Origin of the sequence: Thermogemmatispora sp., assembly GCF_042408735.1 — a bacterium.
In the GTDB taxonomy this organism is placed as follows: domain Bacteria; phylum Chloroflexota; class Ktedonobacteria; order Ktedonobacterales; family Ktedonobacteraceae; genus Thermogemmatispora.
This window is the reverse complement of record NZ_JBHOQV010000156.1, coordinates 115343-173013: the sequence shown is the minus strand read 5'-3', so window position 1 is coordinate 173013 and position 57671 is coordinate 115343. Positions and strand designations below refer to the sequence as shown.

Below are 57671 nucleotides of genomic sequence, written 5' to 3'. Positions count from 1 at the left end.
ATCTGGCGGCGATTTATCCCCATGTCTATTTCGATCTGTCATATTGTATTCCCTTTGTCGATCGGCTGGAAATGCTGGCCTTCACGCGCCAGGCCCTGGGTGTAGCTCCCGCCAGCAAACTTGTCTATAGCTCCGATGGCATTCATCTACCAGAAATGCACTGGGCGGCAGCTCTACGTGGACGGACGATTCTCGCGCAGGTGCTGCAAGAGATGATCGATGCCGGGGAGTTAGATTATGAGCAGGCTCGTCATATAGCTCGGCTCATCCTTCATGATAACGCCTGGCAGCTCTACCGTCTCAGTGACTAGCCGGGCCAGCAGTGGGCGTCAGGCGGTCAGCCGTTCCGGCCTGGCTCGCATGCGGCCCAAGAAAGGAGAAAATCCAATGGGAGCCGAGCGTAAGGAGGAAGCGTCGGCGGAGAGCCTGGCCCGCTTTCGGGTCGCGGTCTTTGCCCTGATCTTCGACGACGAGGGGCGCATTCTGCTCGTGCATCGCAACGACATCGACTGGTGGAACCTGCCTGGGGGAGGAATGGAGCTGGGCGAGACGGTCGATGAGGCCGTCAGGCGTGAGGTGCGTGAAGAGACCGGCCTTGAGGTGGTTGTTGAGCGGCTCGTGGGCGTCTACTCCAAGCCTCAGAAAGAGGAGGTGGTCCTGACCTTTCGTTGCCGCGTTGTCGGGGGAAGGCTCACCACAACGCAGGAGGCGCGCGACTGTCGCTACTTCCCGCCCCAGGCCCTGCCGGCCAATACGCTGCCCAAGCACCGGCAGCGTATTGAGGACGCCCTGCTCAATCGCGCGGAGGCCGTCCTGCGGGCCCAGCGCAGCAGTACGGCGGAGGATCAAGGGCTGGCAAGCGCGCCCTAAGAGGGCCGGGCCGTGGAGGCCCTGTCTGTCTGGCCACCGCTGTTGCTGCAAGCCCGGCCTCGGCCAGAAGCGTGCTCAGCGCTTAGTTTCGCTCCTGAAGCACCAGGACGCTGAGCGGTGCCAGACGCTGCTGCCCGCTGGCTATCTCGCCCTCGGGCAGGCGCCGAAAGTGGCCGGCGGGTAGACTAAGTGTGACCTCCTGCCTGGTATGGTTCAAGAGAAAGTAGAAGCTGCGACCGTCGGCGGCGACGCGCCGTGAGATCTCGACGCCGGCGGGTGCCTCCAGCACTGGGGCCAGGCCGGCTTCCTGGCAGAGCTGTTGCAGCAGGCGTCGGAGGAAAGGAGCTTCTGGCTGCGTCGCCAGATAGTAGGCGCGGCCCTGGCCGAAGTGGTGTACCGTCAGAGCCGGGCTGCCGGCATAGTAATCGCTGGCGAAGCGACCAAGGGCCTGAGCCCCTTCCAGCTCCAGCACCTCTCCCCACAGGCTGCAGGCATAACGCCCCTGCAGCGCTCCCTCCTCAATCACCAACGTATTACTCATCTCCTCGCTCCACGGATCGAACTCGCTCACGCGCAGACCAAGCAGGCGACGCAGCTCAGCCGGATAGCCACCAGTCACCACACGATCGTAGGCGTCGACAATACCGCTGAAGAAGGTGATCAGCAGGGTGCCACCTGCCGCCACGAAGTGCTCCAGCTTTTGGGCCAGCCCAGGGCGCAGCAGGTACAGCAGGGGGGCGACCAGCAGGCGGTAGCCCTGCCAGTTGCTGTCAGGCGAAACCACGGCCACAGGCACGTTGAGGGAGTAGAGAGGCTGGTAGTAGGCGTGCAGGAGATCCCAGTAGTGCAGACGATCGCTGGGGCCTGGCTGATACTCGACAGCCCACCAGTTTTCCCAGTCCATCAGCAGCGCAGCCTGGGCCGGCACGCGACTGCCGGCGATCAGAGGAGCGAGCTGCTTGAGTTCGGCGCCAATCTCCTCGACCTCGCGGAAGACACGGGCCTGCTCGCTCCCATCGTGGGAGACAACGGCGCTGTGGAACTTCTCAGCTCCCGCTCGCGACTGGCGCCACTGGAAGTACATCACGCCGTCCGCCCCACGGGCCAGCGCCTGCAAGCTCTGCAGGCGCAGCTCACCGGGCCGCCGTTGAGGATTCTGGGGGCGCCAGTTGACCGGGCCGGGTGCCTGCTCCATGACCAGGTGAGGCTGGCCATTGCGCAGCGAGCGCATCAAGTCGTGAACGAAGGCGATCTCACTGGGAGGCGTGCTACGGGCTGGATAGTTGTCGAAGGCGATCACGTCCAGATGGGGGGCCCAGGCGAAATAGTCCAGCGGCTTAAAAGCGGCCATAAAATTCGTGGTGACTGGCACATGGGGGGTGATCTCGCGCAGGATGCGGGCCTCGTTCAGGAAGCACTCCAGCAGCGAGGAGGACATGAAGCGCTGGTAATCAAGGCAGAGACCCGGCGAAGGCTGAGCCGGGGTCAGGCGTGGCGGGATGATCTCCTCCCAGTGGCCATAGCGCTGACCCCAGAAGGCCGTACCCCAGACTTCATTGAGGGTCTCAAGCGAGCCGTAGCGCTGCTGGAGCCAGGAGCGGAAGGCTACCGCGCAATTATCGCAGTAGCAGGCTGGCACATGGCAGCCATATTCGTTGTTGACATGCCACAGACGCAGGGCCGGGTGTCGGCGGTAGCGCAGGGCGAGCTGGCGCACCAGCTCGGCGGCCTCACGGCGATAGTTCTTGCTATTGGGACAGAAATGCTGGCGCGAGCCGTAGGAGAGGCGCAGGCCCTCGCGCGTGACTGGCAGGATATCAGGATACTCGCGGCACATCCAGGGCGGAGGAGCGGCGGTAGCGGTCCCCAAGTCGGCAGCGATCCCATGCTCGGCCAGCAGGTCCATCAGGCGATCGAGCTGCGAGAAATCGTAGTGGTCAAGGGCTGGTTCAAGCAGCGCCCACGAGAAAATATTGATGGAGACCATATTAAGGCCGGCCAGTTTCATGAGACGCATGTCCTCCTGCCAGAGGGATTCGGGCCACTGCTCGGGATTGTAGTCGGCCCCGTAGAGCAGGGTGCCGAAGAGCGCTGTTGGTCGCTCAGGCTGCTGAGAGGTGGCGGAAGGCATAGGGGACGACATAACCTATCACACTCCTTTGTGGTGCCGGGACTCAGGGTCAGGCTCGCCCTGCCGGCTGTCGCGCAGCGCATCCTCCAGGGCCTGCTCAACCTCGGCGCGCAGACGCTCCTGAAGCTGGCGATGCCAGGACTCCGTCCAGGAGCCGCTTTGCTCCAACAGGCGACGGCAGTGGGAGAGGGGGTCGCACTCGGCCTCGGCCTGCCATGGGGAGCCGCGGGTGACCAGCATCTCCAGTAAGATCGGTCCCTGGCCGGCACGCGCCAGTTCCAGGGCCTCGCTTGTAAAGGCGTAGACCTCGCGGATATCGCTGCCGTCGACGCAGCGGTAGGTCAGGCCGGGGGGAAGGCTGGCGGGGGTCAGACGGAAGACCTGAGCCTCAAGCGAGCAGTCCTGCTCACAGATGAAGAGCACGGGCAGGCGTTGTTGGGCGGCGAAGGTTAGCCCTTCCAGGAAGTCCGGTTCAGCGGTGGCGCCATCGCCGCAGTAAGCGATAGCAACGGCGGAGCTTTTGCGCAGCTTGCAGGCGAAAGCGATCCCGGCGGCATGCAGGATCTGAGTGGCTACAGGGACCGGACCACTGATCATATTGTGCTTGTGATAACCCCAGTGCTGGATGGGACGCGAGGGATGCGCTTCTGCCAGGCGGCTGGGCCAGCCTTGCAGGTAGGTGCGAAAGACCTCGTAAGGCGTCATGCCAAGCGTCAGTACGACGCCCAGATCGCGGTAGTAGGGCAGAGTGAAATCAATGCTGGGGCGGATGCAGGCGGCGCTGCCAACCTGAGCAGCTTCGTGACCACGACAACTGGCCACAAAGCCGATGCGCCCACTCTGATGGAGTCGCCAACAGTAGTCGTCGACCAGGCGTGTGAGTAACATGCGCTGATAGAGGTCGCGTAGCTGCGTCGTGGATAGTAAAGGCTGAGTTATCGCTAGCTCCACGTCGACACCACCGAGTGCGTTTTCATACGATTCACGCCTTGATCCTGTCTTGCACGGTCTTAGAAGGAAGCCGGTGCATCGCCAGATGCACTGCTCATTATACGCCCTCTGGCCGAGGGCTAGCAATAGCACGGAAGAGGGGGGAGGAGAGGGAGGGGGGCTGGCGTGGAGTGAGTGGGACCGAGCCGGGCGGAGCCGAGGCTGGAGGCTCTCCGGGGCAGGGCGACCTGGGGGCAGCCGGACAGCCAGGGGCTTGAATTGGTGCCGGTAGGACCTTCTGTGCCCGAGTTTCTGGTCAGGCTGCTGGCTCCAGTGGTTGCTTTTCACAGGAGGCGATTCTATAATGCCAGTGAAAAAAACCCTGGACAATGGTGCCGGGTCGAGATGTCAGCGTAGACGATTGGAGGCAGTAGCAATGACTCTGGAAGTGCAGGCAGCGGAATCCAGAACGGGTGCGCGGCCTGAAGATCCCGTCGCCCTTTATCGCACCATGCTGATGGCGCGCAGCATCAACGAGCTGCTCAAGATTCGCAAGACGCAGGGTAAATTTCCGTTCTACATTGGGTGCGGCGGGCACGAGAGTATGGCCGCAGTCGTAGCTGCCGTTGATCCGCAAGACTGGCTCTCCCTCTACTATCGTGACCTGGCGGCCTGGCTGCAGCGGACGGGCGACATTTATGGTCCGTTGCGGGAAGCCTACTCGCGCACGACAGGGCCGATGTGTGCCGGTCGCAATATGCCCTCGCACTACAGCAGCCGGCGCTATCGCATTCTGCCGACCTTCAGCGAGGTGGCGGCCCTGGCGCCCTTTGCGGGTGGAGTGGCCTTCTCGCTCAAGCGGCGCGGGAGCAAGGAGATTGTGGTCTTTTCGACCGGCGATGGCGGCGTGGCTACCAACGATTTCAATGTCCTCTTCCGCCAGGCTTCGGTGCATCGCTTGCCGGTCCTGATGATTGTCGAAGATAACGGGTGGGCGATCACAACCGAGTCTTCGGTCCAATGGGCCGGCTCCCTGGTCGAGTGGGCGCGGGCCGCCGGGATCTTTGCCGAAGAGGTGGACGGCACTCACGCGATTCCTGTCTTTGAAGCTACCGCCCGCCTGGCTGAGTACGTGCGCTCGGGCCAGGGCCCTGCCTTGATGCATCTAAAGCTCGGCCTGCTCGATCCCCATTCCAGCAGTACAGACATTTACTCCTATCGCAAGAAAGAGGAGATCGAGCTTACCCGAGCGACTAAAGATCCGGTGACTAACTACGGTCGCTGGCTGGTGGAGCACGGCTATCTCCAGGAGCCTGACCTCGAGCGCCTGCGTCGCGAGGTGCGGGCCGAGCTGGAGGAGGCCGAGGCCCGCGTGTTGCAGGAGCCGGAACCGACGCCCGAGCGAGTCCTGCAACATGTGATCTATGTTCCCCAATGGCAGGAAAATACGCCGCGCGGAGCCAGGCGCCCGACAACGATGTTGGGAGCCATTAATGAGGCTCTGGCGGAGCTAGCGCAGCGCGATCCCGATTTCTTTGTCTATGGTCAGGATGTGGGAAGCCCGAAGGGGGGCGTCTTTGGCGCCACTGCCTCGCTCGTTACACATTTTCCTGGGAGAGCTATCAGTAGTCCCCTGAATGAGCAACTGATTGTCGGGATTGCCGCCGGTGCCGCTATGATCGATGGGCGGGCGCGTTGTGCCGAGATTCAGTTTGTCGACTATCATCAGTCGGCAACACAGACCATTCGGCTGGCGGCGCGCATTTCATATCAGAACTTCGGCGACTGGCGAGTCCCCCTGCTCATCCGTACAAAGTCCGGAAGCGGAGGTGGCGGTCCCATCTCCAACAGTGCTGCTGGCGGCGGTGCCTTTGGCCATTCGAATGCAGGTGAGCAGTGGTTTACGAACGTACCTGGGATGATTACGCTCTGTCCGGCGACGCCGTTCGATGCCAAAGGCTTGCTGCTTGAGGCGGCTCGTTCCCAGTCGCCGGTGGTCTTTTTGGAGCGCGGGCGTCTCTATCGCTCGGAGCCACCCAGGGATAGTCGCGGGCGTCCTATCGAGGTCATTGCCCAGTACTGGCAGGTGCCCGAGGGCTACTATACGCTGCCGATCGGCCAGGCGCGCCGCATGCGTATCGGTCAGGGGGGGCCGCGGGTGGCTATTGTGAGCTGGGGAACGATGGTCCTGGAAGCCTGCATCGCTGCGGCCAATGTGGTCGAGCGCTACGGTGGAGCGATCGAGATTGTCGACCTGCGAACGCTGATGCCCTTTGACGAGGAGGCGCTGCGGGCGGCAGTGCGCGAGGCTAATCGCGTGGTGGTAGTCACCGAGGAGCCTGACCTGACCAGCTTTGCACGCCATGTGCATTCATGGATTGTAGAACATTGCTTCTATGATCTGGATGCCACCCCGCGTCTGATTTCGGCTCTGCCGGCGCCGGCGGCGCCCTACAATGAGCCGGAGGAGACGGCCTATTATCCATCGGCTCGCACGATTGAGCGCTGCCTGGAGGAGCTGCTGGCCGAGTAGGGCATGACCGCTGGCGAGCACAGTTGCCAGCCGGCTACCAGCCTCATGCTGCACTCAACCACCCCCGGCTTTAGCTGGGGCTGGCGCTGAGCCAGCCGCGGGTTGATCAGCCTCAGCCCGCGCTGTTGGGACTCTCGGACTCCGTTCTCCCGGTCACGACACCCCGGGGTGCGCGCCAGCCCCAGTCCCTGTCGTCCGGCAGGAAGCGGCGGTGAACAGGAGGTAAACCGCACCCGTTGAGCACTGAACCATCAGCTTCGCCGGTCGAACCTGGGACCGGGGGCCGGACCCAATACAATCCCAGGCAGCTGGGGGATCCCAAAGCCCACTCGCTCGACGCTGCCTGCGCCGGCGCCTCTGGCCGACTATCCGGCTCTACCCTCGTTGACCATCAGACAGACAGCCGGACACGGGCAACGGCAGCGGGGCGGGACGGACCGGTACGGGTTGCTCGTTTGTCCTGCGGCCCGCGCCAGATGGTTCTGGGGTCGGGACCGGAGACCTGGTGCAGGCCCAGGTCCCTGGCGATAAAGCTCGGGGAGCGGAAGCTGAGCCACGTCACGGTCCAGCACTGGCCCAGCGTCTGCTTGGGCGGGGTCGATATCCATCCCCGGTATCTGTGCTGGCTCCAACACAACAGGCCGACGGCTACCTCGAGGCGGCGATTCCTCCCCAGGGCCGCCGCAATGTTCTGATGATCTCTTATCGGGAGCGATGCGGGACGCGACCTTCTCTCCAAAGGAGGTGGTCGCCCTGGGTCGCTCCTTCTTGCCAGGTGGTGTAAGTGGACAGGTGCAGGCAGGCTCAGGGCATGCTCTCACCGTGCCACCGATTCCGCGGTGCGTGTGCTGTGAAGGTAGCGGATAAGCTGTAAGCTGGACCGCTGCTTCCTGGGGAACCATTCTCGTTCAGGAGATGCGGCTGGCCAGGCGAGCGAGGCCAGCTGGAGCGCCGACGCTGGGAGAGGCTCTGGCGGAAGAGAGCTAAGAAGGCATTCCAAAACGGGGCTACAGCAGGCAGAGAAGAACGTCCTTCTCTATGAGCGGCGGAGTATGAGCAGCGGAGCCAGAGCCAGGTCATCTCCGGGCCTCCTATGCCTGCGCAGAAAGAGGCGCGTTTCCGACGCTTCTCGATGGACAACAGACTATCAGTGTATCCAGGGTGTATGAGCTATCGAGGGGCGGCAGTGGCAGAAGTGCAGAGAGAACACAGTGAGGCCTCCACAGTGCACCGGAAAGAGAGAGAAGAGTGGGTCTATGCTCCCCCGCGTCTAAGGAGGCCGCCTGAGAGGAGCGCCATCCACTCCTCTGGCCGAACCCGCTCTAAGGGGCGTCGGCGCCCAACTCCTCAAAGAGATCCTCGCGTCTCTGCTCACGAGCGAAGGCTATTAACTCCTGCCAACTCGGCGGAGCCAGAGCCAGGCGTCGGCTGACATGTTCCATGACCTGCAGAATGCTGGCACGGAAGAGGGGCTGTTTCTTACGCTGCTCGCGCTCCATAAAGAGCAGTGTCTGCTCCAGGACGCTGCGACATCGCAGCATCTTATCCTCGCACCAGAGCTGAAAAAAATACCCATCCTCCTGGCGCACGTTGCCCAGATCGCTCAAACGTAGCGCCAGGCCCGGGCCGGCCTCTGCCTTCTGAAAGAGCCGTGGCGAGAGCACAAGCTGCCAGAGGCCAGAGGGACTGCGAGCGATTCGCCCCTCGCCCGGGAGCTGGACTCCCAGTCGCGAGGCATGCCGTTCGATTGCTGCAGGAATCTCCCTTTCATCCAGCGTCGGAAATGAGTAGGCGATTGCCGGCTTGTTCTGAATCAGGCGTTCGAAGAAGAGATCGCGATGGCCGGCGATGGGTGAAAGCGCCAGATAGTGTGGCCTTGATCCCTGCCGGTCGCCGTTATCGTAGGCATGGGCCTCGATCACCGTTAGAGGAAAATAGGCTCGGGTCACCTTTCTGATGGCATCAGGCCCCAGCTCCAGTTCAGAAGGCAGATTATATTGCTCACGGTCGGGCCGCTCAGCCAGTTGTCGCAGCCGGAGAGGATCGAAGTACGACTCTAGTTGGCCGCTGTAGAGGCGCGTGATAGTGCGGTCGCTCAGGAGGGCAGCTTCTGCCTCTGAGAGAATAAGCGATTCATACTCATAATAGCTTCTAGGAAGGGGCTGCGAGTCAAAAGCCTCAAAATAGAGCAGGCGCTGGCTTTCCAAGGGACGCAGAAACAGCCCGCTCTGGAGTGAGGCCTGCCCAAGATCGGTCAGGCGCAGATGCTCGTCGTCGCCGCTCACGTGGCCCACTGTTCGCAGAAAGTCCAGTGTTTTAGTGACCGCCGGCTGCGGCAATCCGAAAAAGCGTGCCAGCTCTCCCGCTGTCTGTAGCTCGGCCTCACCGATGGCACGCTCCAAAAAACGCTCCAGCAGCTCATAGGGGCGCTTCTCGTACTGGCGACCCTGGATGCTGATGCACCATAGAGGAAACAACAGGCGAAACTGACGCAGCGGTACCAACCCTGTCACGGCCTGCACCGTCGCGAGAACACGATTCGAAGAAACAAAGAGCTTCTTGAGACGCTCGCTTTTCGTTTCCATAACGACCTGCCGCCGGGGCCCCCTGGCTTCATCCGGGGGAGGAAGGCGGCTCCCTCCTGGCGCTCTGTATGGGATTGACACGGCCGTCTCTGGTGAGATCCTGGTCCTCGTGAGGCCAACAGCACTGGCCAGTGGTCAGCCACAGCTTCGCCTCACCTCGCGAGGGGGGAAGCAGGTCACCCCAGCCCAAGCGCTGGCTGTACCCTCCCAGGGGGCAGTAGGCTGCCGTCAACCAGCCTCGAAGCCCGTGCTGACGAGGCTGCGGGCAAGCCCCTGGCTCAAGCCAGGGGTTGTTGACCAGTTGACCCCTCTTCTGGCTCTCCCGGATCTGCTCCAGCGCGCCGTTTGCTCAGCATCAGCCCAGTCACCATCGGTCTAGGCGCGCGCTCAGACGTGCGCGACAGGCGCGGAAGCTCAAATATTCTCCCCGGCTACGAGCGTGGTCCAGGAGAGCCTGCATCAAACGGCGAAAATCCTCAGCCGGTTGGCCAGCACTGACCGCATTGAGCAAGGTACTGCTATCCCCAACGAGGATCAACTGCTCACGTGCGCGCGTCAGAGCCACATTCAAACGTCGCTGCTCTTGCAGAAAGCCAACAGCGTGGCGGGGATTGCTGCGCGTAAAACTGTAAAGTACCAGATCGCTTTCCCCACCCTGGAACGAATCAACCGTTGCAATCAGCGACTGCAGATCCAGACCATATTCTATCGCTGTTTGCTCCAACAGGCGTCGGAGGCAGACGGCCTGGTCCTGATAGGGCACAATGATACGCCAGTCTCGCCCCTGCCGCTGGGCTCGCATCGTCAGCTCAGCGATAATGCGGGCCTCGGCCTCGTTGTAGTAGTGGCCACGCTCTATGCGGTGGGAACTCTCCATCTCTGCTGTATCGATAAAGGTCAAAGGGGCCGGAAAGAGCGGATCGCTCTCGCAGCGAGAGCGCTGCAGGCGAGGAAGGCTGGCGGTCTGTAGCCTCCCGCCATAGAACTGCGCTGAGACGAGACTGGCGATCCGCTCAGGCATACGATACTGCTCGGTGAGCATGACAAAATGCTGCTCATCAACGCCCTCGGCCAGGATCTCAAACATGCTTTTGGTGAGCATCATTTTTAGATTGGCCGCATCTTCCTCCTCGACATCTTCTTCTTTGCTTGCTTCTGTCTGTTGGTCCAGGATGGCCAGGCGCTGAAGCACCGCCTGGTCGACAAGCGGCGGCAACTGCTGATGATCTCCGACCAGCACGGCGCGCTTGCCACGCACCAGCGGAACCAGCAGGTCAGCAAGACCGATCTGACCGGCCTCGTCAACAAGGACCAGATCGAAGGTCACATCGGAAAGAATGCGCGCGGTCGCTGAGCCAATGCAGGTAGTGCCGATCACGTTGGCCATGCGCAGCAACAACGGATAGAGATCCTGGTGCCGGACCTCAAGCGTACGGTGCCAATCCTGCAACAACTGCAGGCGGTGACCAAGGAGAGGGCGCCAGCGAGCGGGCCAGCGTCGCGCAAACTCCTCTAGCGACGGCAGTAATGAAGCAGCGTTGTCTACTGGCCTGGGCAGGTCCTGGGCTGGAAGGACTGCTCGTAGCTCCATCAGAAAGCGCTTGAGCTGGTGAGAGGAGGCCTCTTGTGCATGCTGAAGAGAGATGACTGTCTGCTCATAGTGGCGTCGCAAGGAGGCAAGCGGCTCCTCTTGCTCCAGTTGAGCAAAGCGCTGCTCCAGGGAAGCAAGGCCAAGGGAAACCTGCTGCAACTGCGCAGCGGCTGCCTGAAAAGCCTGTTGCAGCTCTGTGAGGCCCTGCTGCAAGCGCGGCAAGCGCCAGCGCCAGAAACCGCCCAGCAACGGCCAATCCTGGCGACTGCGAGCGCTGGCAAGGCGGCGGGTCAGGCGCTCGGCCCTCCGACGGACCTGCTCCAGTTGCTGCTGGCCCGTGAAGTAACGCTGCTGCAAGGTCTCGCGCTTCTGGTTGAGCGCCGTCTGCAGACGCAGGCGCTCTTGTTGATAGCGCCCCCAGGCTGCGCTACAGGCGGCCTGCAGCTCTGTCAATCGTTGCCGGATCTCAGGGAACTGGGCCACAAAACGATCGATCTCCTCCTGATGCGCGGCCAGCCTTTCCAAAGCCCGGCGTACTTCTGCCGTGGCCTTAAGAAGACTCGTCTGCAGCGAGCGAGCTTGCTCATCGATCAGGAGTCCTCTCATCTCTGGCGAGACCAGTAGCTCCTGACCGACGCGCAGGATATTCAGCTCGCTCGGGAGGCTCTGAAGCACGTTATCAACAGCCTTATGTGTACGGGCCGTCACCAGCACGCGCTCACCGCGGCGGGCGCACTCGCGCACAATCTCGCTGATCGTGTGCGTTTTCCCTGTTCCTGGTGGCCCTTGAATCAGCAAGACATCCTTCACCGCGAAGGCCCGCTGGAAGGCTCTGGCCTGGGCCGCGTTGAGGCGGGGATGAGACCGGAGAGCAGGTTCTCGATAGGGCTGGTAGCGGCCTTCCGCCAGCACCGCCAGCAGCGACGGATTCTCTGTCGCGCCGTTGCGCAACTTCTCAACAGCCTCTAGCTGCACGCGGAAGGCGGCCTCAGTGCCAAGCGGCAGGAAGGCTTGCGGCGGCCGCAAGTCGTCGAGATCAACGGCGCGTTCGAACTGAACGATGAAGCGGTCTTCCTGGATATCGAGCACATAGCCGCGTAGCTCTCTATGCTCTTCCAGTGTCAGAAAGAGGCCACGCTCCAGCTGAGCCGCCTGGGTTGGATCCACCAGATGGAAGATATAAATATCCCGCCCACTGTAACGGGCCTGACCGGCAGGCTCAACTGTGCCATAGAAGATCGGCTGTTGCCTCTGCTCGCTGGCCCTCTCGACCTCGCGGGTCAGCCGAAGCATGCGCTCCAGGGTTGCCAGGAGCGCTTCCTGTGCCGGGCTGATCATGGCTTTTTCGCCTTGTTGGGCGCCCAGGGCCATCAGGGCAGCCTGCTGCTCTCGTAGGCTCTGTTGGTAGCGCCAGCTGGCGACGATCTGCTCATAGCCATTGCGCAGCCAAGGCTGCCACTCGCGAGGGATCTCCGAAAAGTCGTTAACAAGATGCCAGCGTTCCACCTGCAGCGGCAGCGCCTCACCGCGAGCCAGAGCGTCATGTTCCCGGTGGCCGAGCGGCTGCATGCCCAGGGCGACATAGGCGTCGCCTTTGGAAGAAGGAGCCACCTTTAGGGCATAGGTGCTGGTACAGAGCAGGAGAGACAGCTGCCTTCTAGCGGGGTCGCCGCGTACCAGAACAGGGATGGTACGGTAGGAATCTTGCAGCTCTTGCTGGAGGCGCCCCAGATTGGCGGGCCAGGCAGGATAGCGCCGTCGCTGCTCGGGCAAAGTCAGAGCGAGCCTGCCAACAACCAGAACCATCATACGCAGTGTCAGGCTGCTGAGAGGCATTGTCTTCTGTCCCTCCTCGCTAGTGGCGCCAGTCTTGCAAGGTGCTGGCGAGCGCGTTGGCAAAAGTGACCAGATCGGGCCAGCGCCGCGCTGGCTCCCGCTCAAGTGCACGCATAAGAACCGGGTCGAGCGCTGGAGGCAGCGTTGGCTCAAGGCAAGAGGGAGAAGGTGGCTCATACAGGAAGGCGTTGGCCTTCTTGCCGGTCAGTAGGTGGTAGAGCAAGGCCCCAAGCTGATAAATATCGGTGCCGGGTATGTGGTACCTGGCATAGAGCTGCTCCGGAGCAGCGTAGCCTGGCGGTCCCTCACCCACCCGTGCGGGACGAGTGGCCAGCCCTAGATCACGCAGGCGCAGCACGGGGGGTCCCTGCCTTGCCTGCTCTAGCAGCAAGCTCTGGGCGCAAAGCAAGCGATGGGCATAGCCCAGCCGATGCAGAGCAGCCAGATTACGACAAAAGGTGGGAAGGCTGCGCAGCAACTGTCGTGCCCTGAAAGGGTCTGCCGGCTTCTCCTGTTCGAGAAAACAGAGGCTCAAAGGCTTCCCCGTTGGATAGCGTTGAACGAGCGTGAAACTCTGTCTACCGGCCTCTACGGCTAAACGGGAGGGGAAAATCGAGTGAGAAGGTAGCCTTTGCAGTAAATTGCTCTCTTCCTCTAATTGTTTTATTACTGACCTTTCTTGGAATATTGGTTTGAGGATCAAGAGCTGCTTGAGCAGAACGTGCTCAATTCCTCCTGGGAGAGATCGTTGCCCCCGAGGGAAAGGGCGGGCCAGATACCAGCGCTCTAACGTGGGAGGGTCGGCGAGCTGCTCTTCGTAGAGAGACTCCTTCAGCAGATACTGCTGGCCGGCAATCTCGACAAGCTGCCCAGCCCGCCATTGCTGCTCGATAGCGGGGTCGGCAGGGATCGCTGGAGTGCCTCCGGAGTTCGGCGTAGGCCGAACAAGGCAGCCAGCGAGCTGTGGCCAGCTCTGGCGCACGAGCTGGAGCGGCAGCATGAGAGGGCGGCTTGCCGGGATCTTGCTCCAGAAGATCACGCTGCTGACCATTCCGACGACGGCCCTCAGTTGCTTATCCCAGACGGGAGCGCCGCTAAATCCTTCCTGGATGATATTCTGCGAGCCAGGATCGCTGGCCATTTGGATCATGCCATCTTGATCGGCTCCCTGGAACCGACCCGATGCCCAAACTCCTTTTCCCTCCCGGTCGCTGAAGCCCAATACGCAGTATGGGTGGTCCCAGAAATCATTGCTGCCGGGTGCTGTAAGAGGCGCCGGGCGAGCCTGCGCCGGTGGGGCTTCCGTCAGCTCCAGGATGGCCAGGTCATACTTTTCAGAGGGATCCAGATAGATCACTTGCGCATATCGCTGAGGGGAACCGGGCAGACGCGGAAAATCGACTATAACCCGGCCTCTCTCTGGTTCTCCCAGTTCTGTGCAGTTCAGCGCCTCGCTGATCACATGTGCGCAGGTCAGCAAACGTCGGCGAGTGATCAGAAAGCCTGCGCCATAGATGTGTGAGGGTGGAGAGAGGATGCGGGCGATAGCTCTGTGGATGGCAGATTCAAACTCTGGCATCGTTGCGGCTCGGTTACCCCCAGTGAATGGCTATCATTGCTCGCTGTGTCATTCAAGTATATAACTCAATTCTATATTTGTCAATTACTGGACCGCAGGAGAAGCGAGGCTCCTCCTACGGTCCTCGAAACAGTGCTAATTGTCTGGACGGTTCTGACTGTACCAGTGGAGCGTGATGTCGAAATTAGCCTCAGCTCCGGCGGCGGCAATCACTGCACCCATAGAAGTGCTAAGCTTGATTCCAAAGTTGATTTCAACCTCATCGGGCTTGAGGTCCAGGCCCTGAAGTTTCCCTGTCACCGCTTTGATAGCAGGAAAGACCTTTTCAAGGGCCTCCTCCAGGGTCCCCATGGCTTGTTCTGGCTCAAGGCGGAAGCGGGCCACGGGCACGCGCTCCCCACTCTCCTGCGGCTCCTCTTCGACCTCGACGACTACCTGACCACCGCTCTCAAGGGGAAACCTGATCAGCTTCTTCATCTCTTCTCCTACTATTCTTCTACTATTCTTCTTCTTCTGTCGTTGTGCAACGTCGATCGAACCCAGAGAGGTAGATGCTGGCCTACGAAGACAGAGAGCCTTGCGCAGATGGGTTGCTCTGTGCTTCTATAAAGAAAAGACGAGTGACCGGACCAGAAATTGAGGAGAAGAGTGGAAAGCGGCCATCATGCAGACCTTACAGCGGTTAGAGTTAGCTATTAGCGGTATGGACTGCCCCGAGTGCTGTAGCCATGTACGTGAAGCTCTGGAAGCAGTCCCGGGCGTACTGCAAGTCACGGTGCTTCTGGGGAGCGAGAAGGCCGTCCTGACCGTTGATCCGGAGCGGACGGATACGCTGACCCTCTGTCGGGCAGTGGCTCAAGCTGGCTATCAGGCCAGTCCGCTGGCCCAGCGGCCAAGGGAAGAAGCGGCCTGGACTCCCCGTCGTTTGGCGCGCATCCTTCTGGTGCTCTATGCCCTGCTCTTTGGAGCTATTCTCTTGCTGGATCTGGCAGGCGAGTGGCTTGGTCTGAGCGAGCGACTCAGTGGGTTGGTTCCCTGGCCTTTCGGAGTTGGCCTGACCCTGCTGGCGGCTGCTCCCATCTTCTGGAACGTTCTGCGGGCGGCCCGCCGCGGGCGCGTTATCTCCCACACCCTGATGTCCCTGGGAGTGCTAGCCGCCCTTCTGGTTGGTCAGTGGCCGACGGCAGCCGTAGTAGTCTTCTTCATGCATGTCGGTAGCTATAGCGAGCGCCTGACCAGCGAGCGCTCGCGCCAGGCTCTCAAAGGGCTGGCTGCCCTAATCCCAAAGAAGGCGCGCCTCCTGCGGGCAGGAGCGGAGGAGATGGTTCCCGTCGAAGAGGTAGTGCCGGATGAAATTGTAATCGTCCGACCGGGGGAGGCTATTCCCGTTGATGGCGAAGTTGTAGCGGGCCGCGCTACTGTCAACCAGGCGGCCATCACCGGTGAGGCTTTGCCGCTGGAGGCTGGTCCGGGCAGCCGGGTCTTTGCTGCAACCCTCGTCCAGGGCGGCAGCCTGCGCATCCGCGCGCTGCGGACCGGCAGCGATACCACCTTTGCGCGCATTGTAACGCTGGTCGAGGAAGCCGAAGCCCAGCGTGCTCCCATCCAGCGTCTGGCCGATCGCTTCTCGGCCTGGTTTTTGCCGGTCGTCTTGGCCGTGGTTCTCCTGACCCTACTATTGCGGCGCGACCCTCTGGCCGCTGCAGCAGTGCTCGTCGTGGCCTGTTCCTGTTCGCTTGCCCTGGCGACGCCCATCGCCATGTTAGCCTCGATCACCGCCGCCGCGCGACACGGCCTGCTTATCAAAGGGGGCGCCTATCTAGAGCTGCTGGCACGGGCCGATGTGCTGCTTATCGACAAGACCGGAACCGTGACAACTGGCCTGCCTGTCGTCAGTGAGGTGATCCCTTTAGCGGGGATGACGCGCTATGAGCTGCTGCGTCTAGCCGCCAGCGCTGAGCGCTACTCGGAGCATCCACTAGCTGAGGCTGTGCGCCAGGCGGCTCACAGCGAGGGGGTGGCTGTGAGTGATCCCGAAACCTTCGAGGTTCTGCCAGGACTGGGCTTGCGGGCCACGGTCGAGGGTTGCAAGGTGACCGTGGGCAATGCTTCCCTGTTGCCGGAGGGCCAGCGCCTGGCTGAAGCCCAGCGGCTGGCCGCCGAGGGCAAATCCCTGCTCTTCGTGGCTTGCCAGGGGCGGCTTGTTGGCGTCCTGGCCGCCAGTGATAGGCCGCGTCCCGGGGTGGAGGAAGCTCTGACCCAGCTACGGACCCTCGGCTTCCGTCACATCGAGCTGCTGACCGGCGATCATGAGGAAGCCGCTGCCAGCCTGGCGGAGCCGCTCGGGATCAGCTATCGTGCTCGCCTGCTCCCCGAAGACAAAATTGCCATTGTCAAAGCCCACCAGGCTCAGGGGCACACCGTCGTTATGGTAGGCGATGGCCTCAATGATGCTCCGGCCCTGGCCCAGGCCGACATCGGTGTTGCCTTGGGCGCTGTGGGCACTGCTGTCGCTCTGGAGGCAGCCCATGTGGTCCTGCTGCGCGAAGACTGGCGCTTGCTACCGGCGCTCGTGAGAATTGCGCGGCGCACCAGGCGTGTTGTGCTCCTGAACCTTACCTTCACCCTGCTCTACAATGTCGTAGGGCTGAGCCTGGCCGCCTGGGGACTGCTGTCGCCCGTTGTGGCCGCAGCGGCGCAGTCGCTGCCCGACCTGGGCATCGTGGCCAACTCAACGCGCCTCCTGCGGCAGAGAATCGTGGCCCGGGCCGACCGGTGAAGCGCTCCAGACGGCGCATCCGCGCTTGATCACCTAGAGGCGGGGCGGCAGGTCCGAGAGAGCATCTTCAGGCTGTTGACTGTCCAGAATCAGCAGATCGGTGGGCTGTCCCACCCCCAAACCGGCGCGCCGGCCCGGAGCCAGGGCCGCGCTCGTGGTAATGCTTGCAGGCAGCCAACGTCGTTTCTCGGAGCTTCCCTTCTGAGCTGCACAGCCGAGCAATTGGGCCATCTGGAGCAGATCGGAGCTGCCGAAGGGACTGAACATATCCCTGGTCTTATCCGAGTCGCAGAAGACCGTAATGCCCGCTGCCAGCAGCTCTTTAACGCGCGGGATCCCGCGGCGGCCCTGCAGCAAGTAAAGATTCGTTGCAGACAGGGTTGCCACTGCGATGCGGGCCAGGGCCACCAGCTTGATTGTCCGCGCAGCCATTGCCTCATCGGCAGGAGCCAGCGAACAAACAGTGTCCGGCAGACTACCCGTCCCTCAAAACCTTCCTCCTGGAGGGGGCGTTCTGCCAGATAAGGCAGGACGAAATCGGCTGGCGACTCCGACCGGCGACTCCGACTCATCGATATGCAGATCGAGCAGGTGCCCATAGCGCAGCGCCAGACGAATGACCTCATCGATCAAGGCGCGCTGATCCTCCTCAGCCAGAGGAGTCCCGCCGATAGCATCGGCTCCCTCTTCCAGAGCAGCCGCCAGCAGCTTGCGCCCGCGCCGTCCCTGAACGCTCCCCAGGCGGTTCGGAAAGGCGACATTCTCGATATCCAGCAGAGGGCGCAGCTGCTCGCGCACTTGCAAGAGAAGAGAGCGTGCAGTCCGCGCAGCTGGATCTGAAAGTCAACGTTGACCGCTATCACAGTTCGGACAGCGGCCTGAGGGACATTCCAGGCTGGCATGTGTCAAGCCCGAGAGCATCCCGTCGTCCTTCCGCGACGCCGATGAAGCCCTGGTCGCTCTCGAAGCCTGCGTCAAGCGCCGGAACCACTACGCCAATGGACGCACCCGCTGCCGGGTCAACATCGGAGGCAAAGAGCCGTGTAGTCCCGAACTCCACCGCAGTGCGCGCGAGCTAGCCGGGCGTCTCGGCGTCGGCACCACCTATCATATTGCCTCCTCCATTGAGGAAGCGCGGCTCAGCCAGCAAAAATATAGCCTCTGGCCCGTAGAGCGTCTGGAACACATAGAGGGTCTTGGGGCCGAACCTGGTGCTGGCTCACGCCGCAGCCATCAAAGAGCGCGAAATTACCCTCCTGGGGCAGCGTGCAACCAAAGTGGCCTTCTGTCCAGGCACCTTCTCAAGATCGCCAGAGGGGCCACGCGCATCCGCCAATATCCCGAAGTGCTGGCGGCAGCCATCACAGTTGCCCTGGGCTGCGACGGCGTCTCCGTCTCTGGGACCCTGGATATGACGCGCCAGCTCTACCTGGCGGCGGGCCTCTTTGAAGAGGCCCGCCTGGACCCCTCCCTGGTGCCGGCACAGCAGGCCATTCGTCTGGCCACCATCGAAGGTGCGCGGGCCTTGCTCTGGGACGACGAGATTGGATGGATCCTCTACAACGACCCCATCCAGACCCTGGTCTATGCTGTCAAAGGCAGCAGCGTCAAGCGCAGCATCATCAACGGAGCCCTGGTCATGGAGAAGCGCCGCGTCCTCACCCTTCACGAGGAAGAAGACAAAGAACAAGCGCGACGACTCACAGAACGAGTCGTCGCGCGCACTGGCCTCAAGCGTGGCCAGATCCCAATCACCAGCAGCCTCTACGATTGAAGGCTGACGTCCTCGGAAGGTCCAGCGAGCTGAGAGGAGTTAGAGCCAGCAGCCGGGCCGGGCCTGGGGCTGGCCCCGTCAGCACTGCTGGCGGCCTTAAGCGGCCTGCTGGTCACCGGCTCCCCATCGCCATCGCCGTAGAGGAAGCAATGGGCCCAATGTCCGTTGCCCAGCTGAGTGCGGCGCGGGAAGCGCTGGCGGCAGATTTCCATCGCATGAGGGCAGCGCGGATGGAAACGGCAGCCGCTAGGGGGATTAATCAGGCTGGGGATCTCGCCGCGGGCCGGCAACTGCACCGTCTGGCCGCTCATCATGCGGTCGGGGTCGGGAGCTGCCGACAGCAGCAACTGAGTATAGGGATGCTTCGGACGCTGCGTCACCTCCTCGCTGGGGCCGCCTTCCACCATCTGCCCCGCATACATCACCAGCGTCTCCTCAGCGAAGTAACGCGCGCTGGCAATATCGTGCGTGATATAAAGCAGCGCGAGCTGCTCTTCATCCTTCAAGCGCAGCAACAGGTTCAGAATATCGAGGCGGATCGAGACGTCCAGCATCGAGACCGGCTCATCGGCCAGCAAGACCTCCGGGCGCACGGCCAGGGCACGGGCGATAGCAATACGCTGGCGCTGGCCACCGCTGAGCTGGTAGGGATACTTCTCAATGAACTGCTCAGCGGGCGTCAAACTCACGCGGCGTAGCAGCGCCAGAATCTGCTCCGTTTCCTCGCGACGGTTATGGACATGTCCATGTACACGCAAGGGGCGGCTGAGGTGATAGCGCACACTATGGATCGGATTCAAAGAAGCGAAGGGATCCTGGAAAATCAACTGCACATGGCGCCGATAAGCGCGCAGGGCCTGACCGCGAGCCTTCAGATCGATGGGCTGGCCGTGGAAGCGGATCACCCCTGAAGTGGGATCGTAGAGGCGGGCCAACATGCGGGCCACAGTCGTCTTTCCGCTGCCGCTCTCGCCAACCACCGCCGTAGCGCGCCCGGGGTAGAGGGCCAGCGAAGCATCCTCCACCGCGTGGACAGCGCGCGGGGGACCGAAGAGGCGGATAGAACGCAGCGGGAAATCCTTGCGCAGGTGCTCTGCCTCCAGCACCGGCTGCAGAACCTTCTCAGGAGTCTGTTGCACAGTCAACTGCTCAGAAACGCTCATGCGATTGCACTCCCTTCAGCCAGAGCCTCGTAACGTGCCGCGAACTCGGAGCTGCTCGGCGGACCTTCTGGACGTTGATGGGCATCGTAGAGATGGCAAGCCACCAGCTGGTGCGGCGTCTCTGCCGTCGAGGGCTGCAACTGGGGCTCGAGCTGCTGGCAGGGCTGCCAGGCAAAGGGACAGCGGGGATGAAAAGCACAACCCGCGGGAACGGCGCGCAGATCGGGAGGAGAGCCGGGAATGCCGGCCATGCGGCGAATGGGGCCATGCAGCTTGGGGAAGGAATTCAGCAGGCCGTAGCTGTAGGGATGACGGGGGTGAGCGTAGAACTCCTTGCTGCTCGCCTTCTCCACCATCTTGCCGGCGTACATCACTGCGATCGTATCGGCCAGTTCCAGCAGCAGCGACAGATCGTGTGTAATAAAGATCAGAGCCGTTGAGAACTCTCGGCAGAGCGAACTGATCAGATCGAGGATCTCGCGCTGGACCACCACATCGAGAGCCGTCGTTGGCTCATCCATAATGATCAGCTCTGGCGTCAGGGCCAGAGCGATGGCGATCACCGCGCGCTGGCGCATACCGCCGCTCAGCTCGTGAGGGTAGCTGCGGAGGCGATCGGGAGCAATACCGACCATCTTCAGAAGCTCGGCAGCGCGCTCCTTGCGCTGCGCGGCGCTCATCTCGGGGCAATGCGTCTTCAGCACATCCATGATCTGAGTGCCGATGGTCATCACCGGATTGAGGGCATTCATCGCGCTCTGAAAGACGATAGCCATCTCATTCCAGCGAAAGGCCCGCAACTGAGCTGGAGAGAGCCGCAGCACATCGATCGTCTCCGGAGACGGGGCAGGCGAAGCAGCGGTCGCCCCAGCGCGAGCCGCCTCGGACTGAGGGCGGCCCAGATCGCTGATCGCCACAATTTGCGAGGCTTTTTCGAGCTTCTCATGCTTGCGAGGATGATAGAGCACCTGGCCGCCGGTGATATAGGCTGGCGGGCGCAAGAGACGCGAGATAGCGTAAGCCAGGGTTGACTTACCGCAACCGCTCTCGCCTGCCAATCCCAGGATCTCGCCCCGTCGCAGCTCGAAGCTCACCTCCTTGACCGCGTGCACAATGCCGTTGACCGCATAGTAGTCAACGCTCAGATTGCGGACCTCCAGAAGGACCCCATTGCCATTGCCGGAGGGGGTGGGGGTATGCTTGTTGGTCTGATTGTCCGTCATAGGCATTACGTTACCGCCTTCTCTTTGAGTTCCTTCGGCACATGCTCGCTGATCTCGCTGCGCAGACGCGGATCGGCGATCTCATCGATGCCGAAGTTAATCAGTGCCAGGGCGGCACCAAGCAAGGCGATGCAGCAACCTGGGGGAGCGAACCACCACCACAGGCCGGAGAAGATCGAATCGGACTGCTGCGCCCAATAGAGCATACTTCCCCAGCTCACGGTATTGATGTCGCCCAGACCCAGGAACTCCAGTGCCGTCCAGGCCAATAGCACGAAGATCACAGTGCTCACAAAAGCCGCCGCCACAATGCCGATCTCGTTGGGGAAAATCTCGAAGAAAATGATGCGCCAGACGCTTTCTCCGCTGGCACGGGCCGCGGTCACAAACTCCCGGCTGCGCATCGAGAGCGTCTGTGCTCGCAGCAGGCGGGCGTTGAAGGACCAGTTGGTCAGGATGATCACCAGGGCGATCGTCAGAGGCCCCTTGGGGAAGTAGCCGACCGCCACGATCGCCAGCGGGAGCGCAGGGATCACCAGGAAGACGTTGGTCACCAGCGAGAGAATCTCATCGATGATCCCGCCGAAGTAGCCGCTCACCAGGCCGACCACGACCGAGACCAGGGTCACCAGGAGACCCGTCAGGAAGCCCCAGAACACGCTGCTGCGCGTGCCATAGAGCAACTGCGAGAAGATATCCTGACCCGTGGCCGTCGTGCCCAGCCAATGGGCGGCCGAGGGCGGCGTTTCCGAGAGCTTGGAGGTCGCGGTGGGATCATAAGGGGCCAACAGCGGCCCAAAGATGGCCACCAACAAGAAGAAGGCGACAATGCTGCTGCCAATCGCCACCTTGCGATTGCTCGTCAAGGTCCGCCAGACGAGCCGGAGGCTCTCGCCCAGGCGGACAAGCCGCGAATCCCTGCGTGGAAACTTTTTTGGAAACGTTGACGGGATCGTTTCCGGCTCTAGAGTAGCTACGTGCTTGAGATCCTTGCCCAGGCTCATAGGTGTCAGGCGCTCCTTTCGAGGCGGACGCGGGGATCGAGGAAGGCGTAGCTCAACTCGGCGAGGAAATTGGCGCCGAGCACGCCGAGGGCGACGACCAGGAAGATGCCCTGCATCAGGGAATAGTCCTGATTTTGGACGGCCTGTAGCAGGGAGTAGCCGATGCCGGGATAGGAGAAGACCATCTCCGTCAGCAACTGGCCGCCGACAATGAAGCCCAGAGAGATAGCGAAGCCGGCCACGTTAGGCAGAATCGCATTGCGGGCCGCGTAAGCGAACATAATGCGACTGGTACGCAAGCCTTTGGCCTTCGCCATCAGCACGTAGTCCTCTGAGAGCGTCGTAATCATCGAGTTGCGCATGGTGAGCATCCAGCCGGCGACGGAAGCGATAACGATCGTCAAGGCTGGCAAGATCCCATGATATATCACGCTTGCGATGAAATCAAGCGTCCATCCTGGATCAACGTTCAGCTCATCGTAGCCGCCGGTCAAAGGGAACCAGCGCAGCTCGAAGCCGAAGATGTAGAGGATCAAGAGGGCCATCCAGAAGTAGGGAATGGCCGACAGGAAATTCAGCAGCGGCGACAGAAGGCTGTCGAGCAGCGAGCCGCGTTTCCAGGCCATCACGATGCCCAGGAGGCAGCCAAGGGCGAAGCTCAGGATCACCGAGACCAGGCCCAGGCCCAGCGACCAGAAGATATCGCGCCCGATGACGTTGGTCACCGGTTCGAAGGAGGAGGTCACGGCCACACCAAGGTTGCCGTGCAGCAGGCTATTCAGGTAGTCAAGGTACTGGATGGGGAGAGGGTCGCCGGTGTTGTAGCCCAGCTCGGCCTGGATGGCCTTCAGGTAGGCGGCCCCCACATGGATACCGCGGCTCTGCAGGTTTCCCAGCAGCACCGCTGCCGGGTCGCCCGGAGCCAGGCGCGGAATCACAAAGTTTAGGGTAATTGCCGCCCAGGCAGCAAAGAGATAGAACAGAATGCGACGAAGCAAGTGGCGCATTCAGGGACTCCTTCGTACCTTCCACCAGCCACGCTGCACTGCACGGCGCCCGCATCGGCCCGCCCGTGCTGCGTGGCTCGAGCGGTGCAGCGCAGATGGGCAAGGTGCGCTCCTAGAGATTCTCCCCATCTGGGGGGAGTATACCATCAAGATCGAAGCAGAACAACGGTCAAGTTGATGAGTATCCCTGGCGATGAGATCTCTCCGGCTTCCCCGCCGGTTCCTTCGTCCTCAGACAAGGGGAATGGCCTCTCTGGCCAGGGCCGAGAGGCCATTCCGCTGCTCGGCAGGTCCCGGAAGTAGGGAAAGGAGCCTACGAAACGGGCTGCAGGTGCATCACGATGATCTCGTTATCGGGATACGAGTAGGGCGAGCCGACGGCGTACTGGTTCTGCTGGTCGGGCCAGCCGGTGAAGCGCATGGTATTGTACTCGAACCAGCGAGCACCGGCCACCACCGGAATCCAGGGCACCTGCTCAACCATGATGCGCTCCAGACCCTGGATCGCCTGCTTCTGGACCGTGGGGTCCATTGTCGAGGCGAACTGCTGGAGGAGCTTGTCGGTCTGAGCGTCCTTCCAGTAGCTGCTATTGCGCCCATTGGGCGGAATGCTCTGGCTGCTCAGAGTGCCGTTGTAGACGAAGTAGGGGGTTGGGCCGCCGCCCACGCCGCTGATCATGAGCTGGTAGGGCTTTGCCCCTGCGCGGAAGGTCAGATACTGGGCCTCCGGCATGAGCTTGATGTGGATATCGATGCCGGCTGCTTTGAGGTTGCTCTGGACCACCTGGGCCCACTTGTTCCAGTCGGAGTACTCGGCGACCGAGATCAGCTCGAAGGAGAGGCGCTGGCCGTTCTTGGTAAAGATGCCGTCACTCCCCTGGGTGTAGCCGGCGCTCTTGAGGATCTGCTGGGCCTGACTCGCGTTAGGCGTGGTGGGCAGGTTGGCATACTCGGGCAGTACATACTGCTGATTCCCGGGGGAAGGCAGCAGGCCACTCTGGGGCACTGGAGGCACCAGGCCCGACTCACCCTGCTGGGCCGCCGCCTGTCGGTCGATGGCGGCGCTGATGGCCTTGCGCACCGCGACATCGCTCAGCAGAGGATCGTGCACGTCGATGAAGATGCCGAATTCATCGACCGGAGCCATGAAGTAGTGGAAATGTTGCGGGTCCTTGGCCACAAAGTTCTGCTGCAGGTTGTCGGCGTAGTAACCCGACCAGTCAACCTGACCGCTGGGCATGACCAGCTTGAAGGCGTCGTTGTCTTTGTAGCGCGGCTCCTTGATCTCGTCAACTTTGACCAGGTTGGCCTGGTAGTAGCTGGGGTTCTTGTCGAGGACCAGAAGATCGGATGTGTACTTCGCGACCACAAAGGGACCGGTGCCAACCGGCTTGCTGTTATAGTACTTGGTCACGTCGCCGACCGACTCAAAGATGTGCTTGGGAATGATGACGGTCAGGCCGGCAATGTAGTAGATAGCCCCGGGGAAAGGCTTCTGGAAGGTCATGACAACTGTGTCGGGATCGGGCGCCACGACGCTCTTGAGATAGCCCCAGTCACCGTTGAGGTCGGCTGCGGGATACTGCTTGAGGGCGTTGAAGGTGAAGACAACGTCATCGGCGCTGAAAGGCTGGCCGTCGTTCCACTTAACACCCTGACGCAGGTGGAAGGTGACCTGGGTGTAGTCGCTGTTGAACTGGTGGCTGAGGGCCAGCAGGGGGTGATAGGTGTTGTCGTTGACGTTGCAGAATTCGAGCGTCTCGTAGACGAAGCCATTGATGCCAATGTTAGGCGTGGAGGCATAGGGGTTGAAACCCTGGTCGGTGAAGGCGCTGGCTTGGGCGGCCAGGGTGAGGACCTTTTTGCCGCTCTGGCCACTCTGCGAGCTGCTCCCACCACAGGCTGTGAGCAGCAGCACAAGAATGGCCAGGAGGCTGAAACACAAAGTGCCGGCCTTGAGCTTCATGCCAGTTGTGCGCACTGGGTTGCCAAACACAAAGAACCTCCTGTAACGGCTCTTGAAATACGGTGAGTCTCTACCGCTTGTTGATGCTCCGCGTGGACCTGATCGGTGCAGGCTGGAGAAGCCCCGCGCTGAAGACCAACCTGCCCCCGGCCAGGAGAAATGCTTGCCCGCGCTCTCTCGCTTCTGACCGCGCCCTGCCTGCATCTCGCCTGACAACCCACCTCGGCGCGACCCTAAGCTGAGACGCTCTGGCCGTGATCGCTCTTGCTGAGGATAATCGCCCCTCTCGTCTCTCTGGATCGGTGCTACAGACGCTCGCTCGCCCGCTCCCCGCCGCGGGCGCCGCTCGCCTCCGTGCCCGCCTCCGCTCGCTCACTCCTTTCCCGGTCGGCGCAGCCCTTCTCTTTCTGCCTCCGACCCCTCTTTTGAGAAATATGACAGATCGTCTAGACCAGTTCTCTAGAAACTATACTCCCTTTGGCTCGATCTGTCAAGACATCTAGACCACTAGACCAAAAAATGAACGAGCAACTCTGTCGCTGGCGCCCACGGAAGGCAAGGGGTGAGCGAGGCGACCCTGATCTCTCGGTCTGTCGCCCGGCCAGTCTGATGGCTGCCGGGCTGGCCATGACCGCTTGAGGCGCGCTGGCTGCTCCCGTTAGCGTCCGATGCCGCTCACCCGGCCACCCTCCCCGCTGCCCCAGCGCGAGATCACCACCTTGCTCTCGGTGAAGAAACGCACGGCGTCGCGTCCCTGGGGGTGGAGGACTCCAAAGAAGGAGCGCCTGGCGCCGCTGAAGGGGAAGTAGGCCATAGGGGCTGCGACTCCGATGTTGATGCCGACGTTGCCGACGGCGATGCGATAGCGAAACTCGCGAGCTGCCGCTCCGCTCCTGGTGAAGATCGAGGCGGCATTGCCGTAATCGCTGGCGTTGATCAGGCTGATGGCTTCCTCGAGGCTGGCGACTGGCGTGATGCTGACGACGGGGCCGAAGATCTCTTCCTGGTAGACGCGCATGTTGGGACGGACCTCGTCCAGAATGGTGGGGCCGACAAAGTAGCCGCGGGGATAGGCGGGGACGCTGACGTGGCGTCCGTCGAGTGCGGGCTGGGCGCCTTCGGCGATGCCCTGGGTGATCATGGCCACGATGCGCTCACGGGCCTGGGCCGAGACGACCGGTCCCATATCGACGCCTGGTTCGAGTCCGTTGCCCAGACGCAGGCGGGCGGCGGCCTCTGTCAGGCGCTGGCGGGTGGCGGCGTGGGCCGTGCCGACTGGCATGATGAGCGAGTTAGCCAGGCAGCGCTGACCGGCGGCCCCGAAGCAGGAATTCATGATGCTGGCCAGGTGGCTATCAAGGTCGGCGTCGGGCATGATGACAATGGCGTTCTTGGCTCCGCCCGAAGCCTGGACACGTTTGCCTTGGGCCGCTGCGCGCGCGTAGACATAGGCCGCGGTTTTGGTTGAGCCGACGAAGGAGATGGCCTTGACCTGGGGATGGTCGAGCAGGGCGTTGACGGCCTCTTGGCCGCCGTTGACGAGGTTGATGACTCCGGCTGGAAAGCCAACCTGGTCGATCAGTTCGAAGACGCGCTGCTGGACGATAGGGTCTTGCTCGGAAGGTTTGAGGATGAAGGTATTGCCGCAGGCTACGGCGTAGGGCCAGAACCAGAAGGCGATCATGAAAGGAAAGTTGAAGGGGGTGATGGCGGCGCAGACACCCAGCGGCTGGTAGATGACTTCTTCATCGATGCCGCGGGCGGCCCCGTCTTCCAGCCCATACCCCATCATAAGCGAGGGGATGCCGCAGGCCGTTTCAACGTTTTCGATGCCACGCTGGACCTCGCCGCGGGCATCCTCAAGGGTTTTGCCCATCTCGGTGGTGATGAGGCGGGCCAGCTCTTCGCGCTGCTCGTCCAGCAGGGTGCGGAGCTTGAAGAGGTAGCGAGCGCGTTCTTGGGGCGGTGTGGCGCGCCACTCCGGAAAGGCGGCAGCGGCGCTATTTACGGCGGCTTCAACATCGGGGGCCTTGCTAAGAGGAACCAGGGCCAGTACTTCATCGGTGGCCGGGTTGCGCACTTCCAGAAAGCTAGCGGTTTCTGCCGCCCGCCAGGCACCACCGATATAGTTGCGCAGAACCGGTAGCTGGGTTGTCGCTGAGACCATCGCTCTCCACTCCTGTCGCTAGCGTGCTTGGTTTGCGCTGAGTCTGTCTCCGATTTTTTTCGCCTGGTTGCCGGCTGTGAGTGCCCTTCTGGACCTGGTGAGCGTAAAGGGCGCTTGCTCATGGGACGGCCTCGGCCCGCTGCTCGCTGGCGTTGCCTCTTCTGGCCTGCCTGGCCCGGTTCGCTGCGCTTTGGCTCGGCGGCGCTGCCTGCCTTGGCTGCTCTTTTCTGAAACTGGTTTGCTGGGGTAGAGCGTCTTTCCTGGGTAGATGCAGATCGAGGGGAGGCGTCTCCGCTCCCACTGCCTCTCTGGCTGACTGGCGGGCCGCTACCCAGGAATGGACTGGCAAACTCTTGCCTTTTTTGTTGTGTTGGTTTAGTTATAGGCAAAGGCGGCGGCAGTGTCAAGGGGCGAGAGCTTCAGTGGCTCTCTCACGGGTGATGTGGCGGGGAACATGCGAAGATGACGGGACCTGGGCTGCTCTGCCGATGACCGGGGGCAGCTTCTTGCCAGGGCAGAGAAGAAGGCGAGGCTCTCCCTGTGCTCAGCCGGACGCCTCCCTCTCTGCCGCCGGCGGGCTACCAGGGGGAAGCTTCTTATTCGCCTTTCTTGTGACCTTTCTCGCGGTGCTGCTTCATGACTGTGCGAGCCGCGACCTCTTTGGCGCGCTTGCCGTAGCGTCCACTCTTCTCGGCTTCTTCTTTGATGTGCTTGTACTGTCGCTCTTCCTTCTCTCCAACCCCCTTCAGGGGCTTGTTGTCTGGCATATCAACCTCCATAACTCGCTGGAACAACGAACTGGCTGTTGAGCTGTTGGACTGGAGCGCTGCCCCACCTCTCTGAACACGGCTGAGGGGAGGGGGAGAGAGACAGAAGAGGCTGGGAGGCCGTGCGAGCCTCTAATCTGGTCGGGGGAAGAGCGTCGCTGGGCAAAGAGCAGGGCCACGGGGATCTGCAACTCTCCCCGTGGCCCTGCAAGGGAGTGTGCTCTCTCTCTGCTGGTAGCTGATAGTCAATCCATGTGGAACATTTCGGGTAGAAGGTGGGGCCAATGGGTCTGAGGATCGATCTCCTGGGTCATAATTTCGGCCATCCACTGCTGCCAGCGCTGGTTGACGGGGTCCTCGGCCAATGTTCGGGCCATGCGCTCAAAGTCCTCGGTTTCCAGGTAGGCGAAGAGCTGGGTCCCGTGACGGAAAATGCTATAGTTGCGAGCGCCGGCGCGGCGCAGGGCCTCCAGCATCTCTGGCCAGATCTCGTCGTGGCGACGCTTGTATTCCTCCTCGTAGCCAGGCTTGACGCTCATCAGAAAAGCGATGCGTTGCATGGTAGCGGCTCCTTTCTTCTTCCTCGCTTCGTTGCTCCGCAATGGTGCTGAGGCTGCGGCGAGCTGCTTTGCTGCCTGTCGGGCGGACCAGGATCATCTGGCGCCTCCTCTCAGTCTACCGCAGGATCGAGCAAGGTGGGAAGCTGGCGGCGCAGCAATTTGCCGGAGGAATTGCGCGGCAGCTCCGTCACGAAATGGATGGCGCGCGGCAGCTTATAGCGTGCCAGGCGTGTTTGCAGATGGGCGAGCAACGACTCAGCGCTGGTAGACTGGTCTGGGCGCAGACGCACGAAGGCGATCGGGACCTGGCCCCATTGTGGGTCGGCTTGCCCGCAGACGCCGGCCTCAGCTACGGCGGGATGACTCAGCAGGGCGGCCTCTATTTCGGCGGGATAGATATTCTCCCCTCCCGAAATGATCAGATCGGAGCGGCGGTCGAGCACGTAGAGGTAGCCCTCGGCATCCAGGTAGCCGATATCGCCTGTGGCCAACCAGCCATCTTGCAGGACTGCCCGCGTTGCCTCGGGGCGGTCCGCGTAGCCCGGCGTGATGGTTGGTCCCTTGAGGTAGATCATGCCGACCTCGCCGGGGGGGACCTTACGGCCATCCTGGCGGATCTCGAGCTGCACTGGAGACAGCGGGCGCCCGGCGGAGCCGAGCTTGCGCAGGGCATCGGCAGGCGAGAGGGTGGCCGCTTGCGAGCAGGCTTCGGTCAGGCCGTAGGTCTGAACGACGGGGATGCCCCGTGCGGCGCAGGCTTCCAAGAGAGGACGCGGTGCCGGGCCGCCGCCGAGCAAAACGCAGCGCAGGTGAGCCGGATAGCGCGCACCAGGTCGCTCGCTCTCCAGGGCGTCAAGCATCCGTTGCAGCATGACGGCCACGACCGAGATGATGGTGACGCCCTCGCCAAAGATAGAGCGATTGACGGCAGCGGCCTCAAATCTCTCATGCACATTGATGCTGATGCCGTAGATGGCGCTGCGCATGATGATGGTCAGGCCGCCAATATGGAAGAAAGGCAGGCAGGCCAGCCAGCAGTCGTCGAGGTGATGACCCAGGTTCAGCGCTGAGCCGATGGCGTTCCACCAGTGCATGCCATAGGTAATAAGCACTCCCTTCGGCTCTCCCGTAGTGCCAGAAGTGTACATGATGGCTTGCACGGCATTGAGGTCGATCGGAGGAGCGGAAGCCGCGAGGGCTGTAGAACTCGGTACAGGGACCGCCTCAAGCTCGACGCCGCCATCGGCTCGCAGGAGCAGGGTAGCATGACCAAGCTGCGGCAGGGCCGCGGCCAGGCTGCGCGCTCGTTCCGCCTGGCTCCTATCGCTAAGGAGCAGGCTCACGCGAGCGTCCTGAAGCTGCCACCGAAGCTCTGCCTGGCTCAGGCGCGTGTTGAGGGGGACAAGGACGGCCCGCAGACGAGTCAAGGCGTGAACGCAGGCCACGTAAGCCGGACTGTTGACGGCCAGCAAGGCGACCCGCTGGCCGCTGACGATGCCCAGGGTGGCTAGCTGCTGAGCTAGTTTTGTCACCTGCTGCTCTAGCTCGGCGAAGCTCCAGCGTAAGGTCCCACTCTGCACAGCCAGGTGCTGAGGACGATTTTCTGCGCTGCGCTGCAGCCAGTCTGGCAGAAGCAAGGGGCTGCCCCCTCCCTGAGAGGTGTCGGAATCCATGCTTTTCTCTCTGCTCCCTCCTTTCTGATCTCTCCTCTTGCCAGTGTTTTCTTATAGTAGAATTGAATGGCGTGCGAGGGCCTCGTGATCGGGTCTGACGCCCAAACCTGGCCCTGATGGAAGCTGGAGCAGGCCGCCATTGAGCGCGAGCGGCTCCGTGAGCAGGTCCGTGCTCAGCATAGAGAGGGTTGCCAGCCCGGCGGCCCGGGTCAGCGCGGGATGGGAGGCGGCCAGATGGAGGGCGGAGCAGACCCCAATGCCGGCCTCCAGGGCGCTGGTAATGACACAGGCGACGCCGCGTGCTGTCGCCTCTTCGATCAGCTGCAGGGCTGGTCGCAGGCCGCCCAGAAACTGTGGTTTGAGAATGAGCACATCGGCGGCCTCCAGACGGAGCAACTGGCGAGCGCTCTCCAGACTGTTCAGGCTCTCATCGGCGGCGATGGGAACGGGAGAGCGACGACGGAGCTGGCGCAGTCCTTCCAGGTCGTCGGCGGCAAGCGGTTGCTCGACGTACTCGACCCCATAGGGAGCGCAGGCGCGCAGCATCTGTTCGGCTTGGGCAAGGCTCCAGCTCGCATTAGCATCCAGACGCAGGGTAATATTCTGGCCGATGCTGGCGCGCACCGCCGCCAGGCGCTCCAGGTCCTCTCCTTCCTTACCGGCTCCTGCCAGCTTCAGCTTCAGGCAGCGAAAGCCGGAGGCCACTGCCTGGCGAGCGGCCTGGGCGGCCTCGGGGGGAGCAGCAACGCCAATCGCGGCGTTGACGGGAACGGCGCTGCGGGCATAGGGGGCCAGCAGACCTTGTCTGGCAGCGCGGGCCTGCAGGTCCAGCAAGGCAACTTCCAGAGCGAAGGTCACCGGCGCTGGCAGGTGGCTATCGGCCCTTTCCTGCTCCCTCTCAAGAAGTGCCAGCGCGGCGGCCAGCGACATACCCTGCAGGCGGCTGGCCAGCGTAGGCAGAGCGGCTAGTGTACGCTCCAGCGGGGGACTGAAGGGCGGCAGCGGTGCCAGCTCTCCGTAGCCTTGCAGGCTGCCGCCGGCCCCCTTCACCTCGATGATTGCTCCCCTGCGGGCAGTCAGCAGCCCGTGAGCAGTACGGAAGGGGGCGCGCAGCGACAGGCAGTAGCACTGCCAGTCAATAGCTTCGACAGCCAGCCTATCGAGCATAATTTCAGTATCCTGATTTCTATATCCTGAAGCGGATCGAAGCCTCTGCAACGGGCGGTACGAAATATGGAAGAGAAAGATGAATTTCAGTATCCTGAAGCGGATCGAAGCCTCTGCAACCGACCCCCTCGAAAACCCCTCCGGGATACATCTTCCATCTGCTCTAACGATTCAGGCCCCGTTTTTGGCAGCTGAGCGCCTCGCCATCTCCCGCTTCCCCCCTCATTTCCCCTTCTCTGACGGCTCGCCTCGAAACTCGTTGGCTGCAGCGCTCAAGGGGCGAGTTTCGAGGAAGCACCAGCCTCTTTCAGATGACTTCAGCGGCAAGAACTGCAGCTCTTCGGCCCGATCGGGCCAGCCTGGAGTGGCTCAGACGCTGGCCTCGAACGAGTTTCGAATCAGGCCCTCACATGGGCCATGGTGGAGGGGGGAGGTCTCCCGGTCTCCCCGACGCGGTGTCTTTCCTTCCCCCTGTCTTCGACGGTCAGGTCCCAGCGCCGGTGGCACCACGGCAGGAGCATGGAGCACGTGTGAGGGAACGGAGCAACCACCATCCCAGCCTGGTCAGGAGCTGGCTCTGTGATCCCCCTTGCGACTGGGTCTCACCTCCCCCTGACGAGAGGCCTCGCCTCCGAGGCCGGCTTCCCTCGCTCCAGAAGGGGCCTTGCCGGAAGCACCGTGCCAGGAGCGAGGGCCTTGACGCTCCTGGCCTGGACCAGGCGGGGCGCGCTCCCCCGAGCCAGGCGCGGCTCACCTGCCTTCAGGACGCTCCCCTTTCTCCGGTCAGGCCGAGAGACCGGCCAGGGGCTCCGGCCCTCAAACAGTCCTGGGACGCGGCCCCGGCTTGCCTCGCCTGGATCCCTCCAATCCCTGCCGCAGCCGGTCCCGCCCACCTGCGTCTTTGTGCGGGCCAACGTCCTGGAGGGCCTCCCGTTTCCCTCCGGCCAGTTCTGCTACACCCATCAGGGCCTCCTCGTGGCGGCCATTCCTGCCCGCGCCTGGCCCACCGTCGTGCAGGAGCTGGTGCGCGTCACCCGCTCGGGCGGCTGGATCGAGTTGTTGGAACTCAGCGATCTCATCCAGCCTGCCGGACCGGCCACCCGGCGCCTGCTGGACTGGTTCACCAGCATCAGCCGGCAGTTGGGCTTTGAGAGGGAGGTCCTGCACCGACTGGGAGACCTGCTCACCCAGGCCGGCTGCCTTGACGTCGTCAGCCAGGACATCCCGGTCCCGCTCGGCCGCTGGGCCGGGGCCAGCGGGCACTTGCTGCTGACCGATGTGCTGCATGGGCTGGAGGCCCTCAAGGAGTCGGCTCGCGGCTCAGGGCTAGGGCAGGCGTGGGAACTTGGAGAAATTCGGCTTGCGCTTCTCCAGGAAAGCGTTGCGCCCTTCCTTGCCCTCCTCAGTCATATAGAACAGCATAGTGGCGTTGCCGGCCAGGTCCTGCAGGCCGGCCAGGCCATCGGTATCAGCATTGAAGGCTGCCTTCAAGAAGCGCAGAGCCGTGGGACTCTTCTCCAGCAGCTCCCTGGCCCACTTGATGGTCTCCTCCTCTAGCTGCTCCAAAGGCACCACCTTGTTGACCAGGCCCATCTCATAGGCTTCCTGAGCGCTATACTGGCGACAAAGATACCAGATCTCGCGGGCCTTCTTATGGCCCACGATACGCGCCAGCATAGTGGCGCCCCAGCCGGCGTCGAAGCTGCCCACGCGCGGCCCCGCCTGGCCGAAGCGCGCATTATCGGCGGCAATCGTGAGGTCGCAGAGCACATGCAGCACGTGGCCGCCGCCGATGGCATAGCCGGCGACCATCGCGATGACGGGCTTGGGCAGATACTTAATAACCTTCTGCAGATCGAGGGCGTTGAGACGCGGCACCCCGCCCTGATCGACATAGCCACCCTCGCCGCGCACGCGCTGGTCGCCTCCCGAGCAGAAGGCTTTCGTGCCGGCCCCCGTCAAGATCACCACCCCGATCTCGGGGTCCTCGCGACAGCGGTTGAAGGCGTCGATCATCTCGCTCAGGGTCTCTGGGCGGAAAGCGTTATGAACTTCTGGGCGGTTGATGGTGATCTTGCCGATGCCCTCGGCCTTTTCGAAAATAATGTCCTGATAATCGCAGACCTTTTGCCAGTTGATGGACATAGATTCTGAAAATTCCCCTTTCTCCCTTGATATGCGCTACTGAAACGAGGTAGCCTGACGTTCAGGCGTGTCCGAGGCCGGTAGAGAAGAGCAGAAAGAGAGAACCAGCTCGGCGAAACGTCTGGGCTGTTCCAGATGAACGGTGTGGCCGGCCTCGGGCACAATAGCCAGGGTGGCGTGGGGTAAGCGTTGAGCCATCTCCTGGCCGATGGCGCAGAACTTTTCGTCTAAGGCCCCGCAAATCAACAGGACTGGCAGCTGCAGCTCCGGCAAGCGAGCATGCAGCGGGGGCTGGACGCCAGTCCCGACGCCGCGCAGGCTGCCGGCCAGGCCCTCCGGTCGATTGGCCAGACGTTGGGCACGCAGAGCGGCTCGCTTTTCCGCGGGCAGGCGCTGCTGGCTGGCAAAGAGCGGCTGCTGTTCCCAGCGCGTCACGAAGGCCGCCAGGCCCTCGCGCTCGAGGCTGGCGGCCAGCGCCTCGTCATGACGCCGGCGCAGCTCGCGCTCCTGGGGATCGGCGATGCCTGGCGAAGCGCTTTCCAGAATGAGCGCGCGGAAGAAGCCCGAGAAGGAGCAATAGAGCGCGATACGTCCACCGAGCGAGTAGCCCAGCAAAATGGCCTGAGCGGGAGCGATCCCGAGCTGGCGAAGGGCCTCGAGCAAATCGGCGCGGCAGTGCTCCATGCTATAGCGCCGAGGATCAGCAGGGGCCTCCGAGAGGCCGTGGCCGTGCAGATCAAGGGCGATGACCCGCCAGCCGGCGGCGGCGAACTCCTCAAGGAAGGGGCCCCAGCCGAGAGCGCTTCCCGTGAAGCCGTGCAGCAGGACCAGCGCCGGCTGAGTCCTCTGGTCTGTTGGGCGGGCCTCCAGCAGGCTCAGCCGCAGCCCATTGACCTGGAGAAGGTGGCGCTCAATCTGTACCTCCATTCATTATACCCCCGCGCTGGTGGCTGGATGCAATGCCTCATCGACCGCTTGCCAGAGCCGGCGATGGAGCAGCACGTTGCGTGCTCGCTCTGTGCGAACCTCGATTACCCGCAGCCCGCCCCGGCTTAGCCCTTCCTGGCAGGCGCTGCGGAACTCGTCCCAGCAGGCAACGCGTCGAAAATCCCCGCCGTACATCTTCACGGCTGGTGCGAAATCGAGGCCAGTGGGAGTTCCGAAGAGCCGCTCGAAATGGGTTGGATAGGCCGCCTGAGGCAGGAACGAAAAGATCCCGCCTCCATCGTTGTTGATCAAAATGACCAGCAGCGACAGCTTGTGTAAGTGGGCGGCCATCAGGCCATTGAGGTCGTGGAAGAAAGCCAGGTCGCCGATGACCAGCACCACAGGATCGTTCTCGGCCAGTGCCTGGTGAGCTGCGCTGACCCCGAGAGCGCTGGAGAGCAGACCATCGATTCCATTAGCGCCACGGTTGCCGAGGCAACGAATGCGCCGTTCGCTCCAGAAGAAGGTATCCAGGTCGCGTACAGGCATGCTATTGCCCACGTAGAGCGTCGCGCCGTCGGGCAGCAGCTCTGCCAGCTCGCTGAAAACCCGCCCCTCGAACGGCTCTTCGAAGCTCTCCATCGTCTTGCGCAGGGCCTGCTGTGTCAGGCGCTCGGCCTGTTGCCAGCGTCCGAGCCAATCCTCAGAAGATGGCTGGTCCTGGGTGGTCTCGGCCAGGGCCTCGACAAGCTGCTGGCAGATAAGCAGGGGATCGGCATGAAGCATGTCGCTGGCGAGCTGCGTCGGCTCCTCCCAGCCACCGTCGCCATCCACCACCAGCAGGGGCCGATCGGCGTAGCGCTGCAGATAGAGCAAGAGTGGTTTAGAGGTAGGCATAGCGCCAAAACGCAGCACCAGATCAGGAACGGCCTCGGCCACAAAGCGCTCGCTACGCAGGAAAGCGTCGTAGCTGCGCAGGACCGTCGCGGCGGGCTGTCCGGTACTGCGCACCTGCGAGAGAGGATCGGCGAGCAGGGGATAGCCGCAGCGGGCAGCCAGCCGTTGAAGGGCCGGAGCCAGGTGCGGCTCACTCTGGGGTCCGGCGATAATCAGGCCGCGTCTATGCCGGCGCAGCAGCGCCGCCAGACGCGCCACCTCAGCCGCTGGCAGGCCGCCGCCTTCTGCCGCAGTGACTCGCACGTAGGGGGTCTGCTCAGCCCGTCCCTCCCAGGCGAGAGGCTCACGCTCAGCGGGCGAGGGCAGCCGCTCTGGCTGTGGCTCCGGTGTCAACGGCTCGCGGAAAGGAAGATTGAGATGGACAGGACCGGAGGGCCTGGCCCGCGCCAGGGCGACAGCCCGATTGGCCAGGGTGCGAATATAGCGCAGGGCGGCTGGTGTGGCTTCGGGCGGAGCGGCGTCCACAAACCATTTCACGTGCACGCCATAGAGGCGGTTCTGATCGATGGCCTGGGGCGCCCCGCAGTCGCGCAGCTCGTGCGGCCGATCGGCGGTCAGCACTACCAGCGGGACGCGCGTCAGTTTGGCCTCGATAATGGCCGGGAAAAAATTCGCCGCTGCCGTACCCGAGGTGCAGAGCAGGGCCACGGGGGCGGCCAGGCGCTTGGCCAGACCCAGGGCAAAGAAAGCCGCCGAGCGCTCGTCGATATGCATCCAGATACGGATGCCCTCCTCCTCTGCGAAGGCCATGGCCAGCGGTGTCGAGCGCGAGCCAGGGCAGATTACCGCATGCGCGATGCCAGCGCGCCGTAGCTCCGAGACAAAGGCCCCGACGTAAGCGTAGAGTGGATTAGCTGGTGTCGATCTATCGGAGGCTGCTCTCATTGTCATCTTCATCCATTCCCAGCGCCCCTAACATGGCGCGAAACTTCCAGCCAGTCTCGGCGTACTCGCTGGCCGGGTCGGAATCGGCCACAATCCCGCCGCCGGCGAAGAGCGTCGCTTCCTGACCGCCTATCAGAGCTGAGCGCAGGGCCACAGCGAAGGTCCCGTTGCCAGCGGCGTCCAGCCAACCGATCGGGGCCGCGTACCAGCCGCGGTCAAGCCGCTCGCCGGCGCGGATTGCGGCCAGGGCGGCGGCGCGCGGAAACCCTCCGACTGCCGGGGTGGGATGCAGTTCCGCCAGGGCTTCCAGGACAGAGCGACCGGGCAGCAACCTGCCGGTAATGCGCGTCTCCAGGTGCTGAATATTCCTCAGCCGGCGCAGGTGTGGTTCTGGATCGATGTGTATTTCTGTGCACAGGTTTCCCAAAGCCTGTCTGAGCATCTGCACGACAATCTGATGTTCACGCTGGTTCTTGCGGCTACTCAGCAAGGCCCGGGCGAGCTGCTCATCCTCGTGAGGAGAGCGACCGCGAGGGGCAGAGCCAGCCAGGGCCATTGTCTCTAGCGAGCCGTGTTGGGCCTCGACGAGACGTTCTGGCGTGGCTCCGAGAAAGCAGCGTCCGGCCCGACTGAAGGCGAAGAGATAGGCCTCCCGGTAGGCTGTGCGGAGGCGCTGAAGGGCTGGCTCTGGCTCAAAGATTCCATCCTGGCGGAGCAGGCGTACAGCGCGGGCGAGCACAACCTTTTCATAAGCGCCGCGACGGATCTGGCTGACGACCTGCGCGACCTGCTCCATCCAGGCCGCCGGAGACAGCAGCGGCTCGAGGCGCAGGGAGGAGGCTGTCTCGCTGGCCAGCGTTACCGCGGGAGAGACAGCTCTGGCGGGTCGTGCCTGCAGAGCTTGAGCTAGGGCCGCCAGTTGGGCCAAAAGGTCTCTCCCCAGCGCCAGCGGATCTGTCTCGGCCGCAACCAGCGCGTTGACCGTCAGCGTAGGTTCAGGAGTAGAAAAGGTGAACAGGAAGGAAGGTAGCATTAACAACCCGTCGGGGAAGCCTGCCCAGAGCGCCGACCGCGGCTGCTCTGGATCGAAGGCAAAGCCGCCGAAGAGGAGAGGGTGGGAATTGCGCACCGTCAACTCGGCACCCGACGGCTCCGCTGCCACCAGAGCCTCCGCCGCCAGGTGCTGCCAGGCGTTGGCCAGATGCTGGAAGCGTTCCGGTCCCCGGGCTTCCAGGGTGAGCGCGCTGCCTAGCCCGACCAGAATGCGTTGCTCTTCCGGCTCCTGCCAGTAGAAGCGTTCTGTCAGGCCAAGCGCAGGCCCGACGGCGAAGCAGGTCAGAGGATCGAGTTCGGCTGGCCTGGCGGTTGCAGCTAGCTCTTCCTCGTTCCCCTGCCCTTGGCCCGTCGCGCAGCCCTCGACTGGCGAGAGCTGAGGCTCGCCTGCGGCCGGGAAAGGCGGGGGAGAGCTGGCCAATTTAACAGGACCACTGATGCTTACAACTGCGGCGCGCCTTGTGCGCAGAGCGCGCTCGTGTGCCTCTGTCAGCAGAGGGAGCAGGCGCTGTCGCTGCCAGGGGAAAAAGGCAGGCTCTGACTCTGTGCTTGTGCCCAGAGTACTGCTAAAGGCGTTCCTCATCAATTCAGAATCATTCCTATCCAGCAAAAGTAGTGGCGTAGTCGCTCGGTGCATGCATGGCCTGGGAGCACAGGGGGCCGGCTGGTCACGGCGCGAGGCCGCAGCGGCAAGCTAAGGGCCGCTCCACTAAAGCGAGCGGCCCGCTATCCGAAAGCACTGCCTTGTAGTATTATAGAGCGACCTGGCTATCCTGACCAGAAGGGAGAAAGTGCGGCCTTGGCCTGCCTCTGGAAGGAACCCTTTGCCTCCCCGGTCAACGGCTCCTGGCTTGAGCCATGAGCCGGCCCGCAGCCTGACCGGCCCGGGCTTGCGGACTGGTTGACCGCGGCTCACTGCCCACGGGGCAGTCGAGCAGCCCTGGCTGGGTAAACCCGCTTCCTCCCGCGAGGTGAGGCGAAGCCGTTGCTGTCCGCTGGCCAGTGCTGTTGGCCGCATGAAGAGCGGGATACCACCGGAGAGACGGCGGTGTCAACCCCATGCGAAGCGTCGGGAGGGAGCCTTCTTCCTCCCCTGGCCGAAGCCAGGGGTCCCCAGCGGCATGTCTTTATGGAAGACGTGCTGTGCCAGCGCCCTTATCCGGGACGATGACAATGCTCTTGACGACCTCCCTCCTCGGAGACTACCCTGGATCCGAAGGGGCGCCAGCAGCTCGCCCTACGCTGGGAGACTATCCAGGTTGCGGCTGCTTGAAGCGCACAGGCTGTAAGGTCGTAATCTCCGGGCAAAAGTTGTTCGCCGATGGGCTTCTGGGCTGCGCAGTCATGACGATGGAGAGGCTGGTCAAACCATGCTACAAGATCCTTCTCGCGGCCAACAGACTCGGCCAGACATACGCGATTATTATCTGTTGCCGCGCACTCTCAGCGAGCAAGATCGGCTGGAATTTCAGCACTACAGTCTCTACCGTCTCCTGGGCACCCATTTTCTGGCCCCGGTCGAGCGCCCGCGCGTCATTCTGGACGTGGGCACGGGGACCGGAATCTGGGCGAAGGAGGCGGCGCGGCGCTGGACAGAGGCTAAAGTACTGACGGTTGACAGCAGCCTGGCCCTCTTGCGCAGGTTGCCGCGCAATTGCCAGGTGATCCGAGCTAGCCTGCTCGGAGGACTACCCTTGGAAGATGGCATCAGCCACTATACCCATCAACGCTTCCTGGCGGGGGCCATTCCTCTGCCAGCCTGGGACCAGGCCCTCGAAGAACTGAAGCGAGTGACCGCTCTTAACGGCTGGATCGAGTTGGTCGAGCTAAGCGACCACTGCCTGAATCCGGGCCCTTGCACCTTGCTGGTACAGCGCTGGCTACGTCAGTTCTTCCTTCGCTGCGACATTGAACTCTCCTCTGCACTGGAGCTACCTGCACGCCTCGCCAGGCTTGGCTTGGTGCCACATGTCCGTCCGATTGCCATCCCTCTCTGGGGCCTGCAAGCAGGCAAACTCTTCTGCCGCGATGTCCTCCAGGCCTTGCGGCACCTGCGAACAGCGCTTGGGGCCCAGTTTGGACTCTCCCCGCAGGCGATGAATCAGGTCCTTACCGAGTTACCAGCGGAGTGGGAACAGTATCGGACAAGCTGGCTCTGTATCGCCGTCTGGACCCAGGTGATCTGATCCCTTCACCCGGCGAAAGAGCGCGCGCCACAGAGGGATGCACCTGCTCTGACGGGGCTGGCCCAGTGAGGCGAGGGAGCACTGACACGCCAGGGAACCGCTATGCGTGTTGGCTGTAGCGTCAAGATAAAACGGGAGGACAAGAGATAAACCCTGGCGAGCTGAGGATCTCAGCTCGCAGACAAGGGTAGAAGAAAGGAAGAGAGAAGCGGCATGACAAGTACAGCGGGGCCTGGAGCAGTCTATGATGCCATTATCATCGGAGCTGGCCAGGGCGGTGGCCCCCTGGCGACGGCACTGGCTAAAGCCGGACGCAGAACGGCCATCATCGAGCGAGAGCACATTGGAGGAACCTGCATTAATACAGGCTGTACTCCTACCAAGACCATGATCGCCAGCGCGCGCGTTGCCTACCTCGTCCGTCGAGCGGCCAGCTATGGAGTACGCCTCCCAGAAGGGGAACCGCTGGTCGACCTGGCCGTGGTCCGCCAGCGCAAGCGTGACATCGTTGAGAGCTTCCGCCAGGGAAGCGAGCGCCGGCTTAGTGAGACCTCGGGCCTCGATCTGCTGAGAGGCGAAGCTCGCTTTGTTGCTCCCAAGGAGCTGGAAGTAAGGCTGGCCGACGGCAGACTGCATCGCCTGCAGGCCGAGATCATTGTTATCGATGTTGGGGCCAGGCCGGCCTGGCCCCGGCTGCCGGGACTGGAGAGCGTACCGGCTCTGGACTCGACTTCTATCATGGAGCTGGATCGCCTTCCATCTCACCTGCTCGTTGTCGGTGGGGGCTACGTCGGCCTTGAGTTTGGCCAGATGTTTCGTCGCTTTGGTAGCCGCGTTACCATTGTCCATCGCGGAAAGCGCCTGCTGGCCCATGAGGATGACGACGTGGCCGAAGCGGTCGCCCAGATTCTGCGCGAAGATGGCATTCAACTCCTGATGGAGGCAGTCCCTCAGCAGGTCGAGTCTCTCCCCGATGGCCAGCTCCGTCTGAAGGTGGCCACTCCCCAGGGCGAGCGCCAGGTGACTGCCTCCCATCTCCTGCTGGCGGCAGGTCGCCAGCCCAATACCGATAGCCTGAATCTGGAAGCCTGTGGCGTGCAAACCGATGAGCGTGGGCGCGTCCTTGTCAATGAGCGACTCGAAACCAGTGTCCCAGGGATCTATGCTATCGGCGACGCCCGTGTTGGTCCCGCCTTCACCCACATTTCTTATGACGATTTTCGTATCCTGCGCACCAATCTTCTTGAGGGAGGTCAGGCCAGCACTCGCGAGCGTCCCGTGCCCTATACGATCTTCATTGATCCCCAGCTTGGGCGCATTGGCCTGAGCGAGGCCGAAGCTCGGGCTGCAGGGCGTCGCATTCGCATAGCCAGGCTGCCCATGAGTGCCGTCGCGCGGGCCTTGGAAGTGGATGAGCCGCGAGGCTTCATGAAAGCCATCGTTGATGCCGAGAGCGGGCACATTCTGGGGGCGGCCATCCTCGGCATCGAGGGAGGCGAGATCATGGCAATGCTAGAGTTGGCCATGCTCGGCAGGCTCCCCTATACCACCTTGCGTGACGCCATCTTTGCCCATCCCACTCTGGCGGAGGCCCTCAATAACCTGTTTAGCGCCTTTACCGACGAAGAGAGGGGGTAGAGGGAGAGCGAGCGAGGCAAAGAGCAGCTCTGCCGAAAGCCTCTGCCGACAGCGCTCGCTCTCCTGGGGAGAAACCTCACTGCTGGGCGGCGCGCACCGTGACAATCTCATGCTGCGCAGCCCACAGGTTGAGGTCGCGGTGCTGAAGGGCGGCAGCCATCAGTTCAGGGAACAGCTCCGGCGTACAGGCAAAAGTCGGAATGCCTAAAGCGGCCAGGTCTCGGGCCAGTTCCGTATTGAAGGCCGGCGTCCCCTGGTCGCTGAGAGCCAACAGGCAGATCAACTGAACACCGCTCTCCACCAGCGTGGCGGCGCGCTGCCGCATCCGCTTGCTATCTCCTCCCTCGTACAAGTCGGTGATGAGCACCAGCACTGTTTCGCGCGGACGCCTGATTACCTGTTGGCAGTAGCTCAGAGCGTGATTGATATCGGTGCCTCCTCCGAGCTGAACGCCGAAAAGCAGCTCGACGGGGTCCTGCAGGTGCTCGCTCAGATCGACCACCTCTGTATCAAAGACGATCATGCGGGTTGAGACGGCCCGCAGTGAGGCCAGCACGGCCCCAAAGATCGAGGCATAGACGACAGAGGCAGCCATCGAGCCGCTCTGGTCAACGCACAGGACAATATCGCGCAGGGAGGAACGGCGCTGCTTGCGCTGATGTCCGATCAGACGCTCGGGAATGAGAACCTGCTGCTCTCGCTGGTAATGGCGGAGATTGGCGCGAATGGTGCGGTCCCAATCGATGTCGGAGGGACGCGGGCGTCTGGTCCGGCTGGCGTGGCTCAAGCTCCCGCGTACGGCCTGCTCCATGCGATAGGCCAGCCGGCGCTCAAGCTCCTCAACCAGCTTGCGGACAACGCTGCGGGCCGTCTCACGTGTGCGCTCGGGCAGGGCATCTTTAAGCGCGAGCAGCTGGGTCAGCAGCCGCATGTCGATCTCAACAGTGGCCAATAGCTCCGGTTCTAGAAGTAGCTGCCTTAAATTGAGAAGTTTAACGGCATCATGCTGCAGAACATGTACCGCCGGAGTAGGAAAGTAGGTGCGAATGTCACCCAGCCAGCGCGGGAGGTAGGGAGCCGATGGTCCCAGTCCTCCAGAGCGCTCGCTGTCGTAGAGCTGCTCCAGAGCGCGGTCGATAATCCGGTCGCTGCGGCTGAGGAGCGACTCATCAGGCTCTAAGGCATCTTCGTTCAGCGAGGGGTAGAGCTTGAGGGCGCTGGCCGCCTGACGGCCCAGAATCAGACGCCAGCGGCGCAGGCGCTCCTTCTCTTCAATCGGCATGCAGGTTCACCTCCAACAGACGGCTCAGAACAGGCAAGACAAGGCGGGCCCGCTCTTCATTGAGGAGATCGGTGCCTGTGGCAGACGGCCCGGAGCGGGGGCGATGGAGGTAATAAACCTTTTCGCCCATTGCGCGCCGCTCAGCATCGGTGAAGCTACGGAAGGCGCGCCTCAACAGAGGCAGCAGCAGTAGAAACTGCTCTTCGCTGAGCGCCTGTAGCCACTCGTCGAGGGTGCGCCAGAGTCCGTCTAAAACAAGTAGACGCTGGCCGCGGCCCTCCAGCAGGCCCTCCAGCCAGAGCGCAGTTTCCTCAAGCGCTACAGCGGGAGAGAATTGGCGGCTGGCCAGGCGTGACAGAGTGGCGGAGTCCAGGCGCTGGCGGTCCAGCAGCAGCCGGCAGAACCGTCCACGCAGCAGCGGATGAGGGTGCTCATCCTCGCTCAGACGTTGCAGCAAACTGTGCCAGCTCTCTAGCATCTGCTCCTCACCGAAGGTCAACAGACCGCTATCCAGCCGCTCGATGCTGCCCAGCAGCGCACGTGCAGCATCCTCGTCGAGAGCCAGGCAGGCAGCCGGCAGGCCGATCTGGGCACGGGCGAAAAGCGCCTCTACGATAGAGTGCACCTGGGCGCTATCGCTACCGCGCACATCGCCGTAGCGTGCGACACGGGCCAGAGCTGGCATGGCGTCCATGATATGGCTCACATCGGTCGCCAGAGCGGCACAGGCCTGGAGGCGCTCCAGGAGCCGGGTGATAGCCGGAGGCAGCTCGGCCAGCAGCGCCTGATCCAGCCACTCGGTCAGCTGAGCCAGATGCTGGCAGCGCTCGGCAGTATCGATAGCCAGGTTCGTAGCGGCGCTTTCCAGGGTATTGCCCCAGACGTTGGCCTCGATCAGAAGAATGGTAAACTCATGCTGCCACTGTAGCTGCCAGCGCTCGTGGAAGGTGCCCCGTTTCGTCTTTGGGACAGGTAAGGGTTGGCCCCAGGGGATGCCCAGCAGGCGCAGCCGGTAGAGCAAGCGGCTGCGCGCCCGGTCGATCTCATTGCGTAGATCAAGTTCCAGCTCCTCGGCATCCGTTGAGGGCTGCAGACGCAGACGTCGCTGCTGCTGTTCCAGCTCGCGCTGTAGGGGAACTGCTGGCGTCTCCGTGGGAACCTGGCCCATGCGGGAGCCGACGGTCAGCCGCTGCCGGATCAGCTCCAGTGGAGCGGTCTCACCTCGGCAAAGCACGCTCTGAATAGCCTCATTCAGCTCGTCCAATCCCGGGGCGCTGGTATCGCGCAGGGCCGCCAGCGTCTCCGCCAGGCGTACAGCCTCGACAGCGCTGGCAGGAGAGGTTTCGAACCCCTCCTGGCGCAGCAACTCGGCTGCCCGTGCGACCCAGCGTATGCCGGCCTGAGCGGGGGTCGACCAGAGCAGCTCGTACCAGCCTGGGGCAGCGATGCCGGCCCCGTAGCCGCTGGCGTAAGTCAGGCGGTCGTAGCTCCAGGGAATCCAGGTAGCCTCTACTTTCACCCGCTTTAAGTTCTGCAGGAGGGCGCGGTCGTCGGCCTCAGAGAAGGCGTCAAGATCTTCGAGGGCGGGCAGGTGCCAGGCGCCGCAAACGACGGCGATACGCTCAAAACCTTCCGCTCGGGCCTGGCGCAGCATCTGCCGCATATGGGCCTCGCGCTGGGCTTCTCGCTCATGGCGGGGCGCGCTCCCGCCGCGCAGCACGCGCATGGCTTCCCGGATGCCCTCGAAGATTCCCCGTCCATCCCGCCGCTGCTCGATCTGTCGCTCCCACCACAACTCTTGGTCCTGATAGCCTGCAGCCAGAGAGAGCAGGGTCAGCGGGTCATCGACCTGGACAATCTCAGGCTCTTCTCTGGCGCTGGCCCCCTCGCTGGCTTCCGCCGTGGAGGCTGTTTCCTCTCCCTCCTCTCTCTCTCTGGCTGCCTCTTCTTCTCCAAAGACCAGAGCCTGTGGCAGGTCGATGAAACGCGCAGGAATCCCGCGCTCAAGAGCGTAGCGCAAAGCCTGCCACTCGGGTGAGAAGACCGTCAATGGGTAGTAGCTGGCCTGGCGCGGCTGCTCGGGTCGGTAGATCAACAGGGCCACTGGCGGAGACATCTGTGGATCAATGAGCAGAGGCAGAACCGCCTGGGCGTCAGCAGGACCTTCCACCAGCAGCAGATCGGGAGTAAGCTCGGCCAGAGCAGAGCACAGGCTACGGGCACAGCCGGGACCGTGATGGCGGATGCCGAAGAAAAAGAAAGCCACCGCTCAAATCACCTCCCGGCAAGCTCGATAGAGGTCGAGCCAGTCACTGCGCTCCTTCATGACCGTCTGCAGATACTCCAGCCAGACAATGCGGTCCTGAACAGGGTCCTTCACAATAGCTCCCGTCAGGCTGGCGGCCAGATCGCTAGCCCGCAGTCTGCCGTCCCCATAGTAGGCAGCTAAGGCCAGCCCACTGTTAAGCACCGAGATAGCCTCGGCTGTCGAGAGCGTGCCGCTGGGCACCTTCAGCGTCAGTCTGCCGTCCAGGGTCTTGCCCGCGCGCAACTCGCGGAAGACGGTCACCACGCGCCGAATCTCTTCCAGAGCTGGTTTCTCAGCGGGCAGCTCCAGCGCCCGGCCCAGGTCGCTCACCCGCTGCTCAACAATGCGAACCTCCTCTTCCACGCTCTGTGGCAGCGGCAGCACCACTGTATTGAAGCGGCGCATCAAGGCGCTGGACAGGTCGTTGACTCCCTTATCGCGGTTATTGGCGGTCGCGATCACGTTGAAGCCTTTACGGGCCTGCACCTCCCTATTCAGCTCTGGAATGGGGAGCGTTTTCTCCGAGAGAATAGTGATGAGCGTATCCTGGACCTCGCTGGCCATGCGCGTCAGCTCCTCGAGGCGGGCCAGCTTTCCCTCCTGCATGGCTTTCATCAAGGGACTGACCACCAGCGCCGCTTCTGAAGGTCCTTCGACCAGAAGACGGGCGTAGTTCCAGCCATAACGCAGCGCGCTCTCATCCGTGCCCGCCGTGCCCTGGACGAGTAGGGTTGAGTCGCCCGAGATAGCTGCCGCCAGATGCTCGCTGACCCAAGACTTCGCCGTCCCGGGCAGACCGTAGAGCAACAGAGCGCGATCCGTTGCCAGGGTGCTGATGGCGATCTCAATCAGGCGGGCGTTGCCGATGTATTTGGGGGAGATCTCGAAGCCATTTGGGAGACGTCCCCCCAGCAGGTAGGTGCGCACTGCCCAGGGCGACAGGCGCCAGTTCGGCGGACGCTGACGCCCGTCTACCCGGGCCAGCTCCTCGAGTTCCCCGGCAAATTGTTGCTCCGCGTGCTGGCGCAAAACGGCTTGGGCTGCGCGCTCTAGAGCCTGCTCGCTCTTGCTGGCCGAGGTGCGGTTTCGCTCCCGCTGCTGCGTCTCTTGTTGCGACTCCTTTTTCATTGGCTCGCTAGCTCCTTCTCCAGATCATGAAGTAAGGTGATCTCCGCTACAAAAGATTCAAAGTGAGACTTAATAGTGTATTGAGTGTAGTAAGCAGCTAAACCTGGAGAGCCTTCGGGGAACGAAATGGACTCAGTCACCTGCAGGGCAAGGTCGAGGCATTCCGTTGGAAGGGCGCAGGTCGCAATTTTAAGTGTTTCTCGCCACTGCAGGATTTCTTGCATCAATGATTCGTTCCTGCCTGTTGGATGCACCGTGCAGGACTCCAACAAGCGCGGTAGCCTCTCCTGCAGATAAGCAAGAAAGTAGTTACCGAACGAGGCGCCCCAGGGCTGAGGCAACTTGCTTAAGAGGACACCCCAGCTCTGGTGCCAGGGATGCTCGGAAGAGATCAGAACCTCTATGAGAAACTGCTCTGCCTCCTGCTTTGGCAGACAAACGAGCAGATCTGCGGCTCCCGTAAGAGGCTCATGCGTCTGCGGATCCGCCCAGGAGAGGAGCGCGCGGGCCCAGGAGGAAGCGCCATGCAGCAAAGTAGCTTGCCTGAGACCCGCCAGCACCGTCTCGCGCCAGTCGCTTTCAAGGAGACTGACGATCGTTGACGGAGAGAGCTGCAGTCGCTCCTCCCAGTGATTGGGAGGAACCAGACTGATGAGGTCTGACAGCCACTGGGTACGTGGCTGCTCCTCTGAGAGGCCGAAGCGTTTCCACTCTGGTGGAAAGACCTCTGGGGGGTGGATACAGATGCTGCATCCCTCGGGTCGCTGCTCAACCTGAAGCAGGTTGCCAGCTAGCGCCAGCAGCTCGCGGCGGCAGTTGGAAGCGGGCAAGCGCACTAGCAGCTCGCTAGCCAGGCGGCGTTCGCGCTGGCTGCGCCCGTACCGTAGCTGCTCAAGAAAAGGCTCATCGGCCTGTTCCAGTCCCAGCGCGAAGACTTCGAGCAAAGCCAGGCGCTGCTCTATCCCTTCCTCCGGCCAGGCTTGGGCCGCCCACTGGCGTGCCAGCGAGGGCTGATAGATCCGTAGCTGGCGCAGCAGCCTCTCTCTTCCATCGCGGCTACCCTCGCGCCAGTGCCAGTTTTTCTCCTCGTCGCTCATCTCGGTCACTGACCACAGACCGCTGACAAGCTTGCGCCAGGAGGGATGCAGGCTGCTTAACCAGCGCCCGCGCTTTCCCAACGCTTGCCCAAGAGAGGGCACCATTGCTGAAGAGGTCGACAGTCTCGCGAGGACGGCGGGGAGAAAGGGAGAGGGAAGGCGGCGGCCATGATTGACCAGTAGTCCCAGAGCCTGAAGCAGCAGTTCAGTTCCTGGCCGCTGCAGTATATTTTGGATTATCCGCGCGGCACTGGGAGAGCATGGAGCCAGCTCCTCGCTGGGAGCTGGGGCGATGTTTACCCCCAGGGGAAGCGTTTGGGTGCCTGCCAGGCTATAGATGGCCTCTGCCCCCGCCAGCAACAGCAGCTTGCGCTCCAGTGGCATGCTGGCAGGCAGCATATCGGGAAGCCCATTGAAGGGGGCCGCGGCCAGCTCGCCGGAGAGCTGGGCCTGACGTGTTCCGCTTAAAGCTATCTGAACCAGTCTCTCTATGCGTCTCATACTCTTCCTCTCCTGGCTACTGCCTGGACAAGCTGTCCCCAAAGGAAGCCAGCGGCTGGAAGCCTTCGCTGGCGCTCAAGGCTGCCAGCGGCAGCAGCTCCCTCCCATTCCACTCGCCGATAACAGTTAAAGGATAGCCACCTGAGAGGGCCAGTAATGGCCAGTGTTGGCCGCGACTCAGCGGCAGAGCCTGGCCGTGGCGGTCGCGGAGATACCAGGATTGACCTTCGTCGAGGCAGATAGGGCTGGCCTCCTTGAGAATGCAGAGGAAACGCTCCAGCCAGGGCTGGCGCGCCAGCGCCGTTGCCACCGTTTGTAAAAACTCATCGAAGCTGGAGGCTCCGGGCAGGTTCTCAGCGATAGGTATAGCTGGACCAAGGTACGCTAGCAGTCGGGCGCGTTGCCGATAGGCACTTGGCCAAAAGAGCAGCTCGGCTTCTTGTTCGCACCCCAGAGGATAGTGTTCAAAGAAGGCTGGCCGTTTGCCAGGAGAAAATTGCAGCAGCAGCGCCTCCTGACCCGTGTGGCGTCCAAGCAGCCAGGTCCGCTGCTGCCAGAGCTGGTCCCTCTGCTCTGTAGACTGGCCAAGGAAGAGCCAGCGATCGCGGACGCGCTCCCCACGGGCCAACAGCTCCTCTGGCTGGAGCGAGAGGCCCATAGCCTGGCGCACATCCTCCTGTAGCCCGGGGTCGAGCCGTTCCAGATGGCGGAAAGCCTCGCTCAGGAGAGCCAGTCGCCCGAGCTGGTGCACGAGAGCCTCTGGCCAACCGGGGTGACTGTAGGGGATCGCCGTCAGCGAGCGGAGGCGGCCAGCCAGGCCAGGGAGTTGCGCGTCATCCAGGGCCGCCGCCTGCTGCTCCCACTGACGCAGCGTCTCCCCCTGCAAATCGGCCAGGCCATTACGCAGCAGGTCGGCGAGCCAGAGATCAAAGCGCTCCAGACCCTGGAGCATCCGTTCTTGACGCCGCCTGGCCCGTTGCTGACGCCCTTGCTGCTGCTGCTGTTGCCGTGCGGAGGTTGGGATCTGCTCACTGCCTCCTCGGACCGTTGGCTGCCGAACGCCGCTCCGGCTGCGGGATTCCGTCAAGCGTGCGAGAGTAGCCTCGACCCACTCTGGTGGCCTGGCATCTGGCAGGCTGCTGGCCTTGGCCACGGCCAGCCAAAGCAAGCCGATGCTGTGCTTACAAGGAATCTTTCGACTGGGGCAGGAGCAGGAAGTATGCAGAGAAAGTTTATCCACGCAGGTACGGTAGAGAGCACTGCCCTGGCATTCCCCCCACAAGGCCTGCTCGTTTTGCCCCAGGCCCTGCCAGTGCTTCTGGTTCGCGAGCTTCTGCCCGGCCTGCAATACCTGATTATCGGGAGCAAGAGCGGCCACGGCCTCAAACGTTAATTCCATCTGTACCATCTTGCCTCCCTTCTGTTGCTTCCTCGGAAGATAGTGGTGGAAATCACGCTCTCGGTCAAAGAATTCTTTTCTTTGTGCGCCGAAATGGAAAGGCCCCCGGCTGAGCTAGCCTGGCAAGCGAACCTGACTGACACCCTCGTTGGCTGCAGATCGTGCCTCTTCTTAGAGAAGGGCAAGCGACAAGTGAAGAAGTCGAACTAAGCCAGGCCTCTTGCTGGCAGGAGGTGCAACAATGCAAGAACGGCTGAAAATCCACCATGTCCCCGTGAAAATGTACCGGAGCGAGGACCGTCTGATCGTGGCGGCTCCCATGCCGGGCATGGAGCCAGAAGACATTCACATTGAGCTGCAGGAGGGCGGGCGCCTGATCCTGCACGGGGATCTACGAGCTTTGCTCAAGGATGTCAAAGAGCTGCTGATCGACGAATGGAGCATTGGCGCCTACCATCGCGAGCTGCAGCTAGAGCAGACCGTCGATGGCGAGCGAGCCAACGTCACCTATGGGAATGGGGTTCTCGTGGTTGCCTTGCCATTGAGCGCTAGCATGCGCCCGGCCCACCTGACGCTCTCTGCTCACGGTCAGGCGCGCGGCCTTCATCAAGGCGGATCAGGTCACCCTTCCAACTGGACCTGAGCGTGACCGCTGCAGCCCAGGTGGCTCATGGTCTCCTGGCGCCGGTTCTCTCGGCGCGCTTCTACTGCTAGCCACCCTTACCTCTCCTGCGGTAACATATAGAAAGATCATTATTGATTGATTCAACTGTCTGGGCCTGTGCTTCCAGCGAACGCCGGTCTCCCATCTTGCTGACCAGCCTGCAGCGACCGGTCCGCTGGACAGGGCATTGATGAGCAGGACAGGACAGTACAACGCAGGACAAGGAGGGCAGCGGCATCATGACCAGCGATACCACCCCTTCTTCAGGAGAGAACCGGTACTTCATTGATATCGAACAAGGAGCGGAGACTGCCCGGCTCCTTGAGCAGGAGCGGCTCTTTAGCGAAGCGATGGGGGGCTTACTGCCGGAGCTGGGCGATCTCAGCCAGCTTCGACGAGTGCTCGACATCGCCTGTGGTCCAGGAGGCTGGGCGCTAGAGCTGGCGGCCCGTTATCCTCATCTAGAGGTCGTAGGGATCGATATCAACCCGACCATGATCGATTATGCCCTGGCCACAGCGCGGGTGCGGGAGTTATCCAACGTTACCTTCGAAGTAGCCAACGCCAGGCAGCGGCTCCCCTTCCACGACGCCTCTTTTGATCTGGCCAATGCGCGACTCATTATGGCCTTTATGGATCAGCAGAGCTGGCCAGCGCTTCTCAGGGAATGTCGGCGCATTCTCCGTCCCGGCGGCATCATCCGTCTCACCGAGATTGAAACCCCAGTCAGCAACAGCCCGGCGTATCAGCGCCTCTATGGCTGTCTCAACCGCGCGCTGGCTCTGCAGAAACGGACCTTTTCCGTCGACGGCAACTCCTCTGGGGTGGTCTACATGCTGGCGCGTCTTCTGCGTGAAGCGGGTTTTGTCAACGTCCAGCGCCGGGCCTTCTACTACGACGGCTCCTACGGGATGCCGATGCACGATAGCGGCTACAGAGACATGCAGGCCCTATTCTGTCTGACAAAGCCCTTTCTCTTGGCCAGCGGAGTTATCAGCGAAGGAGAATTTGAGCAAGTCTATCAGCAGATGCTGGAGGAGATGGCCGCGGAGGACTACACCATCGTCGGTTTTGGGCTGACGGCCTGGGCCGTCAATCCAGGTCCCTAGGCGGCAAGCGAACGGGCCCGGCTCAGTGCCTGGCCCGTCTGCCGCTCCGAACGAAGCCAGTACGGACACGGGCCGGCGACCGGGCAGTCAAACCTGCTGCCCGCCCGGCCAGAGTGCGGACCCGGCTGACCGAAGGCCAGGAAGCGGCCAGTCACAGCCGATCTCAGGAAGAACCCTTGTGCTGGGCGGCCAGGGCGGTGACGATCTCCGGGTGGAGCTGCCAGGTGCCATCTATCAACACCTGCTGGTCCCAGGGAAAGACCACCAGCTCATCCGTCAGCAGCGCCACCCTGGCTGGCTGCGGCCTGGCCCAGCTATGAGAGACCAGGGCGGCGGTCACCACCTGAGCCGCTCCGAGCGCGCGCGCCTGCTCCGCCACCAACGTCAGTGTCTCCCCGCTATCGGCAATCTCATCGACAACGGCAACGCGTTTGCCGGCCACCTCTGCAACCAGCGGCACATGCCAGACAGGTGAACTGAAACGCACCTCATCCTGAAGGCGCCGGCTCACTCGCACGGGATAGAGATCGAGCCGCAACGCGCAGGCGACCAGCGTGGCAGGGAAGAGGCCCGCACGAGCAATACCCACGATAGCTTCGATTTGCTCCTGGGCCAGGGCCTCACCCAGCTTGCGGCTCAGGTGAGCGACCTCCTCCCAGGAAAGGAAGCGGACGCCGCGTCGGCGGGCGTAATCATAGCTACGGATCTCCATGATAGATCATCTCCTATTTCTGGACTGTCTCGCGGCTGGCAAGTTCCAACGGTGAGCGGCCCGCCGACGCGTCCTGGCCCTCGCCAGAGAAAGCGGGCTGTTGGTAGAAGAGAGGTCCGCCGACCCGCCGTTCTTCAAGGAAGTTGACTGGTAGGGGTCGTGCGGACCATCGACTGCCACGACTGATTTTGGCCTCTCTGCTGCGTTGGCAGCGCCCGATGCCAGATTGGAGCGCAGCCGCTCAAGAGCCGCCGAGATAAGCCTGGCGCACCAGGTCATTCTGCAGCAGATTAGCGGCTGTATCGCTCAAGACAATCTTGCCGGTCTGCAAGACATACCCGCGGTCGGCCAGGCTCAGAGCCATCGAGGCATTCTGCTCCACCAGAAAGATCGTCACGCCCTCCGAGCGGATGCGGACAATTGTCTCAAAAACCGTCTCCACCAGGATAGGAGAGAGGCCCATTGACGGCTCGTCCATGCACATCATCCGCGGGCGCGACATCAAAGCGCGAGCCATAGCCAGCATCTGCTGTTCGCCGCCCGAGAGAGTGCCTGCGACCTGCTTCAAGCGCTCCTTAATACGTGGAAAAATCTGGCAGACGTGGTCAAGGTCCTGCTCTATCTCGGCCTTATTTGTCCGAGTATAGGCGCCCATCTGCAGATTTTCCAGCACCGTCATGCGTGGGAAAATGCGGCGCGCCTCCGGGACCAGAGCCAGGCCCAGGCGGACAATGTCGCTTGCGGGCCTATTGTCGATGCGTTGGCCATCGAAAGTAATGGTTCCTCGGCGTGGACGAACCAGGCCGAAGATTGTCTTCATAGTAGTTGTCTTACCGGCAGCGTTGGCCCCGAGCAGACAGACGATCTCGCCGCGACGCACCTCCAGATTGATATCGTGGAGCACCTGGATGGGGCCATAGAACGTATCGACGTGCTCCAATTTTAGCATCACTTCATTCATCGTGTCCCTCCCACGCTGGCGGCGGCCCTGTGGCGGACAACGGAGAGCTGCGGGGCTCCTGGCCCAATCAGTACTCGCTTACTCATGGTGGTTATTCGCCTCCCCCTCCGGCTCACGCCGAAGCGCCACCTGCCAGGTCTGGCGGTCGGCAGAAGCCGCCTTTCCGAGATAGGCTGTAATCACCCGCTCATCGCGGCGAATCTCATCGGGCAATCCCTCGGCGATCTTACGTCCATAATCGAGGACGGCGATGCGGTCGGAGATCCCCATAGTCACCATCAGCTTATGCTCGATCAGCAAGATGGTCAGGTGCAGCTCATCGCGCAGGCGGCGGATATAATGCACAGCCTCCATCGTCTCCGCCTCGTTCATGCCGGCGGTAGGCTCATCGAGCAACAACAATTTAGGGTTCGAAGCCAGGGCGCGGGCAATTTCCACCCGGCGACGATCGGCGTAAGAGAGATTGATGACGTACTCATCCTGGCGATCGACCAGATGCTGGCCGAAGAAGCTGAGCAGCTCGATGGCGCGGCGGCGGGCCTCCTCCTCCTCCTGTTTCACCCAGGGAGGTCGGAAGACCGCGTCCAGAATAGAGGCTTTCAGGCGCAGATGTTGGCCCACCAGCACGTTTTCCAGCACCGTCATATTATTGAAGAGGCGAATATTCTGAAAGGTGCGAGCGATGCCGCGCTGCACGACGTAGTTGGGCGTTGGTCTCTCGAGGGGCTGGCCCTCGAAAATGATCTCCCCCGTCGTAGGCTGGTAGATACCGGTGATCAGATTGAAAACCGTTGTTTTGCCCGCGCCATTCGGCCCGATGATGCTCACGATCTCCTGGGGATAGACGACCAGGTCGACATCCTGGACCGCGGCCAGGCCGCCGAAGTGCTTGGTCACCTTCTTCAGTTCCAGCAAAGGGCGGCGCGCGGGCTGAGGGGCCTGCTCGTGCTCAGCAGTCATGGTTGCAGCCTCCAGCTAGGAACAACCTCACTATTGGATAGCATTCGTCTCCCTCGCAGTCCGTCACTCATGCACACAACTCGTCACTCGACGCGCATCTCTGACTCGAAGCCAGGAGCTCCGGGTGGGGTGTCGAGCGGAGTAATTTCCACCCCTTCGGCTTCAGCGCGGTGCAGCTCACGGCGTCGGCGCGTACTGGGGATCAGCCCCTCGGGCCGGAAGATCATCAGCACCACCAGGATGATCCCGAAAATCAGGTTACGGATATTGCTGAAGGAGAAATTCGGGATCACCTGCAGGATTTGGCTATAGAGGGGGTGAATAATACTGCTGGGATCGTTTCCCAGAGCGTCGAGCTGAGGCAGGACCAGGACATTGACCGCATAGACGGCCAGGGCACCCACCACCACGCCAGGAATGCTGCCCAGGCCGCCAAGGACCACCATTGCCAGATAGATCACCGAGTCGCTGAAACTGAAGTTGCCGGAAGTCACCGTACTCAGCTTGGCGGCGTAGTAAGCCCCAGCGATCCCCGAGAAGAAAGCGCCCGCAGCAAAGGCCAGCAGCTTTGTGCCTGTTAGATTGATCCCCGAAGAAGCTGCGGCGATCTCATCCTCGCGCATAGCGATCCAGGCGCGACCGATGCGCGAATCGCGCAGGCGCAAATTAGCCAGCAGCACGAAGGCGATCAGCACCAGGATCAGATAGTAGTATGGCTCCGAGGTTGAGACATTCCAGCGTATCCCGAAGAAGGCCGGCGAGTAGATTCCGGTGAGGCCATTGGTGCCATTGGTATACTTATCCAGATTCTGGACCACGATGGGGATAATCTCGCCGAAGCCGAGGGTCACAATCGCCAGGTAGTCGCCGCGCAGGCGTAAGGTTGGCGCGCCCAGCAGAATGCCCCAGAGAGCGGCGATCAGGGCAGCCACAATCAACATCGGCCAAAAGAGCCAGGGCCAGATGTCCGGATTGATGTGAATGCCGGTCAGAACCGTGAGCTGAGGTGAGCCGACCATGGCCCAGGTGTAGGCCCCAATCACAAAGAAGGCCACATAACCCAGGTCCAGCAGGCCGGCGAAGCCCACAACGATATTCAGGCCCAGAGCCAGGATCACATAGTAGCCAGCGTTGCCATAGTTGTCCAGGCGCGAGTCCGTACCTGAGCCGAAGAGGAAGGGATCGATCATGGGGTAGAACAAGAGCAGGGCGAGGAGGAGCAAGAGGTAGAAATTGCGCGCCCCCGTGCTGCGCAGAGGCAAATCGTTGGGCACCAGGTCGCGTGCCTCCTCGCGAGCGCGGGTAGCCGAAAGCGCGCGTAGCTGGCGGGTGCTCACCGTAGCGCCGGAGCGATCGCCGTTGCTGCCGTTGCCGTTGACCTGGAGAGCGTGGCGGACCGCCACCCGGCCGCCCAGACTCCCTGTCAGCCAGCCAGCCACGGGGAGCAGGATGGTTCGCAGCAGGACCCAGGCCAGAAGCACCAGCGAGGTCTGGCCCTGGCCGTACTGGCCAGTAAAGTAGAAGAGCAGATCAACCACCAGCCAGATGGCGGAGAAGACCAGCCCGAACCAGAAACCTCCAAGGCGAGCACGGGTCATCAGGGTGGCGCGCATCTCGGCGTCGAGGACTTTGAGGGGGGGCAGGGGAGGAAGGGTAGGGGAGGGACGGAAGCGCCGGACGAGGCGGCGCCCATAGTAGTAGATGGCCCAGACCACCACCGAAGCGGCCAGGCCCACAAACAGGTTCGCGGTAATGTAGATCAGCAGAATTGGCACCACCGTGAAGAAGAACATCGAGATCCACAGATCCAGCGTGCTCTGACGGCCACTGTCGGCAGCCGTCAGATAGCCCGTCAGCCCCATAATGATGCCATAAAAGAGCAGCATGAAGAGGCCAGCACCAAGTGCTGAGAGTCGAGAAATGTCCTCGAATGAGCCACCAGAGAAAATCGTCAGCAGGGCCGCATTGAGGATCGCCTCGCCGCTCCAGACGAGGGTAAAAACAAGTACCGGCACCAAAAAGGCGATAACCCATTTAAGAAGCAGCCGACGGGTTTCGCCTGTCTGTGGCAGAATCTGGGAAGGGACCAACATAGCCATCTGTTGTTACCTCTTATAGCGACGCGTGCGTGTTCACGCCTCGTGGCTAGACCTTCTCTGCCAATTGCTGCCCGAGGAGGCCAGTGGGGCGGAAGACCAGGATCAGGATCAGGATAGCGAAGACAGCGGCATCCTGCCAGGCCACGCCTCCATGCGGCAGGCCGAAAGGAAGATCACGATCGGGAATGTAGGTGACCATGGCGCGGATCAGGCCGATCACCAGGCCCCCGAGCATAGCGCCGACCAGGTTGCCGATCCCACCCAGCACTGCGGCGGTGAAGGCGAACAGCCCCAGCTCGAAGCCGACATTGAAGACTGTGTTGTTGGTGGAGAGCAGGAAAACAAAGCCACCCGCCCCGGCGATACCGGCCCCAATCAGGAACGTGATGGCAATTACTCGATCCACGTTGACCCCCATCAGGGCGGCAGCCTCGCGATCCTGGGCCACGGCCCGCATCGCCCGTCCGATGCGAGTGCTCGTCACCAACCACTGCAGGCCCACCATCAGGACCAGGGCCACAACCAGCACAATGATGTCGGTGTTGGTGATGTCGATCGAGCCGATGTTGTAGTGGACCAGCGGTACCATGTATGGGGCCGCCACAGGATTCGGGCCAATGAGGGCCTTAGCTATATCCTCCAGTGCCAGCGAGACGCCGATGGCCGAGATGAGCGGAGCCAGGCGAGGAGCATTGCGCAGCGGGCGGTAGGCCACCCGTTCGATGAGCACTCCAAGCAGTGCACAGACGACGATGGATGCCAGGCAGGTTATAACGAGCATGGCAAGCATATTGCCAAATGGCATCTTGGAGACGTCTGACAGGTGAAAGATGTTCGTTACCATGAACAGGCTGACGAGGGTGCCCATCATGAAAATATCGCCATGGGCGAAGTTGATCAGCTCGATGATCCCATAGACCATCGTATAGCCCAGGGCGACCAGTGAGTAGATCGACCCAATGACAAGCCCCTCGACGAGCAATTGCAAAAACAGGGTCGTAGGACTCATAGAACCTGCACCTCACCTTCTGCCAGTTTATGATACCAGCATCTGACGGGTAGGAGCAAGGCAAGAGAAAGCTGTGGTCGATGGCTGAAGCTGACAGGCTGATAGGCTAGCTGGCTATCTGACTGACTGGCTTTCTCCCGCCTTATCTAGAAAAGTCGGCTGAAGTGGGCGATGAGGACTGTAGAAACGGCGAACTATGCAAGCAACAGGAGCCACAGGGACACCAGCCTGGAGAGGGTCTTCAGCCGACCGAGGCTGTAGAAACTACAGCTGATAGAAACCTGAAAGGCAGGCCAGCTCCGCTGGCCGCATCGCCTGGGTTCGGCGCTTGCTGTTGCTGGCCTGCCTGCTTGAAAAACGCTCTACTACTTGTTACTGGACAGTAACGACATCCTTCGCCAGCAGATCCGGCTTGCCGTTGACGGTGGTGACCTGGTAGATGGTGAAGATCTTGTTCGTCGTATCGCCGTTCTGGTCGAAGGAGATCTTGCCGGTGATGCCGTTATAGGTGATGGTCTTCAGGGCGTCGATGACGGCCTGGCGGAAGACCTGGGCCTGAGCGGCATCGCTGGAATCCTTTGGCGTATGGGTCTTTGTCAGGGCCACCTTGATAGCCTGGATCAGGATATTCATGGAATCGTAGGCCGCAGCGCTATAGGGACCCACATCGCCGTACTTGGCCGTATAGTTCTTAACGAAGGTCTGGGCAGCGGGGATCTTCGAGACGTCGGGAGCGGCGACCGTCATATAGGCCTTACCGCCCGAGCTGACGATCTGCTTATAGAAATCCGAGCTGCCGGTCAGACCATCGCCGCCCGCGAAGACCGCGTTCTTCAAGGCAGGGATAGTCATCATTTGCTGCTGGATCAACTGCCCGCCGGTCGAGTAGTTGCCGCCGAAGTAGATCACGTCGGGCTTGGAGGCTGCTGCTGCGGTCAGCAGGTTCAAATAGGAAGTCGTGCTCTTGACGCTATGGCTCTTGCCGTCGACCACCGTGCCACCAAGCTTTGTCCACTCCTGGACGAAGTACTTCGCCAGGCCAGCGCCGTAGGTCTCGGTATCATCGATGACATAGGCCGTGCGCAGATGCAGCGTATTGTAGAGGTAGTCGGCCATAGCTGGCCCCTGATGGTCATCGGTGGCTGCGACGCGGAAGTAGGTCACCTTTCCTGTGGGGCGCAGCTTCGGAACCAGATCGTTGGCGCCAGTGCAGCCCACATCGGCCCCTTCCTTGGTGAGGCAGGGATTGGTATTGGCCGGGCTGATCATTGCCAGCGGGCCCTGATTGGCAATCGGCATCTCGGCCTGGGCCACGTTACTGTTGAGCGGGCCAACCACGCCCGCCA

General features: G+C 62.1%; 43 protein-coding genes (2 of these 43 running past the window's edge). 9 read left to right on the top strand and 34 right to left on the bottom strand.

The features are described 5' to 3' along the window. Both ACFMO7_RS18020 and ACFMO7_RS18015 read left to right on the top strand, forming a co-directional pair. A protein-coding gene (locus ACFMO7_RS18020; RefSeq protein WP_376796874.1) for an amidohydrolase family protein crosses the window boundary here: on the top strand, positions 1 to 311 show its 3' end. It extends 829 nt beyond the left edge of the window; the window shows 311 of its 1140 coding nt (coding positions 830-1140); the start codon falls outside the window, past its left edge; the stop codon is at positions 309 to 311. Between the two features lie 76 nt (positions 312 to 387). Further along, positions 388 to 870 carry an NUDIX domain-containing protein gene (locus tag ACFMO7_RS18015; protein ID WP_376796873.1) on the top strand — a complete coding sequence of 161 codons (483 nt, stop codon included), beginning with the start codon at positions 388 to 390 and terminating at the stop codon, positions 868 to 870. 82 nt (positions 871 to 952) lie between these two features. Here the strand turns inward: ACFMO7_RS18015 and ACFMO7_RS18010 are convergent, their stop codons facing one another. Then, positions 953 to 3013: a beta-galactosidase gene (locus tag ACFMO7_RS18010; RefSeq protein ID WP_376796872.1), complete on the bottom strand. Its 2061-nt coding sequence runs from the start codon at positions 3011 to 3013 to the stop codon at positions 953 to 955. Between the two features lie 6 nt (positions 3014 to 3019). After that, a complete protein-coding gene (locus tag ACFMO7_RS18005) occupies positions 3020 to 3952 on the bottom strand; it encodes a thiamine pyrophosphate-dependent dehydrogenase E1 component subunit alpha (RefSeq protein WP_376796871.1) in 933 nt (310 codons plus the stop codon). A gap of 415 nt (positions 3953 to 4367) precedes the next feature. On the opposite strand from ACFMO7_RS18005, the gene ACFMO7_RS18000 reads away from it, so the two are divergent. Next, positions 4368 to 6464, top strand: a complete 2097-nt coding sequence (locus ACFMO7_RS18000) for a thiamine pyrophosphate-dependent enzyme (protein WP_376796870.1) — start codon at positions 4368 to 4370, stop codon at positions 6462 to 6464. 1322 nt (positions 6465 to 7786) lie between these two features. Here the strand turns inward: ACFMO7_RS18000 and ACFMO7_RS17995 are convergent. The 4 genes from ACFMO7_RS17995 to ACFMO7_RS17980 all read right to left on the bottom strand — a co-directional run bounded on the left by ACFMO7_RS17995 (position 7787) and on the right by ACFMO7_RS17980 (position 14532). Beyond that, positions 7787 to 9049 carry a hypothetical protein gene (locus ACFMO7_RS17995; RefSeq protein ID WP_376796869.1) on the bottom strand — a complete coding sequence of 421 codons (1263 nt, stop codon included), beginning with the start codon at positions 9047 to 9049 and terminating at the stop codon, positions 7787 to 7789. 364 nt (positions 9050 to 9413) lie between these two features. Continuing rightward, the gene (locus ACFMO7_RS17990; protein WP_376796868.1) at positions 9414 to 12476 is read right to left on the bottom strand and encodes a DEAD/DEAH box helicase; all 3063 of its coding nucleotides are present in this window, start codon (positions 12474 to 12476) and stop codon (positions 9414 to 9416) included. A 19-nt stretch (positions 12477 to 12495) separates the two neighbouring features. Continuing rightward, complete coding sequence (locus ACFMO7_RS17985) at positions 12496 to 14055, bottom strand: trypsin-like peptidase domain-containing protein (protein ID WP_376796867.1); 1560 nt, start codon at positions 14053 to 14055, stop codon at positions 12496 to 12498. A 135-nt stretch (positions 14056 to 14190) separates the two neighbouring features. Further along, the gene (locus ACFMO7_RS17980) at positions 14191 to 14532 is read right to left on the bottom strand and encodes a CU044_2847 family protein (RefSeq protein WP_376796866.1); all 342 of its coding nucleotides are present in this window, start codon (positions 14530 to 14532) and stop codon (positions 14191 to 14193) included. 187 nt (positions 14533 to 14719) lie between these two features. Here ACFMO7_RS17980 and ACFMO7_RS17975 point away from each other — a divergent pair, with 187 nt between their 5' ends. Continuing rightward, positions 14720 to 16834 carry a heavy metal translocating P-type ATPase gene (locus tag ACFMO7_RS17975; protein WP_376796865.1) on the top strand — a complete coding sequence of 705 codons (2115 nt, stop codon included), beginning with the start codon at positions 14720 to 14722 and terminating at the stop codon, positions 16832 to 16834. Between the two features lie 33 nt (positions 16835 to 16867). On the opposite strand, the gene ACFMO7_RS17970 is transcribed toward ACFMO7_RS17975, so the two are convergent. Continuing rightward, positions 16868 to 17266: a hypothetical protein gene (locus ACFMO7_RS17970; protein WP_376796864.1), complete on the bottom strand. Its 399-nt coding sequence runs from the start codon at positions 17264 to 17266 to the stop codon at positions 16868 to 16870. A gap of 54 nt (positions 17267 to 17320) precedes the next feature. Next, on the bottom strand, positions 17321 to 17638 hold the full coding sequence (locus tag ACFMO7_RS17965; protein ID WP_376796863.1) for a hypothetical protein: 318 nt from the start codon (positions 17636 to 17638) through the stop codon (positions 17321 to 17323). Between the two features lie 91 nt (positions 17639 to 17729). Between ACFMO7_RS17965 and ACFMO7_RS17960 the strand changes: the two genes are divergently transcribed. Continuing rightward, complete coding sequence (locus ACFMO7_RS17960; protein ID WP_376796879.1) at positions 17730 to 18608, top strand: amidohydrolase family protein; 879 nt, start codon at positions 17730 to 17732, stop codon at positions 18606 to 18608. Here the strand turns inward: ACFMO7_RS17960 and ACFMO7_RS17955 are convergent. From ACFMO7_RS17955 to ACFMO7_RS17885, 15 genes are all read right to left on the bottom strand, one after another. Then, positions 18599 to 19771, bottom strand: coding sequence for an oligopeptide/dipeptide ABC transporter ATP-binding protein (locus ACFMO7_RS17955; protein ID WP_376796862.1), 1173 nt, complete (start codon positions 19769 to 19771; stop codon positions 18599 to 18601). The genes ACFMO7_RS17960 and ACFMO7_RS17955 overlap by 10 nt on opposite strands. Then, the gene (locus ACFMO7_RS17950; protein WP_376796861.1) at positions 19768 to 21000 is read right to left on the bottom strand and encodes an ABC transporter ATP-binding protein; all 1233 of its coding nucleotides are present in this window, start codon (positions 20998 to 21000) and stop codon (positions 19768 to 19770) included. Before ACFMO7_RS17950 ends, ACFMO7_RS17955 begins: the two co-directional genes overlap by 4 nt. Next, entirely contained in the window at positions 21000 to 21998 is a 999-nt protein-coding gene (locus ACFMO7_RS17945; protein ID WP_376796860.1) for an ABC transporter permease, read from the bottom strand. The genes ACFMO7_RS17950 and ACFMO7_RS17945 overlap by 1 nt, the downstream gene beginning before the upstream one ends. A 5-nt stretch (positions 21999 to 22003) precedes the next feature. After that, the gene (locus tag ACFMO7_RS17940) at positions 22004 to 23005 is read right to left on the bottom strand and encodes an ABC transporter permease (RefSeq protein ID WP_376796859.1); all 1002 of its coding nucleotides are present in this window, start codon (positions 23003 to 23005) and stop codon (positions 22004 to 22006) included. A 313-nt stretch (positions 23006 to 23318) separates the two neighbouring features. Next, positions 23319 to 25001 (bottom strand): ABC transporter substrate-binding protein, encoded by a 1683-nt coding sequence (locus tag ACFMO7_RS17935; protein ID WP_376796858.1) that lies wholly within the window; start codon positions 24999 to 25001, stop codon positions 23319 to 23321. A gap of 628 nt (positions 25002 to 25629) precedes the next feature. Continuing rightward, the gene (locus ACFMO7_RS17930) at positions 25630 to 27138 is read right to left on the bottom strand and encodes a CoA-acylating methylmalonate-semialdehyde dehydrogenase (RefSeq protein WP_376796857.1); all 1509 of its coding nucleotides are present in this window, start codon (positions 27136 to 27138) and stop codon (positions 25630 to 25632) included. A 596-nt stretch (positions 27139 to 27734) separates the two neighbouring features. Continuing rightward, entirely contained in the window at positions 27735 to 27905 is a 171-nt protein-coding gene (locus tag ACFMO7_RS17925) for a hypothetical protein (protein ID WP_376796856.1), read from the bottom strand. A 245-nt stretch (positions 27906 to 28150) separates the two neighbouring features. Further along, positions 28151 to 28465, bottom strand: a complete 315-nt coding sequence (locus ACFMO7_RS17920; RefSeq protein WP_376796855.1) for an L-rhamnose mutarotase — start codon at positions 28463 to 28465, stop codon at positions 28151 to 28153. 110 nt (positions 28466 to 28575) lie between these two features. Further along, a complete protein-coding gene (locus ACFMO7_RS17915; RefSeq protein ID WP_376796854.1) occupies positions 28576 to 30138 on the bottom strand; it encodes an o-succinylbenzoate--CoA ligase in 1563 nt (520 codons plus the stop codon). Positions 30139 to 30189: 51 nt separating this feature from the next. Beyond that, complete coding sequence (gene menC, locus ACFMO7_RS17910; RefSeq protein WP_376796853.1) at positions 30190 to 31305, bottom strand: o-succinylbenzoate synthase; 1116 nt, start codon at positions 31303 to 31305, stop codon at positions 30190 to 30192. Positions 31306 to 32121: 816 nt separating this feature from the next. Then, positions 32122 to 32592, bottom strand: coding sequence for a hypothetical protein (locus tag ACFMO7_RS17905; RefSeq protein WP_376796852.1), 471 nt, complete (start codon positions 32590 to 32592; stop codon positions 32122 to 32124). Positions 32593 to 32631: 39 nt separating this feature from the next. Continuing rightward, positions 32632 to 33450 carry a 1,4-dihydroxy-2-naphthoyl-CoA synthase gene (gene menB, locus ACFMO7_RS17900; protein WP_376796851.1) on the bottom strand — a complete coding sequence of 273 codons (819 nt, stop codon included), beginning with the start codon at positions 33448 to 33450 and terminating at the stop codon, positions 32632 to 32634. Positions 33451 to 33486: 36 nt separating this feature from the next. Continuing rightward, positions 33487 to 34377, bottom strand: a complete 891-nt coding sequence (menH, locus tag ACFMO7_RS17895) for a 2-succinyl-6-hydroxy-2,4-cyclohexadiene-1-carboxylate synthase (RefSeq protein WP_376796850.1) — start codon at positions 34375 to 34377, stop codon at positions 33487 to 33489. 3 nt (positions 34378 to 34380) lie between these two features. Next, positions 34381 to 36219: a 2-succinyl-5-enolpyruvyl-6-hydroxy-3-cyclohexene-1-carboxylic-acid synthase gene (menD, locus tag ACFMO7_RS17890; protein ID WP_376796878.1), complete on the bottom strand. Its 1839-nt coding sequence runs from the start codon at positions 36217 to 36219 to the stop codon at positions 34381 to 34383. Beyond that, the gene (locus ACFMO7_RS17885) at positions 36200 to 37855 is read right to left on the bottom strand and encodes an isochorismate synthase MenF (RefSeq protein WP_376796849.1); all 1656 of its coding nucleotides are present in this window, start codon (positions 37853 to 37855) and stop codon (positions 36200 to 36202) included. Before ACFMO7_RS17885 ends, menD begins: the two co-directional genes overlap by 20 nt. Positions 37856 to 38642: 787 nt before the next feature. Here ACFMO7_RS17885 and ACFMO7_RS17880 point away from each other — a divergent pair. Both ACFMO7_RS17880 and ACFMO7_RS17875 read left to right on the top strand, forming a co-directional pair. Continuing rightward, entirely contained in the window at positions 38643 to 39458 is an 816-nt protein-coding gene (locus tag ACFMO7_RS17880) for a class I SAM-dependent methyltransferase (protein ID WP_376796848.1), read from the top strand. Positions 39459 to 39671: 213 nt separating this feature from the next. Then, complete coding sequence (locus ACFMO7_RS17875; RefSeq protein WP_376796847.1) at positions 39672 to 41096, top strand: mercuric reductase; 1425 nt, start codon at positions 39672 to 39674, stop codon at positions 41094 to 41096. Between the two features lie 76 nt (positions 41097 to 41172). Here ACFMO7_RS17875 and ACFMO7_RS17870 read toward each other — a convergent pair whose 3' ends face one another. The 5 genes from ACFMO7_RS17870 to ACFMO7_RS17850 are packed head-to-tail and all read right to left on the bottom strand — an operon-like array spanning position 41173 to position 48811. After that, positions 41173 to 42378, bottom strand: a complete 1206-nt coding sequence (locus ACFMO7_RS17870) for a VWA domain-containing protein (RefSeq protein ID WP_376796846.1) — start codon at positions 42376 to 42378, stop codon at positions 41173 to 41175. Next, on the bottom strand, positions 42368 to 44644 hold the full coding sequence (locus ACFMO7_RS17865; protein ID WP_376796845.1) for a DUF5682 family protein: 2277 nt from the start codon (positions 44642 to 44644) through the stop codon (positions 42368 to 42370). The genes ACFMO7_RS17870 and ACFMO7_RS17865 overlap by 11 nt, the downstream gene beginning before the upstream one ends. A 3-nt stretch (positions 44645 to 44647) precedes the next feature. Further along, entirely contained in the window at positions 44648 to 45814 is a 1167-nt protein-coding gene (locus ACFMO7_RS17860; RefSeq protein ID WP_376796844.1) for an AAA family ATPase, read from the bottom strand. Then, positions 45811 to 47412 (bottom strand): DUF5691 domain-containing protein, encoded by a 1602-nt coding sequence (locus tag ACFMO7_RS17855; RefSeq protein WP_376796843.1) that lies wholly within the window; start codon positions 47410 to 47412, stop codon positions 45811 to 45813. The genes ACFMO7_RS17860 and ACFMO7_RS17855 overlap by 4 nt, the downstream gene beginning before the upstream one ends. A gap of 16 nt (positions 47413 to 47428) precedes the next feature. Continuing rightward, positions 47429 to 48811, bottom strand: a complete 1383-nt coding sequence (locus ACFMO7_RS17850; RefSeq protein WP_376796842.1) for an SWIM zinc finger domain-containing protein — start codon at positions 48809 to 48811, stop codon at positions 47429 to 47431. 241 nt (positions 48812 to 49052) lie between these two features. On the opposite strand from ACFMO7_RS17850, the gene ACFMO7_RS17845 reads away from it, so the two are divergent. Next, on the top strand, positions 49053 to 49454 hold the full coding sequence (locus ACFMO7_RS17845; protein ID WP_376796841.1) for an Hsp20/alpha crystallin family protein: 402 nt from the start codon (positions 49053 to 49055) through the stop codon (positions 49452 to 49454). 260 nt (positions 49455 to 49714) lie between these two features. Further along, positions 49715 to 50584: a class I SAM-dependent methyltransferase gene (locus ACFMO7_RS17840; protein WP_376796840.1), complete on the top strand. Its 870-nt coding sequence runs from the start codon at positions 49715 to 49717 to the stop codon at positions 50582 to 50584. A gap of 163 nt (positions 50585 to 50747) precedes the next feature. On the opposite strand, the gene ACFMO7_RS17835 is transcribed toward ACFMO7_RS17840, so the two are convergent. The 6 genes from ACFMO7_RS17835 to ACFMO7_RS17810 all read right to left on the bottom strand — a co-directional run. Then, the gene (locus ACFMO7_RS17835) at positions 50748 to 51296 is read right to left on the bottom strand and encodes a phosphoribosyltransferase (protein WP_376796839.1); all 549 of its coding nucleotides are present in this window, start codon (positions 51294 to 51296) and stop codon (positions 50748 to 50750) included. Between the two features lie 241 nt (positions 51297 to 51537). Then, on the bottom strand, positions 51538 to 52257 hold the full coding sequence (locus ACFMO7_RS17830; RefSeq protein ID WP_376796838.1) for an ABC transporter ATP-binding protein: 720 nt from the start codon (positions 52255 to 52257) through the stop codon (positions 51538 to 51540). A 78-nt stretch (positions 52258 to 52335) separates the two neighbouring features. Continuing rightward, positions 52336 to 53217: an ABC transporter ATP-binding protein gene (locus ACFMO7_RS17825; RefSeq protein ID WP_376796837.1), complete on the bottom strand. Its 882-nt coding sequence runs from the start codon at positions 53215 to 53217 to the stop codon at positions 52336 to 52338. Positions 53218 to 53300: 83 nt separating this feature from the next. Beyond that, positions 53301 to 55316 (bottom strand): branched-chain amino acid ABC transporter permease, encoded by a 2016-nt coding sequence (locus ACFMO7_RS17820; RefSeq protein WP_376796836.1) that lies wholly within the window; start codon positions 55314 to 55316, stop codon positions 53301 to 53303. A 46-nt stretch (positions 55317 to 55362) separates the two neighbouring features. Further along, positions 55363 to 56325, bottom strand: a complete 963-nt coding sequence (locus ACFMO7_RS17815; RefSeq protein WP_376796835.1) for a branched-chain amino acid ABC transporter permease — start codon at positions 56323 to 56325, stop codon at positions 55363 to 55365. 372 nt (positions 56326 to 56697) lie between these two features. Next, a protein-coding gene (locus ACFMO7_RS17810; RefSeq protein WP_376796834.1) for a branched-chain amino acid ABC transporter substrate-binding protein crosses the window boundary here: on the bottom strand, positions 56698 to 57671 show its 3' portion. It continues 352 nt past the right edge of the window; 974 of the gene's 1326 nt are visible here — the last part of the coding sequence; its start codon lies off the right edge, out of view; the stop codon is at positions 56698 to 56700.

Coding starts and splice junctions, on each gene's coding strand:
- ACFMO7_RS18015 (WP_376796873.1), top strand. CDS start 388: ATGGGAGCCGAGCGTAAGGAGGAAGCGTCGGCGGAGAGCCTGGCCCGC.
- ACFMO7_RS18010 (WP_376796872.1), bottom strand. CDS start 3,013: ATGTCGTCCCCTATGCCTTCCGCCACCTCTCAGCAGCCTGAGCGACCA.
- ACFMO7_RS18000 (WP_376796870.1), top strand. CDS start 4,368: ATGACTCTGGAAGTGCAGGCAGCGGAATCCAGAACGGGTGCGCGGCCT.
- ACFMO7_RS17995 (WP_376796869.1), bottom strand. CDS start 9,049: ATGGAAACGAAAAGCGAGCGTCTCAAGAAGCTCTTTGTTTCTTCGAAT.
- ACFMO7_RS17990 (WP_376796868.1), bottom strand. CDS start 12,476: ATGCCTCTCAGCAGCCTGACACTGCGTATGATGGTTCTGGTTGTTGGC.
- ACFMO7_RS17985 (WP_376796867.1), bottom strand. CDS start 14,055: ATGCCAGAGTTTGAATCTGCCATCCACAGAGCTATCGCCCGCATCCTC.
- ACFMO7_RS17980 (WP_376796866.1), bottom strand. CDS start 14,532: ATGAAGAAGCTGATCAGGTTTCCCCTTGAGAGCGGTGGTCAGGTAGTC.
- ACFMO7_RS17975 (WP_376796865.1), top strand. CDS start 14,720: ATGCAGACCTTACAGCGGTTAGAGTTAGCTATTAGCGGTATGGACTGC.
- ACFMO7_RS17970 (WP_376796864.1), bottom strand. CDS start 17,266: ATGGCTGCGCGGACAATCAAGCTGGTGGCCCTGGCCCGCATCGCAGTG.
- ACFMO7_RS17955 (WP_376796862.1), bottom strand. CDS start 19,771: ATGAGCGTTTCTGAGCAGTTGACTGTGCAACAGACTCCTGAGAAGGTT.
- ACFMO7_RS17950 (WP_376796861.1), bottom strand. CDS start 21,000: ATGCCTATGACGGACAATCAGACCAACAAGCATACCCCCACCCCCTCC.
- ACFMO7_RS17945 (WP_376796860.1), bottom strand. CDS start 21,998: ATGAGCCTGGGCAAGGATCTCAAGCACGTAGCTACTCTAGAGCCGGAA.
- ACFMO7_RS17940 (WP_376796859.1), bottom strand. CDS start 23,005: ATGCGCCACTTGCTTCGTCGCATTCTGTTCTATCTCTTTGCTGCCTGG.
- ACFMO7_RS17930 (WP_376796857.1), bottom strand. CDS start 27,138: ATGGTCTCAGCGACAACCCAGCTACCGGTTCTGCGCAACTATATCGGT.
- ACFMO7_RS17925 (WP_376796856.1), bottom strand. CDS start 27,905: ATGCCAGACAACAAGCCCCTGAAGGGGGTTGGAGAGAAGGAAGAGCGA.
- ACFMO7_RS17920 (WP_376796855.1), bottom strand. CDS start 28,465: ATGCAACGCATCGCTTTTCTGATGAGCGTCAAGCCTGGCTACGAGGAG.
- ACFMO7_RS17915 (WP_376796854.1), bottom strand. CDS start 30,138: ATGGATTCCGACACCTCTCAGGGAGGGGGCAGCCCCTTGCTTCTGCCA.
- menC (WP_376796853.1), bottom strand. CDS start 31,305: ATGCTCGATAGGCTGGCTGTCGAAGCTATTGACTGGCAGTGCTACTGC.
- ACFMO7_RS17905 (WP_376796852.1), bottom strand. CDS start 32,592: ATGCAGCACATCGGTCAGCAGCAAGTGCCCGCTGGCCCCGGCCCAGCG.
- menB (WP_376796851.1), bottom strand. CDS start 33,450: ATGTCCATCAACTGGCAAAAGGTCTGCGATTATCAGGACATTATTTTC.
- menH (WP_376796850.1), bottom strand. CDS start 34,377: ATGGAGGTACAGATTGAGCGCCACCTTCTCCAGGTCAATGGGCTGCGG.
- menD (WP_376796878.1), bottom strand. CDS start 36,219: ATGAGAGCAGCCTCCGATAGATCGACACCAGCTAATCCACTCTACGCT.
- ACFMO7_RS17885 (WP_376796849.1), bottom strand. CDS start 37,855: ATGAGGAACGCCTTTAGCAGTACTCTGGGCACAAGCACAGAGTCAGAG.
- ACFMO7_RS17880 (WP_376796848.1), top strand. CDS start 38,643: ATGCTACAAGATCCTTCTCGCGGCCAACAGACTCGGCCAGACATACGC.
- ACFMO7_RS17875 (WP_376796847.1), top strand. CDS start 39,672: ATGACAAGTACAGCGGGGCCTGGAGCAGTCTATGATGCCATTATCATC.
- ACFMO7_RS17870 (WP_376796846.1), bottom strand. CDS start 42,378: ATGCCGATTGAAGAGAAGGAGCGCCTGCGCCGCTGGCGTCTGATTCTG.
- ACFMO7_RS17860 (WP_376796844.1), bottom strand. CDS start 45,814: ATGAAAAAGGAGTCGCAACAAGAGACGCAGCAGCGGGAGCGAAACCGC.
- ACFMO7_RS17855 (WP_376796843.1), bottom strand. CDS start 47,412: ATGAGACGCATAGAGAGACTGGTTCAGATAGCTTTAAGCGGAACACGT.
- ACFMO7_RS17850 (WP_376796842.1), bottom strand. CDS start 48,811: ATGGAATTAACGTTTGAGGCCGTGGCCGCTCTTGCTCCCGATAATCAG.
- ACFMO7_RS17845 (WP_376796841.1), top strand. CDS start 49,053: ATGCAAGAACGGCTGAAAATCCACCATGTCCCCGTGAAAATGTACCGG.
- ACFMO7_RS17840 (WP_376796840.1), top strand. CDS start 49,715: ATGACCAGCGATACCACCCCTTCTTCAGGAGAGAACCGGTACTTCATT.
- ACFMO7_RS17835 (WP_376796839.1), bottom strand. CDS start 51,296: ATGGAGATCCGTAGCTATGATTACGCCCGCCGACGCGGCGTCCGCTTC.
- ACFMO7_RS17830 (WP_376796838.1), bottom strand. CDS start 52,257: ATGAATGAAGTGATGCTAAAATTGGAGCACGTCGATACGTTCTATGGC.
- ACFMO7_RS17825 (WP_376796837.1), bottom strand. CDS start 53,217: ATGACTGCTGAGCACGAGCAGGCCCCTCAGCCCGCGCGCCGCCCTTTG.
- ACFMO7_RS17820 (WP_376796836.1), bottom strand. CDS start 55,316: ATGGCTATGTTGGTCCCTTCCCAGATTCTGCCACAGACAGGCGAAACC.
- ACFMO7_RS17815 (WP_376796835.1), bottom strand. CDS start 56,325: ATGAGTCCTACGACCCTGTTTTTGCAATTGCTCGTCGAGGGGCTTGTC.